Source organism: Pseudomonas anguilliseptica (genome assembly GCF_900105355.1).
GTDB classification, from domain to species: Bacteria; Pseudomonadota; Gammaproteobacteria; order Pseudomonadales; family Pseudomonadaceae; genus Aquipseudomonas; species Aquipseudomonas anguilliseptica.
Window position 1 is genome coordinate 226,273 of sequence record NZ_FNSC01000001.1, and the last position, 55,513, is coordinate 281,785.

Annotated in this window: 58 protein-coding genes, 5 tRNA genes and 2 pseudogenes (2 of these 65 running past the window's edge); 36 read left to right on the forward strand and 29 right to left on the reverse strand. The window is 60.2% G+C overall.

All coding sequences use genetic code 11. From position 1 onward, the window contains the following. The 3 genes from BLW24_RS01135 to BLW24_RS01145 form a co-directional block, all read right to left on the reverse strand. Nucleotides 1–301 carry the 5' portion of a TetR/AcrR family transcriptional regulator gene (locus BLW24_RS01135; protein ID WP_090375220.1) on the reverse strand. It extends 293 nt beyond the left edge of the window, so the window shows 301 of its 594 coding nt (coding positions 1–301); the start codon lies at nucleotides 299–301; its stop codon lies off the left edge, out of view. Nucleotides 302–609: 308 nt separating this feature from the next. Further along, nucleotides 610–1,590: an IS5 family transposase gene (locus tag BLW24_RS01140; protein ID WP_090375222.1), complete on the reverse strand. Its 981-nt coding sequence runs from the start codon at nucleotides 1,588–1,590 to the stop codon at nucleotides 610–612. A 181-nt stretch (nucleotides 1,591–1,771) separates the two neighbouring features. Continuing rightward, the gene (locus tag BLW24_RS01145; protein WP_090375608.1) at nucleotides 1,772–2,059 is read right to left on the reverse strand and encodes a PA4642 family protein; all 288 of its coding nucleotides are present in this window, start codon (nucleotides 2,057–2,059) and stop codon (nucleotides 1,772–1,774) included. A gap of 183 nt (nucleotides 2,060–2,242) precedes the next feature. Between BLW24_RS01145 and dauA the strand changes: the two genes are divergently transcribed. Beyond that, entirely contained in the window at nucleotides 2,243–3,982 is a 1,740-nt protein-coding gene (dauA, locus tag BLW24_RS01150; protein WP_208600125.1) for a C4-dicarboxylic acid transporter DauA, read from the forward strand. Nucleotides 3,983–4,064: 82 nt separating this feature from the next. Here dauA and BLW24_RS01155 read toward each other — a convergent pair whose 3' ends face one another. After that, nucleotides 4,065–4,622 (reverse strand): hypoxanthine-guanine phosphoribosyltransferase, encoded by a 558-nt coding sequence (locus BLW24_RS01155; RefSeq protein WP_090375611.1) that lies wholly within the window; start codon nucleotides 4,620–4,622, stop codon nucleotides 4,065–4,067. 246 nt (nucleotides 4,623–4,868) lie between these two features. Here BLW24_RS01155 and BLW24_RS01160 point away from each other — a divergent pair. The 4 genes and pseudogenes from BLW24_RS01160 to BLW24_RS01175 all read left to right on the forward strand — a co-directional run. Further along, a pseudogene (locus tag BLW24_RS01160) lies at nucleotides 4,869–5,006 on the forward strand (uracil phosphoribosyltransferase); the annotation flags it as partial. Between the two features lie 186 nt (nucleotides 5,007–5,192). Continuing rightward, nucleotides 5,193–6,173 (forward strand): IS5 family transposase, encoded by a 981-nt coding sequence (locus BLW24_RS01165; protein WP_090375425.1) that lies wholly within the window; start codon nucleotides 5,193–5,195, stop codon nucleotides 6,171–6,173. Nucleotides 6,174–6,313: 140 nt separating this feature from the next. After that, nucleotides 6,314–6,805, forward strand: a pseudogene (gene upp / locus BLW24_RS01170) (uracil phosphoribosyltransferase); the annotation flags it as partial. 2 nt (nucleotides 6,806–6,807) lie between these two features. Further along, nucleotides 6,808–8,076, forward strand: a complete 1,269-nt coding sequence (locus BLW24_RS01175; protein WP_090375614.1) for a uracil-xanthine permease family protein — start codon at nucleotides 6,808–6,810, stop codon at nucleotides 8,074–8,076. Nucleotides 8,077–8,130: 54 nt separating this feature from the next. Here BLW24_RS01175 and BLW24_RS01180 read toward each other — a convergent pair whose 3' ends face one another. The 3 genes from BLW24_RS01180 to BLW24_RS01190 form a co-directional block, all read right to left on the reverse strand. Next, nucleotides 8,131–9,462: a spinster family MFS transporter gene (locus tag BLW24_RS01180; protein WP_090375617.1), complete on the reverse strand. Its 1,332-nt coding sequence runs from the start codon at nucleotides 9,460–9,462 to the stop codon at nucleotides 8,131–8,133. Between the two features lie 410 nt (nucleotides 9,463–9,872). Then, on the reverse strand, nucleotides 9,873–10,895 hold the full coding sequence (gene hemH / locus BLW24_RS01185; RefSeq protein WP_090375620.1) for a ferrochelatase: 1,023 nt from the start codon (nucleotides 10,893–10,895) through the stop codon (nucleotides 9,873–9,875). A gap of 8 nt (nucleotides 10,896–10,903) precedes the next feature. After that, on the reverse strand, nucleotides 10,904–11,809 hold the full coding sequence (locus tag BLW24_RS01190; protein ID WP_090375624.1) for a TIGR01777 family oxidoreductase: 906 nt from the start codon (nucleotides 11,807–11,809) through the stop codon (nucleotides 10,904–10,906). 192 nt (nucleotides 11,810–12,001) lie between these two features. On the opposite strand from BLW24_RS01190, the gene BLW24_RS01195 reads away from it, so the two are divergent. The 12 genes from BLW24_RS01195 (at nucleotide 12,002) to BLW24_RS01250 (ending at nucleotide 22,159) form a co-directional block, all read left to right on the forward strand. Further along, nucleotides 12,002–12,994, forward strand: coding sequence for an NAD(P)/FAD-dependent oxidoreductase (locus tag BLW24_RS01195; RefSeq protein ID WP_090375627.1), 993 nt, complete (start codon nucleotides 12,002–12,004; stop codon nucleotides 12,992–12,994). Next, nucleotides 12,991–13,236 (forward strand): TIGR02450 family Trp-rich protein, encoded by a 246-nt coding sequence (locus BLW24_RS01200; RefSeq protein WP_090375631.1) that lies wholly within the window; start codon nucleotides 12,991–12,993, stop codon nucleotides 13,234–13,236. The genes BLW24_RS01195 and BLW24_RS01200 overlap by 4 nt, the downstream gene beginning before the upstream one ends. Before the next feature lie 125 nt (nucleotides 13,237–13,361). After that, complete coding sequence (locus tag BLW24_RS01205; protein WP_090375635.1) at nucleotides 13,362–14,327, forward strand: YbgA family protein; 966 nt, start codon at nucleotides 13,362–13,364, stop codon at nucleotides 14,325–14,327. Then, nucleotides 14,324–15,262, forward strand: a complete 939-nt coding sequence (locus tag BLW24_RS01210; protein WP_090375638.1) for a MerR family transcriptional regulator — start codon at nucleotides 14,324–14,326, stop codon at nucleotides 15,260–15,262. The genes BLW24_RS01205 and BLW24_RS01210 overlap by 4 nt, the downstream gene beginning before the upstream one ends. 14 nt (nucleotides 15,263–15,276) lie before the next feature. Then, nucleotides 15,277–16,716 (forward strand): deoxyribodipyrimidine photo-lyase, encoded by a 1,440-nt coding sequence (phrB, locus tag BLW24_RS01215; RefSeq protein ID WP_090387595.1) that lies wholly within the window; start codon nucleotides 15,277–15,279, stop codon nucleotides 16,714–16,716. Then, nucleotides 16,713–17,135, forward strand: a complete 423-nt coding sequence (locus BLW24_RS01220; RefSeq protein ID WP_090375640.1) for a nuclear transport factor 2 family protein — start codon at nucleotides 16,713–16,715, stop codon at nucleotides 17,133–17,135. Before phrB ends, BLW24_RS01220 begins: the two co-directional genes overlap by 4 nt. Further along, a complete protein-coding gene (locus tag BLW24_RS01225) occupies nucleotides 17,132–17,911 on the forward strand; it encodes an SDR family NAD(P)-dependent oxidoreductase (RefSeq protein WP_090375645.1) in 780 nt (259 codons plus the stop codon). The genes BLW24_RS01220 and BLW24_RS01225 overlap by 4 nt, the downstream gene beginning before the upstream one ends. Beyond that, nucleotides 17,908–19,155 (forward strand): NAD(P)/FAD-dependent oxidoreductase, encoded by a 1,248-nt coding sequence (locus BLW24_RS01230; protein ID WP_090375648.1) that lies wholly within the window; start codon nucleotides 17,908–17,910, stop codon nucleotides 19,153–19,155. Before BLW24_RS01225 ends, BLW24_RS01230 begins: the two co-directional genes overlap by 4 nt. A 17-nt stretch (nucleotides 19,156–19,172) precedes the next feature. Beyond that, a complete protein-coding gene (locus BLW24_RS01235; RefSeq protein WP_090387596.1) occupies nucleotides 19,173–19,973 on the forward strand; it encodes a DUF1365 domain-containing protein in 801 nt (266 codons plus the stop codon). After that, a complete protein-coding gene (locus tag BLW24_RS01240) occupies nucleotides 19,960–21,234 on the forward strand; it encodes an SAM-dependent methyltransferase (RefSeq protein WP_090375650.1) in 1,275 nt (424 codons plus the stop codon). The genes BLW24_RS01235 and BLW24_RS01240 overlap by 14 nt, the downstream gene beginning before the upstream one ends. Then, nucleotides 21,227–21,754 (forward strand): DUF2878 domain-containing protein, encoded by a 528-nt coding sequence (locus tag BLW24_RS01245; protein ID WP_090375653.1) that lies wholly within the window; start codon nucleotides 21,227–21,229, stop codon nucleotides 21,752–21,754. Before BLW24_RS01240 ends, BLW24_RS01245 begins: the two co-directional genes overlap by 8 nt. 93 nt (nucleotides 21,755–21,847) lie before the next feature. Next, on the forward strand, nucleotides 21,848–22,159 hold the full coding sequence (locus BLW24_RS01250; protein ID WP_090375655.1) for a YkgJ family cysteine cluster protein: 312 nt from the start codon (nucleotides 21,848–21,850) through the stop codon (nucleotides 22,157–22,159). Nucleotides 22,160–22,170: 11 nt separating this feature from the next. On the opposite strand, the gene rtcR is transcribed toward BLW24_RS01250, so the two are convergent. Continuing rightward, entirely contained in the window at nucleotides 22,171–23,781 is a 1,611-nt protein-coding gene (gene rtcR / locus BLW24_RS01255) for an RNA repair transcriptional activator RtcR (RefSeq protein WP_090375658.1), read from the reverse strand. Between the two features lie 281 nt (nucleotides 23,782–24,062). Here rtcR and BLW24_RS01260 point away from each other — a divergent pair. From BLW24_RS01260 to rtcA, 8 genes are all read left to right on the forward strand, one after another. After that, a tRNA-OTHER gene (locus BLW24_RS01260) sits at nucleotides 24,063–24,135 on the forward strand. Continuing rightward, a tRNA-OTHER gene (locus tag BLW24_RS01265) sits at nucleotides 24,135–24,204 on the forward strand. The genes BLW24_RS01260 and BLW24_RS01265 overlap by 1 nt, the downstream gene beginning before the upstream one ends. Nucleotides 24,205–24,463: 259 nt before the next feature. Beyond that, nucleotides 24,464–25,609 (forward strand): slipin family protein, encoded by a 1,146-nt coding sequence (locus BLW24_RS01270; protein ID WP_090375661.1) that lies wholly within the window; start codon nucleotides 24,464–24,466, stop codon nucleotides 25,607–25,609. A gap of 61 nt (nucleotides 25,610–25,670) precedes the next feature. Further along, on the forward strand, nucleotides 25,671–26,033 hold the full coding sequence (locus tag BLW24_RS01275) for a zinc-ribbon domain containing protein (protein WP_090375665.1): 363 nt from the start codon (nucleotides 25,671–25,673) through the stop codon (nucleotides 26,031–26,033). Nucleotides 26,034–26,081: 48 nt separating this feature from the next. Next, a complete protein-coding gene (locus BLW24_RS01280) occupies nucleotides 26,082–27,308 on the forward strand; it encodes an RtcB family protein (RefSeq protein WP_090375668.1) in 1,227 nt (408 codons plus the stop codon). Nucleotides 27,309–27,313: 5 nt separating this feature from the next. Further along, the gene (locus BLW24_RS01285; RefSeq protein WP_090375671.1) at nucleotides 27,314–28,666 is read left to right on the forward strand and encodes a HEAT repeat domain-containing protein; all 1,353 of its coding nucleotides are present in this window, start codon (nucleotides 27,314–27,316) and stop codon (nucleotides 28,664–28,666) included. 32 nt (nucleotides 28,667–28,698) lie between these two features. Continuing rightward, nucleotides 28,699–29,496, forward strand: a complete 798-nt coding sequence (locus BLW24_RS01290; RefSeq protein WP_090375673.1) for a nucleotidyltransferase domain-containing protein — start codon at nucleotides 28,699–28,701, stop codon at nucleotides 29,494–29,496. Between the two features lie 44 nt (nucleotides 29,497–29,540). Beyond that, entirely contained in the window at nucleotides 29,541–30,578 is a 1,038-nt protein-coding gene (gene rtcA, locus BLW24_RS01295; RefSeq protein WP_090375676.1) for an RNA 3'-terminal phosphate cyclase, read from the forward strand. 51 nt (nucleotides 30,579–30,629) lie between these two features. On the opposite strand, the gene BLW24_RS01300 is transcribed toward rtcA, so the two are convergent. The 6 genes from BLW24_RS01300 to hemA form a co-directional block, all read right to left on the reverse strand. After that, the gene (locus BLW24_RS01300) at nucleotides 30,630–31,145 is read right to left on the reverse strand and encodes an acyloxyacyl hydrolase (RefSeq protein WP_090375681.1); all 516 of its coding nucleotides are present in this window, start codon (nucleotides 31,143–31,145) and stop codon (nucleotides 30,630–30,632) included. Nucleotides 31,146–31,234: 89 nt separating this feature from the next. Beyond that, on the reverse strand, nucleotides 31,235–32,032 hold the full coding sequence (murI, locus tag BLW24_RS01305) for a glutamate racemase (RefSeq protein ID WP_244161057.1): 798 nt from the start codon (nucleotides 32,030–32,032) through the stop codon (nucleotides 31,235–31,237). Beyond that, complete coding sequence (locus tag BLW24_RS01310) at nucleotides 32,025–32,783, reverse strand: molybdopterin-synthase adenylyltransferase MoeB (RefSeq protein WP_090387597.1); 759 nt, start codon at nucleotides 32,781–32,783, stop codon at nucleotides 32,025–32,027. Before BLW24_RS01310 ends, murI begins: the two co-directional genes overlap by 8 nt. A 19-nt stretch (nucleotides 32,784–32,802) precedes the next feature. Beyond that, nucleotides 32,803–33,636: a peptide chain release factor N(5)-glutamine methyltransferase gene (prmC, locus tag BLW24_RS01315; RefSeq protein ID WP_090375686.1), complete on the reverse strand. Its 834-nt coding sequence runs from the start codon at nucleotides 33,634–33,636 to the stop codon at nucleotides 32,803–32,805. A 133-nt stretch (nucleotides 33,637–33,769) separates the two neighbouring features. After that, complete coding sequence (gene prfA / locus BLW24_RS01320; protein WP_090375689.1) at nucleotides 33,770–34,852, reverse strand: peptide chain release factor 1; 1,083 nt, start codon at nucleotides 34,850–34,852, stop codon at nucleotides 33,770–33,772. A gap of 9 nt (nucleotides 34,853–34,861) precedes the next feature. Then, entirely contained in the window at nucleotides 34,862–36,157 is a 1,296-nt protein-coding gene (hemA, locus tag BLW24_RS01325; protein WP_090375692.1) for a glutamyl-tRNA reductase, read from the reverse strand. 183 nt (nucleotides 36,158–36,340) lie between these two features. Here hemA and BLW24_RS01330 point away from each other — a divergent pair, with 183 nt between their 5' ends. The 10 genes from BLW24_RS01330 (at nucleotide 36,341) to BLW24_RS01375 (ending at nucleotide 43,458) form a co-directional block, all read left to right on the forward strand. Beyond that, nucleotides 36,341–38,071, forward strand: a complete 1,731-nt coding sequence (locus tag BLW24_RS01330; protein WP_090375695.1) for a tetratricopeptide repeat protein — start codon at nucleotides 36,341–36,343, stop codon at nucleotides 38,069–38,071. Beyond that, the gene (gene lolB, locus BLW24_RS01335; protein ID WP_090375698.1) at nucleotides 38,071–38,688 is read left to right on the forward strand and encodes a lipoprotein insertase outer membrane protein LolB; all 618 of its coding nucleotides are present in this window, start codon (nucleotides 38,071–38,073) and stop codon (nucleotides 38,686–38,688) included. The genes BLW24_RS01330 and lolB overlap by 1 nt, the downstream gene beginning before the upstream one ends. Continuing rightward, nucleotides 38,685–39,560, forward strand: coding sequence for a 4-(cytidine 5'-diphospho)-2-C-methyl-D-erythritol kinase (gene ispE, locus BLW24_RS01340; protein ID WP_090375701.1), 876 nt, complete (start codon nucleotides 38,685–38,687; stop codon nucleotides 39,558–39,560). Before lolB ends, ispE begins: the two co-directional genes overlap by 4 nt. 43 nt (nucleotides 39,561–39,603) lie before the next feature. Further along, a tRNA-Gln gene (locus BLW24_RS01345) sits at nucleotides 39,604–39,678 on the forward strand. 52 nt (nucleotides 39,679–39,730) lie between these two features. Further along, nucleotides 39,731–39,805, forward strand: a tRNA-Gln gene (locus BLW24_RS01350). Nucleotides 39,806–39,851: 46 nt separating this feature from the next. After that, the gene (locus tag BLW24_RS01355) at nucleotides 39,852–40,793 is read left to right on the forward strand and encodes a ribose-phosphate pyrophosphokinase (RefSeq protein ID WP_090387598.1); all 942 of its coding nucleotides are present in this window, start codon (nucleotides 39,852–39,854) and stop codon (nucleotides 40,791–40,793) included. Between the two features lie 114 nt (nucleotides 40,794–40,907). Further along, entirely contained in the window at nucleotides 40,908–41,510 is a 603-nt protein-coding gene (locus BLW24_RS01360) for a 50S ribosomal protein L25/general stress protein Ctc (protein ID WP_090375706.1), read from the forward strand. Between the two features lie 69 nt (nucleotides 41,511–41,579). Then, nucleotides 41,580–42,170, forward strand: coding sequence for an aminoacyl-tRNA hydrolase (gene pth / locus BLW24_RS01365; RefSeq protein WP_090375709.1), 591 nt, complete (start codon nucleotides 41,580–41,582; stop codon nucleotides 42,168–42,170). Between the two features lie 33 nt (nucleotides 42,171–42,203). Continuing rightward, the gene (gene ychF / locus BLW24_RS01370; protein WP_090375711.1) at nucleotides 42,204–43,304 is read left to right on the forward strand and encodes a redox-regulated ATPase YchF; all 1,101 of its coding nucleotides are present in this window, start codon (nucleotides 42,204–42,206) and stop codon (nucleotides 43,302–43,304) included. Between the two features lie 77 nt (nucleotides 43,305–43,381). Next, nucleotides 43,382–43,458, forward strand: a tRNA-Met gene (locus BLW24_RS01375). Between the two features lie 42 nt (nucleotides 43,459–43,500). On the opposite strand, the gene BLW24_RS01380 is transcribed toward BLW24_RS01375, so the two are convergent. From BLW24_RS01380 to BLW24_RS26925, 12 genes are all read right to left on the reverse strand, one after another. Beyond that, entirely contained in the window at nucleotides 43,501–44,499 is a 999-nt protein-coding gene (locus tag BLW24_RS01380; protein WP_090375713.1) for a phage integrase, read from the reverse strand. Further along, a complete protein-coding gene (locus BLW24_RS01385; protein ID WP_090375716.1) occupies nucleotides 44,496–45,776 on the reverse strand; it encodes a hypothetical protein in 1,281 nt (426 codons plus the stop codon). Before BLW24_RS01385 ends, BLW24_RS01380 begins: the two co-directional genes overlap by 4 nt. Nucleotides 45,777–45,918: 142 nt before the next feature. Next, nucleotides 45,919–47,103, reverse strand: coding sequence for a zonular occludens toxin domain-containing protein (locus BLW24_RS01390; RefSeq protein WP_090375718.1), 1,185 nt, complete (start codon nucleotides 47,101–47,103; stop codon nucleotides 45,919–45,921). A gap of 11 nt (nucleotides 47,104–47,114) precedes the next feature. Further along, nucleotides 47,115–47,441, reverse strand: a complete 327-nt coding sequence (locus BLW24_RS01395) for a DUF2523 domain-containing protein (RefSeq protein WP_090375721.1) — start codon at nucleotides 47,439–47,441, stop codon at nucleotides 47,115–47,117. After that, on the reverse strand, nucleotides 47,441–48,919 hold the full coding sequence (locus BLW24_RS26300) for a virulence factor TspB C-terminal domain-related protein (protein ID WP_244161058.1): 1,479 nt from the start codon (nucleotides 48,917–48,919) through the stop codon (nucleotides 47,441–47,443). Before BLW24_RS26300 ends, BLW24_RS01395 begins: the two co-directional genes overlap by 1 nt. Nucleotides 48,920–49,067: 148 nt before the next feature. After that, nucleotides 49,068–49,277 carry a major capsid protein gene (locus tag BLW24_RS01410; protein ID WP_090375727.1) on the reverse strand — a complete coding sequence of 70 codons (210 nt, stop codon included), beginning with the start codon at nucleotides 49,275–49,277 and terminating at the stop codon, nucleotides 49,068–49,070. A 13-nt stretch (nucleotides 49,278–49,290) separates the two neighbouring features. Then, nucleotides 49,291–49,503, reverse strand: a complete 213-nt coding sequence (locus BLW24_RS01415; protein WP_090375729.1) for a hypothetical protein — start codon at nucleotides 49,501–49,503, stop codon at nucleotides 49,291–49,293. Next, on the reverse strand, nucleotides 49,500–49,685 hold the full coding sequence (locus BLW24_RS01420; protein WP_090375732.1) for a hypothetical protein: 186 nt from the start codon (nucleotides 49,683–49,685) through the stop codon (nucleotides 49,500–49,502). The genes BLW24_RS01415 and BLW24_RS01420 overlap by 4 nt, the downstream gene beginning before the upstream one ends. Nucleotides 49,686–49,696: 11 nt before the next feature. Further along, complete coding sequence (locus BLW24_RS01425; RefSeq protein WP_090375735.1) at nucleotides 49,697–50,062, reverse strand: hypothetical protein; 366 nt, start codon at nucleotides 50,060–50,062, stop codon at nucleotides 49,697–49,699. Between the two features lie 152 nt (nucleotides 50,063–50,214). Next, nucleotides 50,215–50,685 (reverse strand): hypothetical protein, encoded by a 471-nt coding sequence (locus BLW24_RS25470; protein WP_139272621.1) that lies wholly within the window; start codon nucleotides 50,683–50,685, stop codon nucleotides 50,215–50,217. A gap of 4 nt (nucleotides 50,686–50,689) precedes the next feature. Beyond that, the gene (gene pflM / locus BLW24_RS01430) at nucleotides 50,690–51,025 is read right to left on the reverse strand and encodes a lysogeny maintenance protein PflM (protein ID WP_090375738.1); all 336 of its coding nucleotides are present in this window, start codon (nucleotides 51,023–51,025) and stop codon (nucleotides 50,690–50,692) included. Nucleotides 51,026–51,296: 271 nt separating this feature from the next. Then, nucleotides 51,297–51,578 carry a helix-turn-helix domain-containing protein gene (locus tag BLW24_RS26925; RefSeq protein WP_090375744.1) on the reverse strand — a complete coding sequence of 94 codons (282 nt, stop codon included), beginning with the start codon at nucleotides 51,576–51,578 and terminating at the stop codon, nucleotides 51,297–51,299. Between the two features lie 465 nt (nucleotides 51,579–52,043). On the opposite strand from BLW24_RS26925, the gene BLW24_RS01450 reads away from it, so the two are divergent. Further along, nucleotides 52,044–52,607 (forward strand): hypothetical protein, encoded by a 564-nt coding sequence (locus BLW24_RS01450; protein ID WP_090375750.1) that lies wholly within the window; start codon nucleotides 52,044–52,046, stop codon nucleotides 52,605–52,607. A 220-nt stretch (nucleotides 52,608–52,827) separates the two neighbouring features. Here the strand turns inward: BLW24_RS01450 and BLW24_RS01455 are convergent, their stop codons facing one another. The 3 genes from BLW24_RS01455 to BLW24_RS01465 form a co-directional block, all read right to left on the reverse strand. Then, entirely contained in the window at nucleotides 52,828–53,736 is a 909-nt protein-coding gene (locus BLW24_RS01455; RefSeq protein WP_090375753.1) for a DMT family transporter, read from the reverse strand. A 3-nt stretch (nucleotides 53,737–53,739) separates the two neighbouring features. After that, complete coding sequence (gene can / locus BLW24_RS01460) at nucleotides 53,740–54,384, reverse strand: carbonate dehydratase (protein WP_090375754.1); 645 nt, start codon at nucleotides 54,382–54,384, stop codon at nucleotides 53,740–53,742. A 102-nt stretch (nucleotides 54,385–54,486) separates the two neighbouring features. Next, on the reverse strand, nucleotides 54,487–55,513 hold the 3' portion of the coding sequence (locus tag BLW24_RS01465; protein ID WP_090375756.1) for a bifunctional metallophosphatase/5'-nucleotidase. The gene runs 884 nt beyond the window's last position; 1,027 of the gene's 1,911 nt are visible here — the last part of the coding sequence; its start codon lies beyond the right edge, outside the window — the gene reads right to left on this strand; its stop codon occupies nucleotides 54,487–54,489.

Below are 55,513 nucleotides of genomic sequence, written 5' to 3' on the forward strand. Positions count from 1 at the left end.
CCTGGCGCGCGAAGTGTTCCACCAGCTCGGCGTAGTAACCGAGGATGCGTTCGCGCGGGCTCAACGCTGGGTCGCTCAGGGCTTCGGCATAACGCGCCAGGCGCGGCTGATAGACCTGCTGCAAGGCCTGCAAGGCAAAGTCTTCCTTGCTGGCGAAGTAGTGATAAAAGGAGCCTTTCGGCACCCCCGCCGCCTGGACGATTTCCTGCACACCGGCGCCGTGATAACCACGACAGGTCATCACCTCGGCGCCTTTGGCGAGGATCAGGTCACGCTTGTCGAGTCGAATGCTGGAGTTCATGCCGACAAGAATATGACCGGTCGTCTCGCTTCGCCCAGCACTATTGATTTGCGTGATTATCCGCAAGAAGCAACGCGGGTTTTAGACACGACAAAGCCGCGAACAGGTCGCGGCTTTGTGGGAGGGGAAGATGCAGAACCTGCTCAACGTCTCGCGAGCTAGGGATCCTCTGAAGTAGCCATGCGTTTCAGGCCGACTTCAGCCTCCGCTGATTTTGAAAGCGGAAAATCGATCAAAAACGATCATATCATCCGCTTATTTTTGTGTTTTTAGCCGCCGCGAGCACCTCGCGGCGGCTATTGCCCATATTACGGGCGCACCTCTCCTGCAGTTGCCAGTAAATGTCTGCGTGCCATCCACAGGTTCGACAGCGCAAACAGCGTGACCAACTGCGCCGTGTTCTTGGCCAGGCCGCGGAAGCGCGTCTTCACATAGCCGAACTGCCGCTTGATCACCCGAAACGGGTGCTCGACCTTGGCGCGCACCTGGGCTTTGGCCTTCTCGATCTTGCGCTTGGCTTTGTATAGCGCGCTGCGCTTATCGAGTTTCTTGTAGGTGCTGCGGCGTGCCGCCACCTGCCAGATAACCTTCCGACCCTCATGCTCCGGACGCTTTTCCACACCGGTGTAACCTGCGTCGGTACAAACCACGTTCTCGTCGCCATGCAGCAGCTTATCCACCTGGGTGACGTCCGCCACGTTGGCCGCCGTGCCCACCACGCTGTGCACCAGTCCAGACTTGTCATCCACACCGATGTGGGCCTTCATGCCGAAGTAGTACTGGTTGCCCTTCTTGGTCTGGTGCATCTCCGGGTCGCGTTTACCGTCTTTGTTTTTGGTCGAGCTGGGCGCATTGATCAACGTCGCATCGACGATGGTGCCCTGGCGCAGGGACAGGCCGCGATCCCCCAGGTAGCCGTTGATCACAGCCAAGATGCCAGCCGCCAGTTCGTTTTTTTCCAGTACGCGACGGAAGTTGAGGATGGTGGTTTCGTCAGGGATACGCTCCAGGCTCAACCCGGCGAACTGCCGCAGAATGGTCGTTTCGTACAGCGCCTCTTCCATCGCAGGATCGCTGTAACCGAGCCAGTTTTGCATCAGATGAACACGCAGCATCGCCATCAACGGGTACGCCGGGCGACCGCCTTCACCCTTGGGGTAATGTGGATCGATCAGGGCAATCAAGCCCTTCCACGGCACCACCCGATCCATCTCGATCAGGAACAACTCTTTGCGGGTCTGCTTGCGCTTGCCGGCGTACTCGGCATCGGCGAAGGTCATCTGCTTCATCGGAAAACTCGGTGGGTGGCGTCCGGGCATTTTGCCAAAATCAGGAAGACTTATTCAGAGTTTCCCTAGAGCCATGCAAGGCAAAAGCAGGTGAGAAAGCGGAGTTTACGGCTGTAAATGAGCATTCCGAACCTGCTTTTAACGCACCAGCACCGACGCGCAGCAGACGTTGAGCAGGTTCTTAGCCGCGGGCGGCTTTGATCACTTCGATATAAGGTTCGGCAAAGCGTTGATCCTGGATCAGCGCGATAAAGTCATTGCCCTGGGCATCCTTGGCATTCAGGTCGTAGCCGGCGGCAACGAAGAAGCCGACAAAGCGCTCGAAATCGTCGATACGCAGGCCACGGTAGGCCTTGACCAGCTTGTGCAGCGACGGCGGCGTGGCATCGGCCGGTTCTACGCCGAGGAACAGCTTGATCGGCTCGTCACCAATCTCTTCGCCAATCACCTGTTTCTTGTCTTTACGCATCACTCACTCCAGCTAACCAGGCCACACGGGGCCGGCAGTGTACCTCCGGGTGTGGCAAGGGCTCAACGGATGCCGGACAACCACACGGTTTAACACGCGCTGAGGCTGGCGCACAGCCGACTTAGGTCAACACTGCACGCTGGGGCCGCCCCTTATACTGCGCCTATTGAGTTGGGAGTCATTATGTCGCTGCCCTTACCGCCGCTGTTCTCCGCCTGGCGCCAGACTTTGCGCGCGGGCTACGGCTGGAAAAACCTGCGCAGCGACCTGAGCGCCGGTTTAACGGTGGGCATTATCGCCATTCCGCTGGCCATGGCCCTGGCGATTGCCGTCGGAGTGGCGCCGCAGCACGGTCTGTATACGGTGCTGGTGGCCGGTACGCTGATCGCCCTGTTTGGCGGCTCACGTTTCAACGTTTCCGGGCCGACCGCCGCCTTTGTGGTGATTCTGTTGCCGGTCACCCAGCAATTCGGCCTCGGCGGACTGCTGCTGTGCACCCTGATGGCGGGTGCAATTCTGATTACCCTCGGACTGATGCGCGCCGGGCAGCTGATCGAATTTATCCCCTATCCGGTCACGCTGGGTTTTACCGCCGGTATCGGCATCGTCATCGCCACCCTGCAGATCAAGGACCTGTTCGGCCTGCAGCTCAGCAGCCAGCCGAAAAACTACATCGAACAACTCAACGGCCTTATACAGGCCCTGCCCAGCTTGCAACTGGGCGACAGCCTGGTGGCGCTGGTATGCCTGGCGACGCTGCTGATCTGGCCGCGCTGGGTGCCGAAAATACCCGGGCATCTGGTCGCACTGACGGTCGGCGCATTGCTCGGGTTGCTGCTAGAAAGCCTGCAGATTCCCGTGGCGACCATTGGCGAGCGCTTCAGCTACAGCCTGAATGGCGTTGAGCACCCAGGCATTCCGCCATTTCTGCCGAGCTTTATCTGGCCCTGGCACTTGCCAGGTGCCGATGGCCAGCCTCTGCTGGTGAGCTTCGAGCTATTCCGTCAGTTGCTCGCACCGGCCTTTGCCATTGCCATGCTCGGGGCGATTGAATCGCTGCTGTGCGCCGTGGTTGCCGATGGCATGACCGGCAGCAAACACGACCCCAATGGCGAGCTGATCGGCCAGGGCATTGGCAATCTGGTTGCGCCGCTGTTCGGCGGGATCACCGCCACCGCGGCGATTGCCCGTAGTGCCGCCAACGTGCGCGCCGGAGCCTACTCGCCACTGCCCGCAATGACCCACGCCGGCGTGGTGCTGATCGCCATTTTGTTTCTCGCGCCTCTGTTCAGCTACCTGCCGATGGCCGCATTGGCGGCTTTGCTGCTGGTGGTGGCGTGGAACATGAGCGAGCCGCGGCACGTGCAACATACCCTGCGTATTGCGCCACGCAGTGATGTGCTGGTGCTGCTGACCTGCCTGACTCTCACCGTGCTGTTCGACATGGTGCTGGCGGTGGGCGTCGGCCTGCTGCTGGCCGCCGGGTTGTTTATCAAGCGCATGAGCGACCTGACCGATACCGCAGCGCTGCCCAAGCACTTCCACCAGGCACTGAATGACCTGCCCGAACACGTGCTGGCCTACGCCATTCGCGGGCCGCTGTTCTTCGGTGCAGCGGAAAAAGCCCTGAGCGTGCTCCGGCGCTTTACCCCAGGGGTAAAGGTGGTGATCGTCGATATCAGCGCCGTGCCGCTGCTGGATATGACCGCCATCGCCGCACTGGACAATGTGCTGCGCGACTACCGCGAGCAGCACGTCGCCCTGGTACTCAGCGGGCCCACGCCACAGGTGCGCCTGCAATTGCGCCGCGCCGGCATCGTGCGCGTTGAAGGTGAGTTGGCTTATGTACGCGATCTGGCCCAAGCCAGAGAGAAAGCGTTGCGCTGGCTAGCGCCCAAGGCCGATGGGGAATCAGCATCGTAGGGTGGATAACGCGCAGCTTATCCGCCCTGGACCGTGCAGGGTGGAAAGCGCTTAACGGTTTTCCACCCTGCCATAACAGCGCTTACAACCCTTTAACTGCGTAGATACCCGGCGCATTGCGCCAGTAGCCCTTGTAGTCCATGCCATAGCCAAACACATAGCGATCTACGCAGGACATGCCGACGTAATCGGCTTTGAGGTCCGGGCGTGCTTTACGGTCGTGGGTTTTGTCTACCAGCACGGCGATGCGCACGTTCTTGGCGCCGGCGTGACGACAAAAATCGATGATTGCACCGAGGGTGTGCCCTTCATCGAGGATGTCGTCGATGATCAGCACGTCGCGGTCAATAAAGGAGATTTCCGGTTTGGCCTTCCAGAACAGCTCGCCGCCGCTGGTTTCATTACGGTAGCGGGTGGCGTGCAGGTAGGACAGTTCCAGCGGGAAGTTGAGCTTGGGCAGCAGCTTGCCGGAGAAGATCAGCCCGCCGTTCATCACGCAGAACACCACAGGGTTGCTGTCGGCCATCTCGCTGTTGATGGCGGCCGCCATGGTGTCGATGGCCACCTCAACCTCGGCATTGCTGTGCAGGCAATCGGCTTCGGCCATGACTTGGCGGATATGCGCGAGATCGACGGACATGCTGTTTCCTCTTGGGAGCGGGACGGTCAGACCAGAAAGCTGATCGATGCGTCAAAATAAAAGCCGGCAAAGGTACGCATCTGCGCCATGCAGAGCAAGCCCCGGCAGACCAACTGCGGCAATTGCCCGCAAGCGGCGACACGTTAGCCGCTATTTAGCGACATTAGGCCATCTTGGCCCAGCACTTGGCATAGCCAATGCTTTAATCTAACGCAATTTTTCGCCCGTCCTGCCGGAGACCCCGCCATGCCCATCCTCGAGATCCGCCACCCGCTGATCCGCCACAAACTCGGCCTGATGCGCCGCGCCGATATCAGCACGAAGAATTTTCGTGAACTGGCCCAGGAAGTCGGCGCGCTGCTGACTTACGAGGCGACCAAGGATGGTCTGAAAAAGACTTCCTGATTTTGGCAAAATATCCGCACTCCACCCGCCGAGTTTTCCGATGAAGCAGATGACCTTCGCCGACGCCGAGTACGCCGGCAAGCGCAAGCAGACCCGCAAAGGAAACTCTGAATAAGACTTCCTGATTTTGGCAAAATGCCCGGACGCCACCCGCCGAGTTTTCCGATGAAGCAAATGACCTTCGCCGATGCCGAGTACGCCGGCAAACGCAAGCAGACCCGCAAAGAGTTGTTCCTGATCGAGATGGATCGGGTGGTGCCGTGGAAGGGTTTGATCGCACTGATCGAACCGTATTACCCCAAGGGTGAAGGCGGTCGGCCGGCCTATCCGCTGATGGCGATGCTACGTGTGCACCTGATGCAGAACTGGTTCGGCTACAGCGACCCGGCGATGGAAGAAGCGCTGTACGAGACCACTATCCTGCGGCAGTTCGCCGGGCTGAGTCTGGAACGTATCCCCGACGAAACCACCATCCTCAACTTCCGTCGTCTGCTGGAGAAACATGAGTTGGCTGCCGGCATCCTGGCCGTCATCAATGGCTATCTTGGCGACCGTGGCCTGTCGTTGCGCCAAGGCACCATCGTCGATGCCACGCTGATCAATGCGCCGAGTTCGACCAAGAACAAGGACGGCAAACGCGACCCAGAGATGCACCAGGCCAAGAAGGGCAACCAATACTACTTCGGCATGAAGGCGCACATTGGCGTGGATGACGAGTCGGGGCTGGTACACAGCGTGGTAGGCACGGCGGCCAACGTGGCGGATGTCACTCAGGTCGACAAGTTGCTGCACGGCGAGGAAAACGTGGTGTGCGCCGATGCGGGTTATACCGGCGTCGAAAAGCGCCCCGAACATGATGGGCGCGAGGTGATCTGGCAGGTTGCTGCCCGCCGCAGCACCTATAAGAAGCTGGGTAAGAGCAGCCCGCTGTACAAAGCCAAACGCAAGATCGAGAAGGCCAAGGCCCAGGTGCGCGCCAAGGTTGAGCACCCGTTCCGGGTGATCAAGCGTCAGTTCAGTTATGTAAAGACACGCTTCCGTGGCTTGGCCAAGAACACGGCGCAACTGGTGACGCTGTTCGCGCTGTCGAACCTGTGGATGGCACGCCGACATTTACTGACCAATGCAGGAGAGGTGCGCCTGTAATGCGGGAAATGGCTGCCGCGAGCTACTCGCGGCGGCTAAAAACACAGAAATGAATGGGTAATCTGATCGTTTTTGATCGATTTGCCGCTTTCAAAATCGGCGGGGCTGAAGTCAGCCAGAAATACATGGCTACTTCAGACCATCCCAAGGATCTGCCGTTGGAAGACTGCGAGATCGAAGGCTGGTGCGGCACCGTAAAGGTGGAAAAAATCTCCGGCAAAAAAATCACCGTGGTACCGATTCTGCGCGCCGGCATCGGCATGCTCGAAGGCGTGCTCAGCCTGATCCCAGGCGCCAAGGTCAGCGCCGTGGGCGTGGCGCGCAACGAGGAAACCCTGCAAGCGCACACCTACCTGGAAAAACTGGTGCCGGAAATCGACGAGCGCCTGGCGATGATCATCGACCCGATGGTCGCCACCATCGACCTGCTGAAGAAAGCCGGCTGCAGGGAAATCCGCGCCATGGTGCTGGTGGCTGCGCCAGAAGGCATCAAGATGGTCAACGACGCACACCCGGACGTGACCATTTACACCGCCTCCATCGACCAGCACCTGAACGAACACGGCTACATCATTCCCGGCCTCGGTGATGCCGGCGACAAGATCTTCGGCACCAAACAGAAGGACGCCTGAGCATGCAGGACGAATACAACGATCCACTCTGGCGCCAGGGCATTTCCGGCGCACAGATGCTGTTTGTAGCCTTCGGTGCACTGGTGCTGATGCCGCTGATCACCGGCATGGACCCCAACGTGGCGCTGTTCACCGCGGGTATCGGCACCCTGCTGTTCCAACTGGTAACCGGACGTCAGGTGCCGGTATTCCTGGCCTCCAGCTTCGCCTTTATCGCACCGATTCTCGCCGCCAAAGGCGAGTTTGGCCTGCCGGCCGTGCTCGGCGGCATCGTCGCCTCGGGCCTGGTGTATATCCTGCTCAGCGCCGTGGTGCGGGTTAAAGGCGCGGGCTTTATCGACCGCCTGCTGCCGCCGGTGGTGATTGCACCGGTGATCATTTCCATCGGCCTGGCACTGTCGCCAGTGGCCGTGAACATGGCCATGGGCAAAGCCGGCGATGGCAGCGCGCAGTTGGTGCCGTATGAAACCGCCATGCTGATTTCCATGTCAGCGTTGATCACCACCGTACTGGTCGCCGCCATGGGCCGCGGCCTGCTGCGCCTGGTGCCGATCCTTGCGGGGATCATTGTTGGCTGCATCGTCGCGGCGTTCTGCGGAGTCATCGACACCAGCAATATCGCCGCCGCACCCTGGCTGGCGATTCCGGCATTCGTAGCGCCGGAGCTGCATTGGGGCGCGATCCTGTACATCGTCCCGGTGGCGCTGGCACCGGCCATCGAGCACATCGGCGGCGTAGTGGCGATCGGCAGCGTGACCGGCAAGAACTTTATCAAGAAGCCCGGCCTGCACCGCACCCTGCTCGGCGACGGCCTGGCCACCTCGGCAGCAGGCCTGTTCGGCGGCCCGCCCAACACCACCTACGCGGAAGTCACCGGCGCGGTGATGCTGACCAAAAACTACAACCCGAAGATCATGACCTGGGCGGCCTGCTTCGCCATCGGCCTGGCCTTTGTTGGCAAGTTCGGCACCGCGCTGCAGAGCATTCCCGTACCGGTCATGGGCGGCATTCTCTGCCTGCTGTTCGGCTCCATCGCGGTGGTCGGTTTGAACACCCTGATCCGCCATCAGGTCGACCTGTCCGAGGCACGCAACCTGATTATCGTCTCGGTGACTCTGGTGTTCGGCATCGGTGGCATGGTGATCGGCAACAGCGACTTTGCCCTGTCCGGCATTTCCCTGTGCGCCATCTGCGCCCTGGTACTCAACCTGGTGCTGCCGGGTGGCCAAGGCTGGCGCAGCAAAACCGTGCTGGAAGAGCCGGATTTGTAAAACGCACTCACTAAAAAGCCCCGCAAGTGCGGGGCTTTTTCATTCTTGCGTGCCTCAGGCCGGATTGACCGACCACTGCTGCAACCGCACCACGCTCTCGCGGTAAGGCTTGAGACTCATGCTCAGCAGCACAATCGAACTGAACACGGCGATGCTGGTGACGACAAGCAGCGAGTAACGCAGCGCCATGTCATCGGCAAATACGTAATCGGTCACCAGGGCCACCGCCGTCGGGCCGATGCCCAAGCCAATCAGGGTGATCACGAACAGGTAGATGGCCGAGGCCTGGCCACGCATCGAGTTGGGCATGATTTCCTGGATTGCTGCCGGCGCCACGCCGAACGGCATGCTCAGGAAGAACACCGTCGGTGCCATCAGCACAGCGGCCCATACAGCGCTATCCATCAACGGAAAGGCCAGCACGCACGGCACGGCGCCGAAAGCGGCATACAGACCAACACGCATATTGGCGTCGCTTCTGCCGCGTTTGGCCATCCAGTCGGCCAGACGACCACCGAAGACGATACCCAGGCAACCAAACACCGCCACAATGCTGCCGTAAACGATGCCGACCTGGCCGGCGTCCCAGCCGTAGGTGCGGATAAAGAAAGTCGGCACCCACGCCGCGCTGCCGTAACCGGCAAACGCCAGGCCGGCAAAGCCGAAGTTGTGGCACAGCACCGTACGCCGGTTGGATCGGATATAGCGACCGACATCCGCCAGCGGCACCGCCACCCCGGCACCCACGCCGCGCCGTGCTGGCTCCTTGACCGCCAGCATCAGCAGGGTAAACAGCACCCCGGCTGCGCCGAGAATCAGGAAGATCAGCTGCCACGGGCGTACTTCACCGAATACCGGCAGCACTACATCGCCCTGTGCCGAGGCAAACTGAATCACCAGACCGCCGAGCAGAAAGGCCAGACCAGAGCCGAGGTAAACCCCCATGGAATACACGCTGATCGCGGTAGCACGGCGCTCGGCCGGAAAGCTGTCGGCAATCAGCGAATAGGCCGCAGGCGACAGCGCCGCCTCGCCGACACCGACGCCGATACGGCAGAGCAGAAATTGCCAGTACAGCTTGGCCATGCCGCAGGCAGCAGTGGCCGCACTCCAGAACAGCACGCCGATGGCGATCAGCCCGCGACGGCTCTTGGTATCGGCCAGACGGCCCAGGGGAATACCGCAGACGGTGTAGAACAGCGCAAACGACAGGCCCATTAGCAGGCTCATCTGCGTATCACTGATCATCAGGTCACGGCGGATCGGACCAACCAACAGGTTGAGAATCTGCCGATCGATAAACGACAGCACGTACGCCACCATCAGGATGGCGACAGTCACCCAGGCACGGGTGGAAGAGGGATAGCCGTTATTGTTGTTGAGCACTGGCAGTCTCCTCGGCACCGTTGGTGCGGTGCACGACGGTTGAAAGAGCTGCCAGCTTAGGCCGATATACAAGGCGATGAGTATCGCCCGGAGGTGTTATCAGTGCGGCGAATGCGCAGCATCCCTTCGAGCGAATGACAGCCGCGCTGCATTCGGTTAGCGGGCCGTTGAAAGCGTTGGCGAGGCAGGCAAAACAAGGCAAAACGGCCGAAACGTAGCGAAGCGGAGTAACAGCCGCAGGCTGGCCCGCAGGGCGAAAAATAGTGAGTCAAAAGCGGAGTTTACGTGTTGTAAATGAGCATTTGATTCGCTTTGCTCACCCCCTCTGGGCCGTGCTAAAGCCGTTCAGCCTTTGGCTGTGAGGCCGTTTTTACGCAGTATTGCCAACGCAGGTAGCTTTCAACGGTCTGCTAGAGCATCAGCGGGGCACGCTCGCTAAGGGTCTTCAGCGCCGCCACCCAACTTGGGTGTTCATTCAGACACGGCACCAGCTGCAGGCTCTCGCCGCCAGCTTCGACAAACTGCTCGCGGCCACGGTCGCCGATTTCTTCCAGCGTCTCGATGCAGTCGGCGACAAAGGCCGGGCACATCACCAGCAACTTTTTCACACCCTGCTTGGCCAGCTCATCGAGACGCGCCTCAGTATAGGGTTCGATCCATTTGGCGCGGCCCAACCGCGACTGAAACGACACCGACCACTGTGCGGGCTTAAGCCCCATACGTTCGGCAAATAGCTCGGCGCTGCGCAGGCACTGAGCGCGGTAACAGCTTGCGAGCACTTCGGGCGAAGCGCTACGGCAGCAATCCGCACCTTTCAGGCAATGGCCAGTGGCGTCCAGCTTATGCAGGTGACGCTCCGGCAGGCCGTGGAAGCTCAGCAGCAGGTGGTCGAACTCCTGCTCCAGATAAGGTTTGGCGCTGTCGACCAAGGCATCCAGGTACTCCGGCTGATCGTAGAACGGCGGCAGGATGGAAAAACGTATGGGCAACTGCTGCTCACGCACCACGCGCTTGGCATCTTCAATCACCGTGGTGGTGGTGCTGTCGGCAAACTGCGGATACAGCGGCGCCAGGGTGACCTGTTTGATGCCCTGAGCGGCCAGGCGGGTCAGCACGGTTTGCAGCGACGGCTCTCCGTAGCGCATGGCCAGCTCCACCGGGCCGTGGGTCCAGGACGCCTTCATCGCCTGATGCAGACGCTTGCTCAGCACCACCAACGGCGAGCCCTCCTCCCACCAGATCGAGGCATAGGCATGTGCCGACGCCGCCGGGCGCTTGATCAGAATCAGCGAAACAAGCAGACGCCGCAGCGGCCAGGGCAGATCGACGACATAGGGGTCCATCAGAAACTGGTTGAGATAGCGGCGCACATCGGCCACATCAGTGGAGGCCGGCGAGCCCAGGTTTACCAACAGCAAGGCGTGATCGGTCATGCAAAGTCCTAGTCAGGTTGGCCCAGCAAGTCCACCAGAGCCACATCCAAATGAGTAAAACGAAAACTGAAACCAGCCTCCTGCAAGCGCGTCGGCACCGCGCGCTGGCCACCGAGCAGCAGCACAGACAATTCGCCGAGCAGCATACGCAGGGCAAAGGCCGGGGCCGGCATAAAGGCCGGCCGGTGCAGCTCACGGCCCAAGGCCTGGCTGAAGGCGCGGTTACGCTCAGGCGTCGGCGCGCAGGCATTATAAGGACCACTGGCCGAGTCCTGCTGCAGGAGAAAATCAATCAGGGCGATTTGATCAGCCAAGTGAATCCACGGCATCCACTGCCGACCATTGCCCAGCGGACCGCCCAACCCGAGTTTGAACGGCAGCAACAGACGCTTGAGCAGCCCGCCATCACGGGCCAGCACCAGTCCGGTGCGCAGCAATACCACGCGGATACCAAAATCCTCGGCGCGCTGGGCAGTTTCTTCCCAGGCGCCGCACAGCTGCGCGGCGAAATCCTCACTCACCGGCGGCGAATCTTCATGTAACTCACGCTCGCCACCGTCGCCATACCAGCCTACCGCCGAGCCGGACAAAAGCATCTGCGGCTTATCCGCGCGGCTCTCCAGCCAGGCCAGCAATTGTTCGGTCAGGCCAATCCGGCTGGCCCACAGCAACGCCTTGCGCTTGCGCGTCCAGGGCCGGTCGGCAATCGGCGCACCAGCCAGGTTGACCACGGCATCCAGCGACTCTTCACCCAGCTCGTCAAGCTGACCAATGCCACGCACCGCCTCGCCACAAAGGGCAGCAACCTGCTCGGGCCTGCGACTCCACACCGTCAGATGATGGCCTTGCTGCAACCAGTGGCGGCACAGCGCCTGCCCGATCAAACCAGTTCCGCCCGTCAGAAGAATATGCATAGAAATGCCCTCGTATGACCGTGCTTAATAGGTACCACCGACGGATTAATCACGTTTGTGGCTTCAATCCGGCTGCAGGTTGTCTTAACTATAGAAAGACAGGATCGACTCCGGCATAGCTTATACACAAAAACAATATTGTATAGTTTTTGTCTAAAGCGTATCCTAACGCTTGAAAACACGAGGTAGACCATGACCGCTCTTCACCCCATCGCCATCATCGGTACCGGCATTGCCGGGCTGTCTGCCGCACAGGCGCTGCATGCCGCCGGGCACCCGGTACAACTGTTCGACAAGAGCCGCGGCAGTGGCGGCCGCATGGCCAGCAAGCGCAGCGATGCCGGCGCGCTGGACCTTGGCGCGCAGTACTTCACCGCCCGCGACCGTCGCTTTGTCGAGGTGGTGCAGCAATGGCATGCCCGCGGCTGGGTCGCCGAGTGGACCCCGAGCCTCTACAACTTCAATAACGGCCAGCTCAGTGCTTCGCCAGATGAACAAGTCCGCTGGGTCGGTAGCCCGCGTATGAGTGCGATCACCCGCGCCATGCTCGGCGCACTGCCGGTAAGCTTTTCCTGCCGCATCACCGAAGTGTTTCGCGGCGAACAGCACTGGCACCTGCAAGATGCCGAGGGCAATAACCACGGCCCGTTCAGCCACGTAATCGTCGCCACTCCAGCACCGCAGGCCACCGCCCTGCTATCCAGCGTACCGAAACTCGCTGGCGCCGCCGCCAGCGTGGCCATGGACCCGACTTGGGCGGTCGCACTGGCATTCCCCACACCGCTGGAAACCCGAGTTGAAGGCTGCTTTGTACAGGACAGCCCACTCGACTGGCTGGCCCGTAATCGCAGCAAGCCAGCGCGCGACACGCAACTCGACACCTGGGTGCTGCACGCCACTAGCCAGTGGACCAAGCAGCATCTGGACATGCCCAAGGAAGCGGTGATCGAACACCTGCTCGGCGCTTTCGCCGAACTGATCGGCTGCGCCGTGCCCGCCCCAGCCTTCAGCCTGGCGCACCGCTGGCTCTATGCCCGCCCCGCCAGCGCGCACCAGTGGGGCGTACTGGCCGATGCCGACCTGGGCATTTATGCCTGCGGCGACTGGTGCCTGTCCGGCCGTGTTGAAGGCGCCTGGCTCAGCGGCCAGGAAGCGGCGCGACGCTTGCTCGAACACCTGCAATGAGCGGCCAACAGCGAACTGCGCCAGGCAAGCACCGGCTTAACCCGCGCAAGCTGCTGCTGTCGAAATGGACGGCAGCGCAGCCGCAGAATCGCGAGAAACATTTCCTCGTCACCGAGCTGTTCTGCGACGAAGACGGTACGGTGCTGCAGATCGAGTTGCAGGCTGTACTCAACCAACGCTGCCAACGCCTGGACTGGCGCGTACTGGAAAACCCCGAGCACTGGCGCATGGGCTGGAAGTAACAGGCCCATACACAAAACCATACAGTAGTTGTACAAAAATATTGACTTGTACAATTACAAACCTATGATGAACTCAAGTTGTACATCTATCAGGACCTGTACAAGTCGTACATCAGAGGTTGCCCATGAGCCCATCCGAAAACGCCACCGGAAAACCCAAACTGGGCATCAGTGCCTGTCTGCTGGGTAATGAGGTTCGCTACAACGGCGGACACAAGGAATCGCGCCTGTGCAGCCGCACCCTCAGCGAGTATTTCGACTTCACCCCACTGTGCCCGGAAGTGGCGATTGGCATGGGCATCCCGCGTGAGCCGATCCGCCTGGTTGGCGACCCGCAAGCGCCGCGCGCCGTGGGTACGGTCAGGCGCGAGGTGGATGTCACCGCCCCCCTGGCTGCCTATGGCGAGCGCATGGCCGGTGAACTGACGGATATCTGCGGTTACATCTTTATGCAGCAGTCGCCGTCCTGCGGCCTGCACCGGGTCAAGGTCTACCAGGACAACGGCCGCCCCAGCGAGCCTGGCCGCGGCATCTTTGCCCAAGCCTTCTGCGCGCGGCATCCCAACCTGCCAGTGGAAGAAGACGGCCGCCTCAATGACCCAATCCTGCGCGAGAACTTCATTACCCGCGTATTCGCATACTCCGAGTGGCAACAGCTGCTGCGCGACGGCCTGACCCGCAAGCGTCTGATCGACTTCCACTCGCGCTACAAATACCTGCTGATGGCCACCCATCCCATGCAGTACAAGTTGCTCGGGCGCATGCTCGGCAATCTTGGCCAGCACGACATCAATGAGTTGGCGCCGCGCTATTTCAGCGAGCTGATGAGCGCGCTGAAAAGCTGCGCCACCCGTCGTACCCATAGCAACGTACTGCAGCACCTCAGCGGCTATCTCAAGCAGTCGCTGAGCAGCGAAGAGAAGCGGGAAATGCAGCAGCTGATTGGCCAGTACCGCCATGGCGTGGTGCCGCTGGTGGTGCCCATGACCCTGCTCAAACACCACTTTCGCCGTCACCCGGACAGCTACATCGCGCAGCAGGTCTACCTGCAGCCGCACCCGGAAAACCTCAGCCTGCGTAACGCCCTATGAGCCTGGAGCCAAGCAGCGCAGGCGCGACCGACGATTACCAGGCGGCCATTGCCCAGGGCTTTATGCCGATCCGCGATGTGGCGCGCATCACCGGGGTCAACGCCGTCACCCTGCGCGCCTGGGAACGCCGTTATGGCCTGATCGTGCCGCATCGCACCCCCAAGGGTCATCGCCTGTATGCCGATGAGCATGTGCTGCGCATCCAGGCGATTCTCACCTGGCTTAATCGCGGCGTCTCGGTCAGCCAGGTCAAGGGCCTGCTGCGCTCCAATCAGCCGGCCTTTGCCGAGGCCAGCTCACAGTGGGAAAGCAAGCGCCAGCAGTTGCAGGAAGCCATCTGCAACCTCAACGAGCGGCGCCTGGATGAGTGTTTCAACAGCGAACTGGCGCTCTACCCGCCGCATACCTTGTGCCAGCAACTGCTGCTGCCACTGTTCGAAGACCTCGAACTGCGCTGGCGCAACCAGTTCGGCGCTCAGGCTGAGCGAGTGTTCTTCTACTCCTGGCTACGCAGCAAGCTCGGCGCGCGCCTGTACCACAACAACCGCCAGGCCAGTGGTACGCCACTGTTGCTGATCAACGTTTCCGACCTACCGATGGCCCCCGGTCTTTGGCTGACCGCCTGGCTGGCGAGCAGCGCCGGCTGCCCGGTGGAAGTCTTCGACTGGCCACTGCCACCGACCGAACTGGCCCTGGCGGTCGAGCATATTCAGCCGCGTGCAGTGCTGCTGTATTCCAGCCAGGCGCTGAACAGCACCCACCTGCAGCGCCTGCTCGGCGGTTATGACTGCCCCTGCCTACTGGTCGGCCAGGTGGTGCAGATCCACGCCGAAGAATTACTCGCCATCACCGCGCAGAACGACGAACTGAGCCTGGCCGCTGACCCGCTGGCCGCGCTGCATAACCTTACCGACCTCAACCTGCTGCATAACTGATGGGAAATACCATGCTGCAATTGATCTGGTTTCGTACCGACCTGCGCGTGCAGGACAACAGCGCCCTGACCGCCGCCATGAGCAGCGGCCCGACCGTGGCGCTGTACCTGCTCAGCCCCGGCCAGTGGCTGAACCACGATTATGCGCCGAGCAAGGTCGATTTCTGGCTGCGCAACCTCAAAGAGCTGGCCACTGAGCTGAGCAAACTCAATGTGCCGCTGCTGGTACGGGAGGCCGATCACTGGAGCGCCGCGCCGCAGGTGATCGGTGAACTGTGCCAGCAGCTGCAGATTGGCACGGTGCAGGTCAATGAAGAATACGGCGTGCATGAAACCCGCCGCGACCAGGCCGTGGCGCAGACCCTTGATAGTCTCGGAGTGAATTTTCGCAGCCATCTGGATCAGCTGTTCTTCAAGCCCGGCAGCGTGCTGACCAAATCCGGCGGCTACTTCCAGGTCTATAGCCAGTTCCGCAAGGTCTGCTATCAGCGTCTGCACACTGCCCTGCCGGCTCTGATAGCCACACCCAAGGCACAGGCGCAGCTGGCGATCCAAAGCGATGCCATTGCTGAACAAGTTGCAGGCTTCGCCCTGCCAGCTGCCGAACTGCGTGAGTTGTGGCCAGCCGGTGAAGCCGAGGCGGCGCGGCGTCTGGATGATTTTGCCGCGCAGCAGATCGACTTCTACCAGAGCGCCCGCGACTTTCCGGCCAAGCCCGGCACCAGCCAGCTCTCCGCCTACCTGGCCGCCGGGGTGATCTCGCCGCGCCAGTGCCTGCATGCGGCCTTGCAGGCCAACCAGGGCGAATTCGACAGCGGCAATCTCGGGGTCATCACCTGGATCAACGAGCTGCTCTGGCGCGAGTTCTACAAGCACATCCTGGTGGGCTACCCCCGCGTCTCGATGCACCGCGCCTTCCGCGCGGAAACCGAGGCCGTGGCCTGGCGCGATGCGCCGCTGGAGCTGAAAGCCTGGCAGGAAGGCCGCACCGGCTTCCCGATTGTCGATGCGGCCATGCGCCAGCTACTGGCCACCGGCTGGATGCACAACCGCCTGCGCATGATTGTGGCGATGTTTCTGACCAAAAATCTGCTGATCGACTGGCGCGAAGGCGAGCGTTTCTTTATGCGTCACCTGATCGATGGCGACTTGGCAGCGAACAACGGCGGCTGGCAGTGGAGTTCGTCTACCGGCACTGATTCGGCGCCGTACTTCCGCATTTTCAATCCGCTGAGCCAGTCGCAGAAATTCGACCCGGATGGGCGTTTTATCCGCCAGTGGCTGCCGGAGCTGGTCGGCCTGAACAAGACCAATATCCATAACCCGGCGGCCATCGGCGGGCTGTTCGGCATTGCCGATTACCCCACGCCGATTGTCGACCTGAGCAAGAGCCGCACACGCGCCCTCGCCGCATTCAAGAGCCTGCCGCACTTTGCCGGCGAGGAGGCCCTGTGAGCGACTTTCTGCGCCAGTTCGCCCAGGGCTTTGCCGGGCTGAACAAGGACAACCTCGACCGTCTGGGCCAGCTCTACAGCGACGATGCATTGTTCTGCGACCCGCTGCATGAAGTACGTGGCCTGACCAATATGCAGCGCTACTTCGGCGAGATGTACGCCAACGTCAGCGAATTGCGCTTCGACTTCTACGGCTTTGATCAGGTGCGCGACGGTGAAGGCTACCTGCGCTGGACCATGAGTTACCGCCACCCGCGCCTGGCCGGCGGGCAGCTGATCCGCGTGGAAGGCTGCTCGCACCTGCTCTGGCACGACAAGGTCTATCGCCACCGCGACTATTTCGACGCCGGCAACCTGCTCTACGAGCACCTGCCCTTACTCGGCTCGGCAATTCGCTGGCTGAAACGGAGGTTGGCATGAACGCGAACGCACGGCGTATCTGGCTCACCGGCGCCAGCAGTGGCATCGGCGCCGCCCTGGCCGAACAACTACTCAAACAGGGTCACCGTCTAGCCCTCAGCGCCCGCAGCCTTGAACCGCTGCAGGCGCTGGCCAAACGCTACCCGCTGCAAGTGCTGGTGGTCGCCGGCGACCTCGGCGATGCCTCCCAGGTACGTGCCATCGGTGAGCACATTACCCAGGTCTGGGGCGCGCTGGATTGCGCCATCCTCAACGCTGGCACCTGCGAATATGTCGAGGTCAGCACCTTCGAGGCCGCCATGGTCGAACGGGTGATGCGCGCCAACCTGCTCTCGGCCAGCTACTGCATCGAAGCCGCCCTGCCCCTGCTGCGTCTGGGCAATCGTCCGCACCTGGTCGGCGTCGGCAGCTCGGTAACCTTTATGCCGCTACCGCGCGCCGAAGCCTACGGCGCCTCCAAGGCCGCCATGCGCTACCTGCTGGAAGCCCTGCGCATCGACCTGCATGCCGAAAACATTGCCGTCACCCTGGTCAGCCCCGGCTTTGTCGACACCCCACTGACGCAGAAAAACGACTTTCCCATGCCCATGCGCTGGCCGGTGGACAAAGCCGCCCGCTATATCGCCAAACGTTTGCAGCAGCAGCCGTTTGATATCAGTTTCCCCGGCCCCTTTATCGCCATGCTCAAGCTGCTCGGTCATCTGCCCAAGCGCTTGCAGGTGGCCATTGGCGCCCGTATGGCCCGCACTGAAGCCACGACCAAGGACCGCTCATGAAAATCGCCATTATCGGCAGTGGTATCGCCGGTTTGACCAGCGCCTACCTGCTCAACCGTCGCCACGACATCAGAGTCTTTGAGGCCAGCGACTGGATCGGCGGACACACCCACACCGTGGATGTCCAGGTCGATGGTCAGCGTTATGCCGTGGACACCGGTTTTATCGTGTTCAACGATTGGACCTACCCGAACTTTATCCGCCTGCTCAGCCAGCTCGGCGTTGGCTTCAAGGACACCGAGATGAGTTTCTCGGTCAGCGATCCGCTAAGCGGCGTGGAATATAACGGCCACAACCTCAACACCTTGTTCGCCCAACGCGGCAACCTGCTGTCGGCAAAATTCTGGGGCATGGTGCGCGACATCCTTCGCTTTAACCGCGAGGCGCTGAACGACCTCAACCAACAGCGCATCGCCAGTGACATGACCCTGGGTGACTACCTCCAGGCCAATGGCTACAGTCAGCGCTTTATCCAGCATTACATCGTGCCCATGGGTGCGGCGATCTGGTCGATGTCGCTGAACGACATGCTCGGCTTCCCGCTGCAGTTCTTCGTGCGCTTCTTCAAGAACCACGGCCTGCTGTCGGTCAGTGACCGCCCGCAGTGGTGTGTGGTCGAGGGCGGCTCCAGCAGTTATGTGGCACCGCTGACAGAATCCTTCAAGCAGCATATCCGTCTCAACTGCGCAGTGACCCGGGTCGAGCGCAATGCCCTGGGCGTTACCCTGCACAGCGCCGCCGGCAGTGAACACTTCGACAAGGTGATATTCGCCTGCCACAGCGATCAGGCCCTGGCGCTGCTGGCCGAGCCCACTCGGGTCGAGAAGGAAATCCTCGGCGCGCTGCCCTATGCCGACAACGATGTGGTGCTGCACACCGACACCCGCCTGCTGCCGCAACGGCCACGGGCCTGGGCCAGCTGGAACTATCGCCTCGGCGGCCCGGGCAGCCAAGCTGCCGCCGTCACCTATGACATGAATATCCTACAGGGCATTCAGAGCGACACCACCTTCTGCGTCAGCCTGAACCAGACCGCCGCCATCGACCCGAACAAGATCCTCGCGCGCTACACCTACGCCCATCCGCAATACAGCCTGGCCGGCATGGCTGCCCAAGCGCGCTGGGAAGAGCTGCTCGGTGCCAACCACAGCTATTTCTGCGGCGCCTACTGGGCCAATGGCTTCCACGAAGATGGCGTAGTCAGCGCGCTGCGCGTGGCCCGTGAATTCGGTGAGGCGCTGTAGTGAACAGCCCAACGGCACTGAACAGCGCCCTCTACAGCGGCTGGGTGCAGCACCGGCGGTTTGCCCCACGGCTGCACAACTTCCGCTACCGCATGGGCCTGCTCTACCTCGACCTGAGCGAGCAGGAGGCGGTGCTCGCGCTGTCGCCCCTGGCCGGACGTGGCCGCTTCGCGCCCTTTGCCTTTCGCGAAAGCGATTACCTGCCGCAGTTCACCGGTGCCGGTATCAGCCTGATCGACGCCGTGCGCCAGCGCGTGACGGAAGCCCTGGGACGCACGCCACTGGGCGCCATCTGCCTACTGACCCAGCCGCGCAGTTGGGGGCTGAGTTTCAACCCGGCGAGTTTCTTCTACTGCCATGAGGCCGATGGTCGCCTGGCGGCGATTCTCTGCGAGGTGAGCAACACGCCTTTCCGTGAGCGTTACCACTATGTGCTGCCGGCCGATGGCGAGGGGCACCAGCACGTCGCCGTGGCCAAGGCATTTCACGTCTCGCCGTTTCTGCCGCGCGAGCTAGAGTACCGCATGAGCTTCAGCCCGGCCGGTGAGCGCCTAGGTATTCATATGGCCGACTGGCAGGGCGAGGAAAAACTCTTCGACGCCAGCCTCAGCCTGCAACGCACTGAACTCAACCACGCCAGCCTGCACCGCTACCTGCTGCAGTTCCCCTGGATGACCGGCAAGACCCTAGCCGCCATCTACTGGCAGGCCCTGCGTCTGCTGCTCAAACGTATTCCCCTGTTCACCCATCGGGCCGCTGAAGGTGATTTCCGCGTCGCCCGCCCCGCATCAAAGGAAGTCCCCCATGAAAAGCTCTAGCCTGACCTCCGCCAAACATGTGGTGCGCGCCGGCAGCGGCATTGGTGCCAGCCTGCTGCGCCGTGCGGTATTGCGCCAGCTGAAACAGCTGCGCCATGGCCAACTGGTGATCATTGAAGGTGACGAACGCATGGAGTTCGGCGATGCCCACTCCAGCCTCAGCGCCGAGATCCGGGTGCAGGATGGCGCCGTCTGGGGGCTGGTGGCCGGCAATGGTTCGATCGGCTCGGGCGAGGCCTATATCCACGGTTACTGGACCACCCCGGACCTGACCGCAGTGTTCCGCGTGTTCGTCAGCAACCTGGAGGTGCTCGACGCCATGGAAAGCGGTCTGGCCCAACTTGGCCGCCCGCTGATCCAGGGCCTGCACTGGCTCAACCGCAACACCCGCAAGGGCTCGCGCAAGAATATCTCGGCGCATTACAACCTGGGTAACGACCTGTTCGAGCAGTTTCTCGATCCAACCATGATGTACTCGGCGGCGATGTTCCAGAGTGCCGACGACAACCTGGAGCAGGCGCAGCTGAACAAGCTCGAACGCATCTGCCAGAAGCTGGCCCTCAAGCCCTGCGACCACCTGCTGGAAATCGGCACCGGCTGGGGCAGCATGGCGATCTACGCCGCCACCCACTACGGCTGCAAGGTCACCACCACCACCCTGTCGCGCGAGCAGTTCGCCTATACCCAGCAGCGCATTGCCGAACAGGGCCTGCAGGGGCAGATCACCCTGTTGCTGGAGGACTACCGCGACCTGGCCGGGCAGTACGACAAGCTGGTGTCAATCGAGATGATCGAAGCGGTTGGCCATCGCTTCCTGCCCACCTATTTCGAGCAATGCGCCAGCCTGCTCAAACCTGACGGCCTGATGCTGCTGCAGGCCATCACCATCCGCGACCAACGCTATGAGCAGGCGAAAAATGCCGTGGACTTTATCCAGCGCTATATCTTCCCCGGCGGCGCGCTACCCTCGGTGAACAAGATGCTGGAAATCATTACCGCCAAAACCGATATGAACCTGCATCACATGGAAGATTTCGGCCTGCACTACGCCCGCACCCTGCGCATCTGGCACGACAACCTGCGTCTGGCGCGGCACAAGCTGGAGCAACAGGGCTATGACGATTACTTCTTCCGCCTATGGGAGTTCTACCTGTGCTATTGCGAGGGCGGCTTTATCGAGCGCACCATCGGCACCGCGCAATTGCTGCTGGCCAAGCCGGCGGCCCGTCCTGCTCCGCTACTGGGAAATCTCAATGCCTAAATTGATCGTCAACACCCTGCTATTTCAGCTCGGCTGGTTCGCCTGCGTGTTTGGCGGCGACAGCCTGTGGCTGCTGATTGTCGCAGCGGTGCTGGCGGTGCATCTGCTGTGGACCAGCAGCTGGGCGGCGGAAGGCAAGCTGCTGATCAGCGTGTTTCTCGCCGGCAGCGCGCTGGACAGTTTTCTGCTCAACCTCGGCGTGTTCGACTTCAGCGAGCCACGCACGCTGATCCCACTGTGGCTGGCCAGCCTGTGGCTGCTGCTGGCCACCACGCTCAACCACTGCCTGGCCTGGACCGCACAACCCTGGTGGCGCGGCAGCCTGCTGGGCGCCATCGCCGCACCGCTGTCCTATTACGGCGGCGCGCAGATCGCCGGCGTCGGCCTGCCCTACGGCACCTGGCAAAGCCTGCTGCTGATCGGCGTCATCTGGGCACTGGTGATGCCCGTGCTGCACGGCTTTGCCAAGCTCTATCGCAGCCAGTACGAACAGCGCCTGCGCACACGCCAGTCGGTTTAACAGCTCGGCTCATCGCCAGGTGGATGGATAACAGCAGCCACCCTATGTCGGCAGCAGACGCCGCAAGAACACCGATGACGTACACTGCGCTGCATGAGTCAGAACATCCCCCATACCCAACTCGCGGATAAACCCGCAGTCAGCTGCAGCAACTGCGCGGCCTGCTGCTGTCAGCTGGAAGTCATGCTGATCACCGATACCGGCGTGCCGCCGCGCTATATCGATACCGATGACTGGGGCGGCGAAGTCATGCTGCGCCTCGACGACGGCTGGTGCGTAGCGCTGGACCGCAACAGCATGCGCTGCACCATCTACGAGGTGCGCCCACTGATCTGCCGCGAATTCGAAACCGCCTCCCCCGAGTGCCTGGACGAGCGCAAAAGCATGAGCAGCATCTACCGCTAGCGGTATTGCCGTTACAACGCCCGCACCACATGCCAATCCAGCCCAAAACGCGCCAGGTATTTACGCAGCCGATCCGCATCGTTTGGCTGGCTTTTGCCCTGGCGCGATTGCGCAAATAACTGGCGCCCTGCATCCGACAGGCTGGCAGCTTCGCGACACAACGCCACCACCCCTGGCAATTGCAACTGATCGAACAGATCCAGCGCCTGCCAGCGCTCGCCCAGCAGGCGCTCCAGCTCCTGTTGCATGCCTGCCTTGGCCAGCCCTTTGCCGCTCCAGGCGCTTTGCAGACGCAGAATTTCATCCTCCACCAGGGCCTCGTCGATCCGCCCGCTGTCGGCCAGGGTGGCCATACGGGTGATCGAAGCCGACAGTTCGCGGAAGTTGCCGCTCCAGGTCGCCTCACGGCTGCTGGCGAAGGCCAGGTAACGCTGCCGCGCCTGCAGATTGAAGCGCACTTGGCGGCCCTGCTCGCGGGCATAGCGCTCGAGCTCGAACTCCAGGTTCGGTTCGATATCCTCACGCCGCCCGGCCAGTCCCGGCAGTTCAAAGGTCCAGAGGTTGATGCGGGCGAACAGATCCTCGCGAAACAGCCCCTGCTGCACCCGCTCGCGCAGGTCGCGGTGGGTGCCGGCGATCAACAGAAAGTCGCTTTCCACCTCCTTGTCGCAGCCCTGGGGGAAGAAGCGCTTTTCCTCGATGGCCTTGAGCAGCATGGCCTGCTCGTCCGGCCCCAACTCGCCGATTTCATCGAGAAACAGCATGCCGCCATCGGCCGCGCGCAACAGCCCTTCGCGCGCGTTCTGCGCGCCGGTAAAGGCGCCTTTGCTATGGCCGAACAACGCCGACACGGCGCCGTCGCCGCGCAGGGTGGCGCAGTTGACCTCGACAAAACGCCCCTGCAGCAGATGCCGGGCGCGCTTGAGCTCATAGATGCGCCGGGCCAGAAACGACTTGCCCGAGCCCGTCGGGCCGACCAGCAGCATCGGCGCGCGCGAACGCACCGCAACCCGTTCGATCTGCTCGATGCTGCGGTTGAACGCCGGGTTGCGCGTGGCGATACCGGATTTGAGAAACGCCAGGGTTTCCTGCTGCTCGCGACGAAAGCGCGTGGCAATACCGTCGTAACGTGACAGGTCGAGGTCGATCAGGGTGCAGGTGCCGCTGTGCGTGGCCTCCTCCGCGCGGCGCCCCGGCGATGTCTGCGCCAGCCGCGCCGGCAGGTAGCGCGCCTCGGTCAGGAGGAAGCAGCAGATCTGCGCGACGTGGGTGCCGGTGGTGATATGCACGAGGTAATCCTCGCGCTCGGTATCGAAGGCATAGCCGCTGACAAACTCATGCAGCGCGCCGTAGACCTCCTGAAAATCCCAGGGATCACGCAGGGCCATGGCATGCAAACACACCTCGGTTTCCGGCGAGACCGCAGCGATATCGTCGCGTATGCGCCCAGCCAACCCGGCGTCGCGCGGGCTGTTGATCAGTTCGAGGCGGTCAATCAGCAAATCCTGCTGCTGACACAGGCCAACGCTGGGCCGCCACTTGCTCCAGCGATTGGCACCCTTGCCAACTCTATCCAGGGTGGCACCGACAAAGCCGATGGCAACGGTTTTCCTAGCGAACATTCTTATACCAAAAGATAAATAGCGATAACAAAATATAGCAATGCAAGTAGCCAAACCCGAACAGATTTTATTCCAAGCTCAGAAATTAAAATATTTTCCATATAAATCAATAATTTATAAAAATATTTCACCAGCCTGAATATTCTGGCACGCCCCTCGCTACATCCCTCTCGACCACAGCGCCAGGCAGGCCAACGGGTCGGGAGTCATATCCCGCCGGTGCAGGGATCCACCTTCGGGTTCGGATGCCCCGTATGCCGCCACCGCAACGCTCGGTCACTGGCTCGGTAGCTCAGTCGGATAGAGCAATCCTCCTCGGAGGATCGGTCGCAGGTTCGAGTCCTGCCCGAGCCATTTCGATAGCTCAGTCGGATAGAGCGGTCTTCTTCGGAAGACTTGTCGCGGGTTCGATTCCCGCTCGAAAAATGCCCTCTCACGGCAGCTACACCGCAGCACCGCAGTACCCGTTGGCGTGGCAGAGACGTTTCGCTGCCGCCGCCGATCCGCCCGGCCTCGTGCTCGAGCGGCGGGCAGAGTCAGCGTCGGGCCAAAGCAGGCCTTACGACCAGGACGGTCGCGACCCACGCTCACCCCGCCGCCCCAGTACGGACGCCCGGCGGGTCGGCGAACGCCAACACCAGTAAGCAGATACCGATAAGAAATAACGAAAAAGGAATTAACGATGAACATGTTCAAACGCTTAGTGGTGAAAAAAAACGAGCGCGCAATGCTGTACGCCGAAGGCGATTTCCAGACCATTCTGGAGCCCGGCCTGTACCGCCGTTTCGATCCGCGCAACCGCCTGAGCGTTGAAGTGTTCAGCCTGAACTGCCCGCGCTTTGAACACCGCCTGACCGGTTACCTGCGCAAAGAGCAGCCGGCACTGATCGAGCGTCACTTCGAGCGTTTCGATACCGCCGAGCACGAGGCAGGCCTGCGCTACGAGGACGGCATGCTGGTAGAAATATTGCCGCCCGGCAGCCGTCGCCTGTACTGGAAGGGCCAGAACGAACAGCGCCTGGAGCGCATCGACCTGAGCCAGGAGTACCGCTTGGACGCCGCACTGGTCGCCCTGCTCACCCAACCCGGCCTGCGCAGCCAAGCCTTGCAGGGCCTGGACGCAGTGTTGCTGACCCAGGTTCCGGCGTTTCAGGTCGGCGTACTCAAGGTCAATGGCGAGGTGATCGAACTGTTGCCGGCCGGCCACTACGGCTTCTGGCGCTTCAACCGACAGATCAACGTCGAGTTGGTGGATATACGGATTCAGGTCCTGGAAGTCAGCGGTCAGGAAATCCTCACCCGCGACAAGATCAGCCTGCGCCTGAACCTCGCGGCCAACTGGCACTACAGCGACGTGTTGCTGGCCCATTCGCGCCTGGCCAAACCCCAGGAGCACCTGTACCGCGAGCTGCAATTCGGCCTGCGCGCAGCGGTGGGCACCCGCACCCTGGACGAACTGCTGGAGAACAAGCAGTTGATCGACGAGGCAGTGAGCAGCCACCTCGCCGCCAAGCTGCCCGGCTGCGGTCTGGAGGTCAGCAGCCTGGGCGTGCGCGACATCATCCTGCCCGGCGAGATGAAAACCTTGCTGGCCCAGGTGGTAGCAGCGGAGAAAGCGGCCCAGGCCAACGTGATCCGCCGCCGCGAGGAAACCTCGGCGACGCGCTCGTTGCTCAACACCGCCAAGGTGATGGAAGACAACCCGACGGCCCTGCGCCTGAAGGAGCTGGAAACCCTGGAGCGGGTGGCCGAGCGCATCGACCGGATTTCCGTGTTCGGTGGGCTGGATCAGGTGCTTAACGGCCTGGTGAGCCTGGCCCCGAAATAACAGCGCCGCCGGCCTACCGAGGCAGGCGGCCTGCACAGAAGATGCAAGGATAGGCAGCATTATGAAAAGCGGAAAACAACGCCGCCGGGAAATCAAAACGGCTCGCCGATTGCGGGCTACCAAGGCGCAGCAAGCCCTGATCGAACATCTGCCGCTGGGCTTTAGCCCAACCGCGGCAATAGCGGTCAACCCAGCGTTGTTGGCGTCCTACAACAGCTACGGCGAGCCGTTATTTCTCGCCCGTGGCTGGTATCAGAATCAGCCGTTTCGTTGCATCGACTGCGGTAAGGACGAAGTCTGGACCGCTGCACAGCAACGCTGGTGGTACGAAGTGGTACAAGGCTCGGTATACGCCAATGCGGTGCGCTGCCGACCCTGCCGCCTGATCCGCCGCCTGGCTGGCCGCGCTCAGGCAACACGTTAAATGCGCACGGCCCTATAGCCGGCACTTATTGAATACAGAGACAAGACCATGAAAGACACAAGCTACCAACTTTTAGAAGTCGCGGGCGGCAAGCCGATCAAGCTCTGGACCCAGGGCGTGCCGGTGGAAACCGAGGCGCAGCAGCAGCTGATCAACACCGCCAAGCTGCCGTTTATCTTCAAACACCTGGCGGTGATGCCGGACGTGCACCTGGGTAAGGGGTCGACCATTGGCAGCGTGATCCCCACCCTCGGTGCGGTGATCCCCGCCGCAGTGGGCGTGGATATCGGCTGCGGAATGATGGCCGCGCGCACCTCGCTGACCGCCAGTGATCTGCCGGATAACCTCAGCGGGCTGCGCGACGCCATCGAACGCGCCGTGCCTCACGGCCGTACCAATACCCGCGCAGGCCGCGATAAAGGCGCCTGGGAAAACGTACCCACCGCCACCGATCAGGCCTGGGCGAACCTGGCCGGGCGCTTCAAGCTGATCACCGATAAACAGCCGCGACTGGAAAAAACCAACAACCGCAAACACCTGGGAACTCTGGGCACCGGCAACCACTTTATCGAGGTCTGCCTGGACGAGGCGCAGCGCGTCTGGTTCATGTTGCACAGCGGCTCGCGCGGCGTGGGTAATGCCATCGGCAGCCTGTATATCGAACTGGCCAAGGCCGATATGCGCCAGCACATTGCCAACCTGCCGGACAAGGACCTGGCCTACTTCGAAGAAGGCAGCCAGCACTATCAGGACTATGTGGAGGCCGTGGGCTGGGCCCAGGACTTCGCCCGGCAGAACCGCGAGCTGATGATGCAGGCAGTGATAGCCGCGGCGCGCCAGGTGATCGGCAAGCCGTTCGAGGCCAGCCTGCAGGCGGTCAACTGCCACCACAACTATGTGCAGAAGGAGCGACATTTCGGCGAAGACGTACTGATCACCCGCAAGGGCGCGGTCTCGGCGCAAAAGGGCGAACTGGGCATCATCCCCGGTTCCATGGGCGCGAAGAGCTTTATCGTTCGCGGGCTGGGCAACCAGGAAGCGTTCAGCTCCTGCAGCCACGGCGCCGGCCGGGTGATGAGCCGTACCCAGGCGAAGAAGCAGTTCAGCCTGGACGACCAGATCCGCGCCACCGCCCATGTGGAATGCCGCAAGGACCTCGACGTGATCGACGAGATCCCCATGGCCTACAAGGACATCGAAAAAGTCATGCACGCCCAGCGCGAGCTGGTGGAAGTGGTACACACCCTGCGGCAGGTGGTGTGCGTTAAAGGATAGGAAGTATGAAACATCTGAAAGAATGGCTGGCGCGGCTAAAGAGCCGCACCGTAAGCGGCGATTACTGGGAAAACCGGCGCCACCACGAAGCGCTGGAGGTGCTAGCGGCCGGCGAGGCTCACGGCGATTGGCTCACGCTCAGCACTCACAGCAACGGCTTCGTCCGTGAGGTCGCAGTGCGCGAGCTGAGCGAACAGCCTTCGCCCGATGCGCTGGCGGCGCTGCTCGAGCGCGTCAACGACTGGGTGCCGCAAATACGCCAATTGGCCCTTGATGGCGTGCAGCACTATCTGGTGCCTGAGCATGCACCGGCTTTGTTGCATGCACTGCAACCGCTGATGGCCCTAGCCGAACGCCAGCGTGCCGACCACAGCCAAACGCTGGCGGCAACACGCGAAGCCTTGCAAGCACCCGAAGTACGCAATGAGGTGGAAACCGCATTCACCGCACTCCACGGCAAAGCAGCGCGGTTTCTCTTTGCGCTTTTGCTGGAAGCGAGCGACGAGCCAGCGGCCCTGCTGAGCAAGGCGCTGGGCCATCGAGAGATGACCGTACGACAACTGGCGGTTTCGGCCTGCCAGACCCTACCAGCCGAGCTAGCGCGCCCTCTGCTGATGCAAACACTCAAGACACCGGGCGCCAGCGTACGGGTCAATGCCTTGCGCTGTCTGCTACCGCTACTTGATGAGCCGCGTGCGTTGCTGCGTGAAGCACTAATGGACCCATCACCGGCGGTGCGCAGCCTGGCACGCTGGGCGGCACCACGCTGGCAGGTGGATGCACGCGAAGTGCTGGATGCCCGCCTTCATCAGTCAGCGCCATGCAGCAAGCGCGACTGGCTGGGGCTGCTAGGCCTAGCCTGCGAGCTAGCAGTGGAACTGGAGGAACACTGGAAGGACGCGGCCCAGCAGGCCCCCGCGAGCAGTGTAAGGCTGGCTGCCGTCGAGAACCTCACGCAAGCAGATCTCGCGAGGCAGTTGATGGCGCTGGATGACTCCGCTGACAAGGTATTCGCCAAAGCGGTCGAGCGCCTGCGTACGCAGGACTGGAATCGGGTGGCCAGAGAGTTCGACATCAGACTGGATGACGGCTGGTACGACCTGCCCAGCAACCGGCGTACTGCGCTACTGCGATTGCGACCACGCTGGCAACAATTGGCCTATTTGTTACGTCGCCTGGATAACGCTCCTGAAGAGCAGGCGTACTGGCTGGAACAGGTGAATATCTGGTGCAGCGGACAGTACCTGATGGTCGACCCGGTAACGGCGAAGCCTGAACGAGAACTGCTGACGCAGAGGGTCGAGAGGCTGGAGTTCGACGGTCTCCTGCTCAAGGGCAGCGCTAATCGATTGCGCTGAGCAATACATACAGAACAGAAAGGAAGAACTACATGGAAAGGCAGGAACGCCACCCGCTCTCGGCAGAAATGCGTGAGTGGGTATTGCGTGAGCTGAAAGCAATAGAAGCGCAGCATGAGGTCACCGTGCTCTACGCCTGCGAGTCGGGTAGCCGTGCCTGGGGCTTTGCCTCGCCGGATAGCGACTACGACGTGCGCTTCGTCTATGTGCCGCGCCAGCCTTGGTACCTGCGCGTGGACGCGCCGCGCGATGTGATCGAGCGGCCGCTGAGCGATGAGCTGGATATAGGCGGCTGGGAGCTGCGCAAGACCCTGCAGTTGCTGCGCAAATCCAATCCCACGCTGCTGGAGTGGCTGGACTCTCCGCTGATTTACCGCAGCGAGCCGGGGGCCGCCGAGCAGTTGCGCGAGCTGGCCGAGCAGTTCTACTGCCCGACCGCGGCGCGTCACCACTACCTGTCGATGGCCAAGAAGAACTTTCGCGGCTACCTGCAGGACGAGCAGGTGCGCTTCAAAAAGTACCTCTATGTGCTGCGCCCGCTACTGGCCGTACGTTGGATCGACCAAGGCCTGGGCCGGCCACCGATGACCTTCACCGCGCTGCTCGACGCCACCGTGCGCGACCCTGCCCTGCTGGCGGAAATCGATGCTCTGCTGACGCTCAAGCGCCAGGTGGTGGAGTCGACCTATGGCCCGCGCCGTGAAGCGATCCATGGGTTTATCGAGCAGGCTTTGCAGCAAGCCGACATGCAGCCGGCACTGCCCAAGGCGGGCGGCGACACGGCCGATCTTGACCGCTATCTGTGCGAGACGGTGCTGCGCTATTCGTAACCCGGGCGCGTGAATGCCCGGCCTGTCTAATTTGGATCAGAAGTATGCAAACGGAATTTTTGGAACTGGACGGCGCCATCGGTGGTGGCCAGGTACTGCGCAGCGCGCTAAGCCTGTCGATGGTCAGCGGGCGGCCGTTTCGCATCGTCAATATTCGCGCCCAGCGCAGCCGGCCGGGCTTGTTGCGTCAGCACCTGACCGCTGTGCTGGCGGCGGCCGAGGTCTGTGACGCGCAAATCGAAGAGGCGCTGTTGGGCTCGATGAGCCTGAGTTTTCGCCCTGGTGCAATCAAGGCCGGCGACTACAGCTTCAGCATCGGCACGGCCGGTAGCTGCACCCTAGTGCTGCAGACGCTGCTGCCGGCCTTGCTGCTCGCCCCCGATAACAGCCGCCTGCGGATCAGCGGCGGCACTCATAACCCGGCCGCGCCGCCGAGCGATTTTCTCCAGCAGGCCTGGTTGCCGCTGTTACGGCGTATGGGCGCGCAGCTGGAATTGAGCCTGCTGCGCCATGGCTTCGCGCCGGCCGGCGGCGGGCAGTTGGAGCTGCATGTGCAACCCGGCCAACTGAAGCCGCTGCATCTAGAAACGCGCGGCGCCGTGCTCGATCAACAAGCTCGCTGCCTGCTGGCCGGTGTGCCCGGCCATGTCGGCGCTAGGGAATTGGAACGCCTAGCGAAACGCCTGAATCTGCCGGAAGAGGCGCTGCATTTCGTCCACCTGCCGCAAGAGCACGGCCCGGGTAACGCATTACTGCTGGACGTACGCTGCGAACATGTCAGCGAGCTGTTCGCAGCCTTCGGTCAGCCGCGACTACGCGCCGAGAACGTCGCCGACCAGGTGGCGAAACAGGCCCGCGATTGGCTAGGCAGCGATACGGCAGTAGCCGAGCACCTGGCCGATCAGTTGCTGCTGCCCATGGCCTTGGCCGGCGGCGGCAGCTTTACCACGCCGCGGCGCACCGCGCATTTGGACAGCAATATCCAGGTGATCGAAACCTTTATGCCGGTACGTATCCACTGTGAAACCCTCGGGCCGGAGCGGATACGAGTCAGTTTGCTGGCTGCCGCCCCAAGCAACTGACAAACCAATAAAAAGCCGGATAACAATCCGGCTTTTTAACAGCTCAAACCGCTAGAAACTCATGCGGTAATGCAGGCTATAGCTCTCAACCCCGTCGTTAGGCTGTTTAAGCCCGGCGTTGGAGTAATGCAGGGCGCGCAGGCCAACCTCCTGCCCAGCGAAACGCACACCAAAACCGATGCGGTCTTCGAACTGGAAAGACGAGCCCAGATCGTTGTCTTCCAGCTCGGTGCTGCTGAACGCGGCAATGCCGATCCCGGCTTCGATATAGGGTTTGAAGCGCTCGCCAGCAAACTCGTAAACAAACACCGGGCTCAGCGAAAGGCTGTGGTTGCCGGAGGCTTCATCCCCATCCCAGTAGGTGTACGCCGCATCCCAGTAACCGGTCAGGCGACCGACGTCACTGGCAAACCAGCTCTGCTTGAAATCGAGCTGGGTGCCCAGACGGTAGGTCATGGTCGAGTCGCCCGTCTGGCCGACCGCCAAACTTAGATCCATCGCCTGCACGGCACTCACCTGCCCCCAAGCCAAGGCCGCCAGCGCAGCCAAGGTCACGACTTTTCTCATGGTAATAATCCTTATCCACCCAAGTAGAAGTTTGCTGACACTGCCTGAGAGTATAAAAATCTTTAGCTGCAGAGAAAGCCGACTTACGGCTAAACAGTGCTGGGCAGACCGCTGACCAGCGCCGCGTCGCCCCAGAGCAACGGCAACACCCGCTGCATGGCTGCGGGATCGCCGCTCGACCAGAACTGCGCAGGCTGCGCCGGGCCGCTGGCCAGTAAATCATGGCAAGTCAGCAGGCGCTGAACCTGCCGCGCCACCGCGACCCCAGTGTCGATCAGGCTGATCGAATCCGGCACCAGGCTGCGCAGCAGCGGCTTGATAAAGGGGTAATGGGTGCAACCGAGAATCAGCGTATCGCAGCCCTCGGCCAGTAGCGGTTCGACAAAGCCCTGCAGCAACTCGCGAGTGGCGGCGCTATCCAACTCACCGGTTTCAATACGCTCGACCAATCCCGGACAGGGCTGAGTAATCACCCGCACATCGCTGGCAAACCGGTCGAGTAGCGCGGCGAATTTGGCGCTTTTCAGCGTGCCAGTGGTGGCCAGCACACCCACCACGCCGGATTGCGTCGCAGCCGCCGCAGGCTTGACCGCCGGCTCCATGCCCACCAAGAGCAGCTGCGGGTACAACTCACGCAACTCGGCCACCCCCGCCACCGTGGCGGTGTTGCAGGCCAGCACCAGCGCTTTGGCGCCCTGGCTGAGGAGAAACTCGGCCAGCACCCGGCAACGCTCGCGGATAAACTCCGGGCTCTTTTCACCGTAGGGCACATGACCACTGTCGGCCACATAGAGCAGCGACTCATTCGGCAGCAACGCGCGAATCTCGCCCAGCACCGACAAACCGCCGACGCCGGAATCGAATACGCCAATCGGCGCGTTAGTCACCGCAGACCACCCCACATACACTGCAGCCCGGATCACGCTTGACCCGCAGCTCACGGAACCGGCTGCCAAGCGCATCGATCAACAGCAAGCGGCCAACCAAGGGTTCACCAAACTGTGCCAGCAGCTTCAAGGCTTCCAGCGCCTGCAAACTACCGACCAGCCCCACCAACGGCCCGACTACGCCGGCTTCGCTGCACGTCAGCTCGGCCTCGCTGCCATGACCGTAGATGCAGTGATAGCACGGGCTGTCATCACGGCGAGGGTCGAATACCGACAGCTGGCCTTCCAGGCGGATCGCCGCGCCACTGACCAGCGGCACTTTGGCCGCTACGCAAGCGGCGTTGACCGCCTCGCGGGTGCCGAAGTTGTCCGAGCAATCCAGCACCAGGTCAACCGCCGCTACGGCGGCAGCCAGGGAGTCGCTGTCCAGGCCCTGGCGGTGCGCTTGCAGGCGCAGCTGTGGATTGATCGCCAGCAGACGCTGGCTCGCCGAATCGACCTTGCTCTGACCGATGCTGGACGTATCGTGAGCAATCTGTCGCTGCAGATTGGTCAGGTCGACCGTATCGAAGTCCGCCAGATGCAACTCGCCCACCCCGGCAGCAGCCAGGTACAGCGCCACCGGCGAGCCCAGGCCACCGAGACCGATGATCAGCACGCGGCTGTTTTTCAGGCGCAGCTGGCCGGCGATATCGATCTGTTGCAGCAGGATCTGCCGACTGTAGCGCAGCAGCTCCTCGTCATTCAGCATGTCGTGCGGGCTCATGGCGTCACTCATTATCAAAGCGTCCCAGACTGATGCGCTCATGGCCGCCGAGGTCACGCCGGCTTTCCACCGCGTTAAAGCCGCGCGCACTAAGCAGCTCGCGCACCGCTGCGGCCTGGTCAAAGCCATGTTCCAGCAGCAGCCAGCCGCCTGCTTCAAGATAGTCCGGCGCCTGTTGGATGATCAGGCGGATATCATCAAGACCGTCCGCACCCGCCACCAGGGCACTGCTCGGCTCGAAGCGCACATCACCTTCGGCAAGGTGACGGTCATCGGCAGCAATGTAAGGCGGATTGCTGACGATCAACTGATAGCGCTGCCCGGCCAGCGCGCTAAACCAGTGGCTTGCAATAAAGCTGGCATTGGCCAGTTTAAGGCGGGCGCGATTGCGTTCGGCCAGCGACACCGCCTCGGGCACACGATCCACACCGGTCAAGCGCCAGGCAGGGCGCTCGCTGGCCAAGGCCAGGGCAATCGCACCGGTACCGGTGCCCAGATCGAGCAGCGCGGCAGGCGTGGCGGGTAACAGCGCCAGAACGGCCTCCACCAACAGCTCGGTATCCGGACGCGGAATCAGGGTGTGCGACGCCACCTCCAGGTCCAGGCTCCAGAAGCCCTGCTGGCCGAGGATATAGGCCACCGGCTCACCGGCCTGACGCCGAACGAGCGCGGCCTGATAACGCTCAAGCTGCTCATCCTCAAGCTCGCGCTCCGGCCAGGTACGCAGATAGCTGCGCGACGTGCCAAGGACATGGGCGAGCAAAAGCTCGGCGTCCAGGCGCGGGGTGGGCGAGTCGGGTAGTGCGGCAGCGTTGAGCAGAGAGTCGATGGTGGACATATTTCTCTCGTAGGGTGGATCGGGGCGCGCAGCTCGCGCTTTATCGATCCACCGCAGACATCTGGTGGATGAAAAAAGCGTCATCCACCCTACGTGGTACATGGCGTAGGGTGCGCCGTGCGCACCACAGGACTCAGTCGCCCAGCGCAGCCAGCTGATCGGCCTGATATTCGACCAGCAGCGGCTCGATAATCGCTTCGACGCCGCCGGCAATCACTTCGCCCAGCGAATACAGGGTCAGGTTGATACGGTGATCAGTCACCCGAGCTTGCGGGAAGTTGTAGGTGCGGATGCGCTCGGAACGGTCACCGGAGCCCACCAGCAGTTTTCGCGAGTCGGAAATTTCCTTGTGCGCGGCGGCTTCCTGCTGGTCCTTGAGTTTCGCCGCGAGCCAGGCCATGGCCTTGGCGCGGTTCTTGTGCTGTGAGCGCTCTTCCTGACATTCCACCACGGTGCCGGTGGGGATGTGGGTGATGCGGATCGCCGAGTCGGTGGTGTTGACGTGCTGACCACCCGCACCGGAGCTGCGGTAGGTGTCGACACGCAGATCGGCCGGATTGATGTCGATGGCCATTTGCTCATCCGGTTCGGGCAGTACCGCGACGGTGCAGGCTGAGGTGTGAATACGGCCCTGGGATTCGGTTTCCGGAACGCGCTGCACGCGGTGCGCACCGGATTCGAACTTGAGCTTGCCGTAGACGTTGTCGCCCTCGACCCGAGCAATTACTTCCTTATAGCCGCCATGCTCGCCTTCGCTGGCCGACAGCACTTCTACGCGCCAGCCCTGCTTCTCGGCATAACGCGAGTACATACGGAACAGATCACCGGAGAAGATCGCCGCCTCGTCACCACCGGTGCCGGCACGCACTTCGAGGAACACGTTACGGCCGTCGTTGGGGTCTTTCGGCAACAGCATGCGCTGCAGCGTGGCTTCCAATTCGATCAATTGCGCCTTGGCTTCGGCGACTTCTTCCTCGGCCATTTCACGCATGTCCGGGTCGCTGTCCTTGAGCAGCGCCTGGGCGCCTTCCAGATCCGCCTGCACTTTACGAAAGCTGCTAAACGCCTGATACACCGGCTCAAGCTCGGCGTATTCCTTGGAATAGGCGCGAAACTGCGTCTGGTTGCTGATCACTTCGGCATCACCGAGCAGCGCAGTCAGCTCTTCGAAACGATCCTGCAACAGGTCGAGTTTATTGATCAGTGACGCTTTCATTGCAGACCTTTATTGATTGACCGAGCTGCTATGGGTAGATGCAGGCGGCGCGCCCTCGTCGAGGGCAAACAGTTCCTGAGCCACGCCCAGTGCATCGACGCGGCCGTCAGCGGAGAATTTTTTCAGCTGCACGCTGGGCGCATGCAGCAACTTGTTGGTCAGGCCACGGGCCATTTGCGCCAGCACATCTTCGGCGGAGCTGCCGTTATTAAGCAGACGCAGGGCCTTGCTCAGCTCCTCGTCACGCAAGCGCTCGGCTTGCTGACGGTAGGCCTTGAGCACATCCACCGCTGCCAGCTCGCGCAGGCGCTGCATAAAGTCACGGGCACCGGCGCTGACCAGTTCTTCGGCGGCCTGGGCCGCGCCCTGACGACTTTTGAGGTTTTCCGCGATCACCTCATGCAGGTCATCCACGGTGTAGAGGTAGACGTCATCCAGTTCGCCAACTTCCGGCTCGATATCACGCGGCACGGCAATGTCGACCATAAAGATCGGCTTGTGCTTGCGCTGCTTCAGCGCCCGCTCCACCGCGCCCTTGCCGAGAATTGGCAGCTGGCTGGCAGTGGAGCTGATAACGATATCGCTGTTGACCAGTTCATCAGGGATTTCCGACAGCAGCACGGCGTGCGCGCCGAACTGCTCGGCCAGGCTGCTGGCGCGCTCCAGGGTGCGGTTAGCCACGACGATGCGCTTGATGCCCTGATCGTGCAGGTGGCGGGCGACCAGGCTGATGGTCTCGCCGGCACCGATCAGCAGCGCCTGGCTGCGGTGCAAGTCGGCGAAAATCTGCTTGGCCAGGCTGACGGCGGCAAAAGCCACGGATACCGGGTTTTCGCCAATCGCGGTATCGGTGCGCACGGTCTTGGCAGTGCTGAAGGTCGCCTGAAACAAGCGCCCGAGCAGCGGGCCGAGGGTGCCGGCCTCACGTGCGACGGCAAACGCCGATTTCATCTGGCCGAGAATCTGCGGCTCGCCCAGCACCATGGAGTCCAGCCCCGAGGCCACGCGCATCATATGGCGCACGGCGTCGTCATCGGCATGGATATAGGCGCAGGCACGCAGTTCTTCGAGGCTCAAGCGATGGTAGTCGGCCAGCCAGGCCAGCACTTCGTCAGCGCTCAACTGGTCCTGCTCGAGGTACAGCTCACTGCGGTTGCAGGTCGAAAGAATCGCCGCCTCCCGGCTGCTGGTACGCTGGCAGAGCTGCTGCAATGCCTCAACCAACTGCTCAGGAGTGAAGGCCACGCGTTCGCGGACGTCCACCGAGGCGGTCTTGTGGTTGATACCGAGGGCAATAAAGGCCATGCACGTCGCTGACAGGGAGTGGAAGCCGGCAATTGTCCTACTTCGGCAAAGCGAGAACAACCACTGCGGCCTATTGTCCCAATAGCCAGGTTCATCTCTTAATCCGCATCATTGCAGCCCATGGGCTTGCCCCAGCGCTTGTGTCATGATGCCCAAACCGCAGGTTGGCCACATACTCTTCCTATGAATAGATCCTTCGCGTTGCTGACTGCCGCTGCCTTTTTAAGCGGCTGCCAGACTTTTGCCCCCTCTGCCCCGGATGGCACGCCACCGGTGGAGGATCCCGCTGTTGTCGCCACAGAAACCCAGCCGCAGGTTTACCGCAACTTCAGCCAGGAAACCCTGCTGTCGCTGCTGATTGCGGAACTGGCGGGCCAACGCAACCGCTTCGACATTGCCCTGGAAAACTATGTAGAACAGGCCAATGCCACTCAGGATGCAGGCGTCGCCGAGCGCGGCTTTCGTATAGCCGAGTACCTCGGCGCCGAGCAGCCTGCACTGGAAACCAGCCTGCTGTGGGCCAAGACCGCCCCCGAAAATATTGACGCGCAGCGCGCCGCTGCCGTGCAGCTGGCCCGCGCCGGCCGCTATGACGAATCCATGACCTTTATGGAGCAGGTGCTGCAGCGTCAGGGCAACACGCATTTCGACTTCCTCGCCCTATCCGCTGCTGAAACCGACCCGGATACCCGCGCCGGCCTGCTGCAAAGCTTCAACCGCTTGCAATCGAAATACCCGGACAACAGCCAGCTGCAATTTGGCAAAGCCCTGCTGCTGCAACAGGATGGCCAACAGCAGAAAGCCCTGGAGCTGCTGGAGCAACAACCCAGCAAAGATCGCCCCATCGCCTCAATCCTGCTGCATGCACGCCTACTGCAAAGCCTTGAGCGCAACGACGACGCTCTGCCACTGCTGGAAAAAGGCATTGAGCAGCATCCGGACGACAAGCGCCTGCGCCTGACCTACGCGCGCCTGCTGGTGGCCGAAGACCGCCTGGATGAAGCCAAGGATGAGTTTGCCTCGCTGTTGCAGCAATACCCCAGCGACGACGACCTGCGCTTCTCCCTGGCGCTGGTCTGCCTGGAAGCCAAAGCCTGGAAGGAGGCGATTGTCTACCTGGAAGAACTGGTCGAGCGCGGCAGCCACAGCGAAGCGGCGCACTACAACCTGGCCCGCGCCTACGAAGAACTGGATGACATCCCCAGCGCACTGATCGAATACGCCTTGGTTGGCCCCGGCAATGACTACCTGCCCGCCCAGGCTCGGCAGAGCGATCTGCTGTTCAAGGCGCAACGCGCTGATGAAGCCTCCGAGCGCCTGCGCCAGGCCCGCGAGAGCCAGCCAGACTACGCCATCCAGCTGTACCTGATCGAAACCGAGGCCTGGTCCAAGCAACAGGACACCGAGCGCGCCTGGCAGCTGATCCAGCAAGCCCTGGAACAGTTCCCGGAAGACCTCAACCTGCTCTACACCCGCGCCATGCTCGCGGAAAAACGCGACAACCTTGCCCTGCTGGAGCAGGACCTGCGCTTTATTCTCGAGCGCGAACCAGACAACGCCATGGCCCTCAACGCCCTGGGCTACACCCTGGCCGACCGCACCACACGCTATGCCGAGGCCAAACAGCTGATCGAGCAAGCGCGCCAGCTCAACCCGGAAGACCCGGCGATTCTCGACAGCCTCGGCTGGGTCAATTACCGCCTGGGCAACCTGGATGAGGCTGAGCGCCTGCTGCGCCAAGCGTTGCAGGCATTTCCCGACCACGAAGTCGCCGCCCACTTGGGTGAAGTGCTGTGGGCACAAGGCAAGCAGAAAGAAGCGCGCAAACTCTGGCGTGAAGCCCTGAAACAGCAGCCCGACAGCACTATTCTGCGTAGCACCCTGCTGCGCCTGACCGGAGCAGAGACACTCTGATGCTTGCTCGCCACCTGATAGTTTTCAGCCTGATTACATTACTTGCAGGCTGCGCTGGCCTGACCTCCCGCGAAGCCCTTGAGGGCCAGGGCGATGCGCAAAGCTGGCAGACCCACAAGCAGCAGATCAGCCGCCTGGACGCCTGGCAGATCAACGGCAAAGTCGGCATCCGCGCACCGAAAGACTCCGGTAGTGGCACCCTGTTCTGGCTGCAACGCCAGGATTACTACGACATCCGCCTGTCCGGCCCACTAGGTCGCGGCGCTGCACGCTTGACCGGCCGCCCTGGCGCCATCCAGCTGGAGGTGGCCAATCAGGGCCGCTACCAGGCCGAATCGCCGGAACAACTACTGCAAGACCAGCTCGGACTGAACCTGCCGGTTTCGCACCTGCTCTGGTGGATTCGTGGCCTGCCCTCCCCCGACAGCAAAAGCCGCCTGAATCTCGACAGCCACAGCCACCTAGCGCAACTGAGCCAGGACGGCTGGCACGTCGAGTACCTGAGTTATGCCGAGCAGAATGGTTTTTGGCTGCCAGAGCGCATCAAGCTCAGCGGTTTTGATCTGCAAGTCACCCTGGTGATCAAGGACTGGCAGCCACGCCAGCTCGGCCAATGAGCGCTCCAGCAATTCCCGCCGCTGCCGAATTGATTCTGCCGGCGCCGGCCAAGCTCAACCTGATGCTGCATATCCTCGGCCGCCGTGCCGATGGTTATCACGAACTGCAAACGCTGTTTCAGTTTCTCGACTTCGCTGATGAACTGGGCTTTGCCCTACGCACCGACGGTGAAATTCACCTGCATACGCCCATCGACGGCGTGCCCCATGACAGCAACCTGATCGTGCGTGCCGCGCGCCTGCTGCAACAGCAAGCCAAATGCACACTGGGGGCCGATATCTGGCTGGACAAACGCCTGCCTATGGGCGGCGGCATCGGCGGTGGCAGCTCAGATGCCGCCACCACCCTGCTCGGCCTCAACCACCTGTGGCAGCTGGGTTGCAACGAAGACCAACTGGCCACCCTGGGCCTCAGCCTGGGAGCAGACGTACCGGTATTCGTGCGCGGCCACGCGGCCTTTGCCGAAGGTGTGGGTGAAAAGTTGCAACCGGTCACCCTGAGCGAACCCTGGTTTCTTGTCGCGATTCCGCAAGTACTTGTCAGCACAGCGGAAATTTTCTCCGACCCCGAGTTGACACGGGATACGCCGCCCATTAAAGTTCGCAGCCTTCTTGAGGGGGGTGGTCGTAATGACTGCCAGCCGGTGGTCACGAAGCGTTATCCAGAAGTTCGTAACGCTTTGATCTTGTTGAACAAATTTGTTCAAACCAGATTAACCGGCACTGGAGCTTGTGTGTTTGGGAGCTTCCCAAACCAGGACGATGCTGATAAAGTCGCCCGCCAACTTCCAGCCACTTTGCCAAGTTTTATTGCCCAAGGCCGCAACATCTCGATGTTGCACCGCAAGCTAGAAACATTGGTCAGGAAGTGAATGTCCGCTTTTAGTAATTAAGAGCACAGAGTTGTACGGTAATAGGGGCGTCGCCAAGCGGTAAGGCACCAGGTTTTGATCCTGGCATGCGTTGGTTCGAATCCAGCCGCCCCTGCCATTTCCGCCCTGGAGCGGATACACAACTCAAGGCATTCGGTTACACAGGATACAGGGGCGTCGCCAAGCGGTAAGGCACCAGGTTTTGATCCTGGCATGCGTTGGTTCGAATCCAGCCGCCCCTGCCATTTTCTGTACTCATCCAGGTATACCCCCAGCCGGCAGGTACTGCGCGTGTCCAAGATGATGGTTTTTACGGGGAACGCTAACCCCGATCTGGCGCGACGTATCGTACGTCAGCTGCACATTCCCCTCGGTGATGCTTCTGTCGGTAAATTTTCCGACGGCGAGATCATGATTGAAATCAACGAAAACGTCCGCGGTAAAGACGTCTTCCTGATTCAACCGACGTGCGCGCCAACCAACGATAACCTGATGGAACTGGTAGTGATGACCGACGCCTTCCGCCGCTCCTCAGCGACCCGAATTACTGCAGTTATCCCCTACTTCGGCTATGCCCGCCAGGATCGCCGCCCGCGCTCCGCTCGCGTGGCAATCAGTGCCAAAGTTGTGGCTGACATGCTCACCGTTGTAGGCATCGACCGGGTGTTGACCGTCGACCTGCACGCGGATCAGATCCAAGGCTTCTTCGATATCCCGGTAGATAACATCTACGGCTCCCCCGTACTGGTGGACGATATCGAAGACCAGCGCTTTGAGAACCTGATGATTGTCTCCCCGGACATTGGCGGCGTGGTGCGTGCTCGCGCTGTGGCCAAGTCCCTGGGTGTTGACCTGGCGATCATCGACAAGCGCCGCGAGAAAGCCAACCACTCCGAAGTGATGCACATCATCGGTGATGTTGAAGGCCGTACCTGCATCCTGGTCGACGACATGGTGGATACCGCCGGCACCCTGTGCCACGCCGCCAAAGCGCTGAAAGAACATGGTGCCTCGAAAGTCTTCGCCTACGCCACGCACGCTGTATTGTCTGGCCGCGCAATCGAAAACATTGAAAAATCCGTACTCGACGAGCTGGTGGTGACCAACACCATCCCGCTGTCCGCTGCGGCGCAATCCTGTTCGCGTATTCGCCAACTGGACATCGCCCCGGTAGTCGCTGAAGCGGTTCGTCGCATCAGCAATGAAGAATCGATCAGCGCGATGTTCCGTTAATTCGGCACACGCCCTGAGCGCAAACGCCCTGCCCTGATGGCAAGGCTTTTCAACCAACCGTCCCGTCGCTGGTCGCAAGCGTAACGGACGGTTTGGTTATTTTGGAGAAGTGAAATGACTGAATTTGCCCTGAATGCCGAAGTGCGTTCCGACCTGGGGAAAGGTGCGAGCCGCCGCCTGCGTCGTAACGTTGCCATGGTTCCTGCCGTAATTTACGGTGGTGAAAAAGCCCCACAATCGATCAGCCTGCTGGCCAAAGAACTGGCCAAACTGCTGGAAAACGAAGCAGCCTACAGCCACGTGCTGAGCCTGAACGTAGCTGGCAGCAACGAAAGCGTGATCATCAAAGCCCTGCAGCGCCATCCAGCCAAAGGCTATGTGCTGCATGCTGACTTCGTTCGCGTAGTCGCTGGCCAGAAACTGACCGCTATCGTTCCCCTGCACTTCATCAACCAAGAAACTTCGGTTGGCGTGAAGCAGCAAGGCGGCGAAGTCTCCCACGCTCTGTCGGAAGTAGAAGTTTCCTGCTTGCCGAAAGACCTGCCGGAATTCATCGAAGTCGACATGGCTGCCGTTGAAGTGGGTCAGATCGTTCACCTGGCTGACCTGAAACTGCCGAAAGGCGTTGAGCTGGTTGCACTGGCTCACGGTAACGACCTGGCTGTGGCTAACATCCACGCCTCCCGCGTTGCTAAAGACGAAGGCGCTGCCGAGTAATCCTCGCAGTGTCGGAAACCAGCTCGGCATGCGATTCTGCCGAGCTATTTCCACAAAAGGGCTCCTAAGATGACTGCCGTACAACTGATCGTTGGCCTGGGTAACCCCGGCCCTGAATACGACCAGACTCGGCATAATGCAGGGGCCCTTTTCGTTGAGCGCCTGGCTGACAGCCAGCGCATCAACCTGAGCCTCGACAAAAAGTATTTTGGCCTGGTTGGCAAATTCAGCCATCAGGGCCGCGACGTTCGCCTGCTGATCCCCACCACCTTTATGAATCGCAGCGGCCAGGCCGTAGCGGCATTGGCGAATTTCTTCCGCATCCCGCCGGAAGCCATTCTGGTGGCGCACGACGAACTCGACATGCCCCCCGGCGTCGCCAAACTCAAACAGGGCGGCGGGCACGGCGGACATAACGGGCTGCGCGACATCATCGCCCAGCTCGGCAATCAGAATAATTTTTACCGCCTGCGGCTTGGCATCGGCCATCCCGGGCACAGCAGCATGGTCTCCAACTTCGTCCTCGGCCGCGCACCACGTAGCGAACAGGAACTGCTGGACACCAGCATCGATTTTGCCCTGTGCAGCCTGCCGGAAATACTCGCAGGCGACTGGAGCAAGGCCATGCACAAGCTGCACAGCCAGAAAGCCTCCTCCTAACTCTTTACCGCCATTCGCGCGAGGGACAACACCATGGGATTCAACTGCGGCATCGTCGGCCTGCCCAACGTCGGCAAGTCCACCCTGTTCAACGCCCTCACCAAATCCGGTATTGCGGCTGAGAACTTTCCGTTCTGCACCATTGAGCCCAACAGCGGCATCGTGCCGATGCCCGACCCACGCCTCGCGGCGCTGGCAGCCATCGTCAACCCCAAGCGCATCCTGCCGACCACCATGGAGTTCGTCGACATCGCCGGCCTGGTAGAAGGCGCATCAAAGGGTGAAGGCCTGGGCAACAAGTTCCTCGCCAACATTCGCGAAACCGACGCAATCGCCCACGTAGTGCGCTGCTTCCAAGACGACAACGTTATTCACGTTGCCAACAGCGTCGACCCCAAGCGCGATATCGAAATCATCGACCTCGAGCTGATCTTCGCCGACCTCGACAGCTGCGAAAAACAACTGCAGAAGACCACTCGTAATGCCAAGGGCGGCGACAAAGAAGCTGTTGCACAGAAAGCCCTGCTGGAAAAGCTCATCCCCCACTTCAGCGAAGGCAAGCCAGCGCGCACCCTGATGAAGACCTTGGGTGACGACGAGAAGCAACTGATACGCGGTTTCCACCTGCTCACCAGCAAGCCGGTGATGTACATCGCCAACGTCGCCGAAGACGGTTTTGAGAACAATCCACTGCTCGACATCGTCCAGGCCATTGCCGACGCCGAAGGCGCTCCCGTGGTGCCGCTATGCAACAAGATCGAAGCAGAAATCGCCGAGCTGGATGATGGCGAAGAAAAAGACATGTTCCTCGAAGCCCTAGGCCTCGAAGAACCCGGCCTGAACCGAGTAATCCGCGCGGGTTACGAACTGCTCAACCTGCAGACCTACTTCACCGCCGGAGTCGAAGAAGTCCGCGCCTGGACCGTCCGCGTCGGCGCCACTGCCCCGCAGGCTGCTGGCGTGATCCACACCGACTTCGAAAAAGGCTTTATCCGCGCCGAAGTCATCGCCTACAACGACTTCATCCAGTACAAGGGCGAAGCCGGCACCAAAGAAGCCGGAAAATGGCGCCTGGAAGGCAAGGACTACATCGTTAAAGACGGCGACGTCATGCATTTCCGCTTTAACGTGTAAGCGCTTGATCGCGCGCAGAAATTTTCGCGCAACAGGGTTGACACCCAACCCCAAGACGCGAATAATGCGCGCCACTCGGCTACGTAGCTCAGCTGGTTAGAGCATAGCATTCATAATGCTGGGGTCCGGGGTTCAAGTCCCTGCGTAGCCACCAAACAAAACAAGGGTTTAGCGAAAGCTAAGCCCTTTTTTGTTTTTAGGGTGTCCCGCAAGTGTCCCTTTCTTGTCTCAATAGCGCCAACGGTGAGAAAGTCAGTGCCGTGGCAAAGTGATCAGGGGCCAAGTGCGAATAGCGCATAGTCATCTTGATATCGCCGTGACCAAGGATTTTCTGCAAAGCAAGAATATTGCCGCCCTGCATCATGTAATGACTGGCAAAGGTGTGACGCAAAATGTGGGTAAGTTGTCCTGGCGTGTGTAGTGCTGTTCGCTCATAGGCTTTACGAAAAGCCGACCGGCAAGAGCTGAACAGCCGCCCTCCGCCTGGATACCCTCGCTCCAATATCAGAGACTGCAAGTCAGCAGGTATTGGCACAGATCGGCCTTTGCCGTTTTTAGTCCTGGCAAATCTCACCATACCGTTTGCCACCTGAGAGCGAGTGATCGTTTCAGCCTCATCCCAACGGGCACCGGTAGCAAGACAAAGTTGCGCCACAGGCAATGTGTGGCTGTTGCTTGAAGCGGCGCACTCATCAAGCACAACCCGACAATCGTCCAAGCTCAAAAACGTCAGCTCCACCTCATCCACTTTCAATTGCCGCAGGCTGGCCACGGGGTTGGACTCATTCCAGACGCCCAGGCGGATCAGCTCATTGAAGACAGACTTGATATAGCGGTGTTCGTGGTTGACCGTCGAAGCCGTGCAGGTTTTCAGCCGTTCCATACGAAAGCGACTGAAATCAAGAGCAGTGAGACTGGAGGCTATCGGATTGCCCAGCAGCTCAACCACGGCAAGAGTTCGAGACAGACGGTATTTGTCTTTCAAAGTGCAGCCGTGCAGCTCATGCCAGACGTTAACCAGATCAGACAAGCGCTCGCCGGGGTCACGACCACGCAACGAGTATTGACGCTTGAGGTCAATCACCCAGCGTTCGGCCTCAGACTTGGTACGAAATGACTTCTTGCGCTTACGGATGCCAGCCGAACGATCCAACCAGAAATCGACATCCCAGCCGCTCTCGCCTTTGGTGATCATACAGCCCGCCCCCAACGAACATGGCGCTCTTCAAGAATGCCCTTGATGTGCTTATAAAGCGCGTCTTCATCCATGCCTTTGGCTGCATAGTGATCACGGATAACAGGCCAGCATTCCCAATCCTTGAGACGATAAAAAGCCTTTCTAGCGCCCACTCGCTCCCGTGCCAGCAGGCTTACGAAGTTTCCCAGGAAAAGTTCCACATTCTTACCAGAGAAGCCACGAGAGGTTTTGTATTGGCGCTTGTACTCAGTGGTATCAACAAGGGAATCAACGGGAATGTCTACCCGCACATCATCGCGAATCAGCGTCCAGATAGGTTCGAAGTAGCCAGGACGAGCCAATAGCTTGAATTGGCGTAGGCCATAGCGCCAAAGGCCATCGAGGTGCGGCGCAAAAGCTGCGTAGCTGTTGCTATCAATGACTTGGCTGGTATGGAGATCGAAAGAACCACTCGCAAACTGCTGAATAACAGAATGGTGGTAGCGCAGTTCGACACGCCACACGTCTTGATCTTGGTTGTAGATATCGGGGTCGCATTCGTCGAAGCTGTCACGACGCTTCCAAACGCCTTCCCAATAGTCGAGTTTGTCTGTGGCGCGAGCTTGCAAAGTCTTGTTGTAGATACCGAGCTGGACGCTACCAGCGGAACCGAACAGAAAGGATTGCCCCTTGCCGTAAGTGGCAGACTCCAACGTCCACTGGATTTCCTTGATGCCTGAAATATCGCGTGTTGAGCGTGAGCGGCAATGCATGCGGGCGACCAGATCAGAAGAAGGTGTCCAACCCTGGAGGTCTAACGCAAGATGGACGGCACACTGGTTTCGCTCAACATTAGTCAGCAAATGTTCAGCGTAATAGTCCATGCGCTCTTGCAAGCGCTCAGGCGACAGCGTGTCGATTGCATGAGGTGACACTTCGATTTTCAGGTGTGGGCCAATGTTTTCCAGTTTGGCGTTGAAGTTTTTGACGAGCAGGATGATCCCAAGGTCAGCGTTTTGCAGTTTGTACTGGTAACCGGAGTCTTTACCAACACGCCCTGAATGCCAACGCTGACCCGCGAAATCAACCAAAGTGCCGGGCTTGTCGAATAGAGCCATGATTTCCGGGCGAATCATGCCCCGGTACAACTGGCGCACGGTGTCCACGCCACAATGCAAAACACGAACAGCAGAAAGGTCAGCTATTGCGGCAGAGGATTTATCAAAAAACAAACGACCCAAAACGGACTGCAATCCAGTTGTACGATCTACACGAATGAAATCCTTTACTGACATTACTTAACCCCTTATTGAGCATTATTGATCTTTTCGACTTTGGTTTATCTGACGTGCTACAGGGACGTCAGCGCAGCGCTTTTGGCGCAGCGCTCGGCACTCGCGCATGCGCGCAAAAGCTGGGAGCGCTGACGTTGATGGCTCACCACAGGAACCTGCCTTTCTCGTACTGCACGACGGTAACGGTGGGTTTAGGCTCGCTCGGGCCTAGCGGCTGTTTTGGCTGCTGGATCGGCTGTTGTGCGGGCTGCTGCATCTGCGCGTGCTGTTGTGATCGATCCGGGATACTCGGGTCGAAGTAGCCGTTTTCCGCCACGTTGCTGCAGAACGCGAAATCAGTGCCTACGCGAGTGCCTTGCTGGGTGTAGCACTGGCACACCGTGGGCTTGCCGTTGACCACGGAACTGGCCATGCGGTTGAACTCACGTGCATAGGTGTTGGGGTCGGTGCTGGACATGCAGTAGAGGCGCGGATGGGCCACTGGCTGCGTGAGCTGGTCATAGATCGGCGCTGATGCCGGTATTTGCGGGATACGTGGCGCACGTTGATCGAGGTATTGCGCGAGGCTTTGAGAGCTGTCGGATTCACCGGGCAGGCCAGCCGGTTTGATGAATGATCCCACAGTAGATTTGACCTGATCGACCATGCTGGCCGGTGTTTCTGTTGAGTCGGCTTGCTGGGTTTTGACCTGCTCGGCGGCGTAGCGGTCATAGGCGCGGTAAACCAGTATCCCAGCCCCGGCAATTACCATCATGGCCAGGATGAACTTGGTCGGCAGCTTAGTCTGAAAGTGGTGCTGCGCGTTGCTGCTGGTGTAGACGGAGAAGTACTTCTTATCCAGGCGCAACGACTTCTTGTCGGCATCCTTGAAGCTGGTTTTGGTTTCGACCTTCTCGATCACCGCTTCGGATTCAAAGCGCAGCAATTGCTGGGATTTGAACACGCGCCAGTAGTGGATATGACCATTGCACAGGCGGCGCAGGTGCACGTCGATATAGCGCGGGTCCTGGGTAACCAGATGCACTTCATGGCCGTTGTGGCGCATGGTTTCAAAACGGGTGATGTGCTCCGGTGGGCGCGCCCTCGGATCACGCGCACCGAACCAGCCCTGGGCCTCATCCACGACGATGATGGAGTCAGCGGGCAGCTCATACCATTTCTCCGGGTCTTCAAAGACAAACCAAGCGGCTTGCAGGTGCTCGGGTTTGAGGCCGTTGATGTTGTGGTAGTACACCGTGCGGCCTTCGGCGTGGGCCTTCTGATCCACTTCGCGGATGGTGTTGAGGGTTTTGCCGTGGCCGGGCTTACCCGTGCGGATATAGAGCATGGGGAGTCTCCTTATGCCTCAATCGAGGTGCCGCCCGGCTTGCGCCAGACTTGGTTACGACGGCGATCTGTAGCCTTGTCGATACCGGCCAACAGAAAGCTGGTGGAAATGGCGGCGAAATAGATGTTCACCACCACATCGAATTTGGCGAGGCCGAGAATCTGTTGAATGATCGGGCCGACTTCACCCACGCGAGCGAACAGGTAGGACTGCGCTTCACCAATGATCAGGTTGAAGCCGACATAGGTGACGAAGCCGAACCCGAGGATGCGCAACACCATCTTCACCAGAGGGCCGAGGATGATGATGAGCAGCTGGGCAATGTAGAAAAAGTGCATCAGTTACCTCCTACGGAGCGGCCGACATAAAGCGCGGCCAAGATGGTGGCCACGGCAACGAACAGGCCGCTAAGGTCTGAGGCAGCGCGGCACAGGGGTTCATAACTGAGGGTGAAGGTGCGACCACCGGCTGTGGTCAGGGAGAAGCTTTCAGCCGCTGGGCAGGTGGCGGGCAAAAAGCGTGTGCCTTGGTTGATGAAGGACGGCACATCGATATCGCCACTGCCTTCATCGAGTTTGAATTTGTCGCCCTGGCCTTCGAACAAGCCCTTGATATCGGCTTTGTTGCTTTCAAAGTCTTCCGACTCTTCGAAGTCGCAACGGGCTTCGTATTGCTGCTTGAGGATGGCGCACTGCACGGCATCGCCCTCACACGCAGGCGCGGCTTCGCAGGTCTGCCCACCGGTGACCTTGCTTTCGTTTTTCTCTTCTTCCTCTTCTTCCCGCTCTTCCTGGGTCTTGCCGTCGGCATCCTTGCAGCCTGGGCCGGTGCAGGTGTTGCTTTCACCACCTGGGGTGCCGTCAGCCTTGGTGTGGTTGTTGCTGACGTTGGTGGTGGTGCTGGTTGAGCACGATTTAACGCCCGTGCATTTGGTCGTGGTGGTGGTGGTAGTGGTCGTGGTGTCTTTTGAGCCGTCCGGGTTGGTCTTCTCGACGATCTCTTGATCGACCTTCTTGTCGGTCATTTGCGGCGACGGCGGTTTGGGAATGCACTGCAGCTCACCGCCAACCGTGCCGAGGTCGCATTCCATGTTGCCGGGATCAATATTCAGCTCAGTCGCTTGGCAGTCATAGCGCTGGCGACCTTCGGCATCAGTAATTTTGGTAGTGCATTCAGACTGTTTTTCTACAACCGGCGTGCCATCGGAAGGCTGGGCAAATTCGGATTCATTGCCGGTGCAAGAGACACCATTGCCCCGATATTTAAGTTTAAGAAATACACCAGAAGGATCACCCGCCTCAAAGCGATAAGCATCTACAGGCGCAGAATATGTAAAGGAGTACTGGCACCCATTAACTTTAGGGAGACACACAGAACCAGGAGGATCGACACGACCGGCAATGACACCCGCCCCCGTGAACTCGCCAGCGCGGTGACGGTGTTCAACTTCTACGCCTACTGTCGGCTCACATTGGTCGGGCTCAGGGGCTTCGCATTCGCCAGTTGCGGGATTAAAAATGGCTAGAGGGTCAGAGCAAGAATCGCCACTGCGTAAGACAGTAAAGTCAAAATACCAGACACCAGGCTGCCAGTTAGTCCTACAACCAAACTGCGAATCAGTTTGACTGATGCACCAATCAACGGAAACCCAGCCATTGGCAGATTTAGCTGATTGAGCGGCAGACATAGGGCTAGAGCCCGTATGGTTGCCATGACCTGAAACTGTCCAAACATAGGGTGCCGAAAAAACAAACTGCCCCCAGCCAATAAGGCCAAGTGCAATAACCATCCGAATAAAAAGACGCGGCAGTTTCATCATCACACCCGCCCAAAGAACACGAGGTACAACGCCAAGGTGGTGAGGATCAGGACGTACAGTTCGTGGCTCATGGCGTTTTCCAGAAGAGAAAACCCCGCCGGAGCGGGGTTTGGTTGCTTCGGCACTGCTAGGTGCTGAGGGACGGTTACAGGGCGCGGCGCATGTACTTGAAGGCCATGGCTGCGATCAGCACGGCGAACACCGCCCAACCGATGGCGCCCACGTCAGTGCCCGCGGTATCGAGCGCGGCGGTGGCTTCGGCCGGTACTGCGGCATAGGCCTGTTGAATACTCAGCACGCCAACAGCGGCGACGACGCCGAGGGAGCGTTTCAGGTTTTGCAGGTTGCGTTTCATGGGTGTTACCTCTCTATTTCAGGGCTTTTTTCAGGATCAGAAAGCCAAAGACAGTGGCGAACAAAATGATGGCTTCGCCCTGCAGTTCGCTGACCTGATCCCAAGTGAGTGCAGAGCCGGACGGGTTCTGCATTTCCTCGCCCGGAACGGAAACCAAGGTGCCGGTACACAGGAGTTCTCCTGATGCACCCGCCGACCAAGCCCCATCACAGGCGATGAAATTCATTGGCCTGCCTCTTCATGCAGCGGAAACACCAAAACAAAGGGTTCGCGGCAATCCGGGCAGACGGCGTAATCGGGGGCCGTGCGGAAATCGCTGAGCAGGTCGCTTTGTGCGGCAGGCATGTGGTGGAGTTGGCCCATCACACACAGGCATTCATCACAGACGACGCGATCACCGATCAGCACGGCCCTGGCCCTCAGCCTTTAGCCGGATCGGCGGCAGCGGGTTTTGCTTGCTGCTGGCCTTGGGCTTGAGGGGAGGCTGCACGGGGGGCTGGCTTGGCTTCGATTGGCTCAACATGAAGCACGATAAATTTGCCCATGTTTTTGGCGCCCCGATCAATCTCTGCATCGACACGCACAAGGTCACCAAGGCTCAGACCTTTGCAAACATTCCAAACCTCATCGCGAACAGTGTCATGAGCCTGCATACCGAGGAGCGAAGAAATAGCATCACGCTCGCCATCTGGCTCATCTGCAAAAAAGAGTTTTACAAGGTGAACATCGTCAAACTTAGTCTGTTCAACACTTACAATTGCCAGTTCAAAAGTTGTGCGTGCCATTTGTATTACCTCGCTTAGTTGCGCTTAATTGCGCGGTTTTGCCGTTCAGCAGGCCGAGCGAGTCCACACGGGCAAACTTTCGTTTTTTACCCAAGAGTGGTTTTCTCGATTTACTGGGGCTTTTAGTTGTTACTTTGCAGCCTGATACACCGTTAAATGCACCTTCGCTTTTGCACATTCGTGCAACGCTTGGTAGGGGTTCCCCCTCGCCCGTTCCGGGCTACCCCAACCGCATGAATTTCACCTAATCCACAGCTAGAAGCCCCGTCGCCGTGACATTCGTCCCGGACAACGGCCAAGGGCTCGCCCTTGCGCCCTAAAGGGCTATCCCCCACGACCTGACGTGCTTTACCTACGGGACCAACCACCGAATAAACCTGACGTGATTCAACGGATGCGGAAAAGCGGGTGATCAATGAGGTGGTTGGTTCTAGATTGGCGGCAGAGCATGATTCAGCGACACGCCGGATAGACGCGTCTAAGGCGTCATCGAGCAGCTCAACACCTTCTTGCATGCCCTGGAGAGCCAGCACGGAGGCAAACACACCACCGAGCGCGAATGGCAGCGACCAGTGCCAGAGCAGGGCCACCAGATAGCGGCCAACGCAGAAGGAGGCTTTCATGCGCTCACCCCGTCAGCTCGAAAGGTTCGTGCAGCGGGACGAAAGGCACCGGCTTGCCGATGTTGGCCACAACGCTCCAATACTTGGGCGGGCGGTCGCTTGGCGTGTGTTTCGCGCAGGTAAAGGCCGGTGTTATTTCCCACTGGGACAGCAAGGGCGTCCAGGCACCAGCGACGAGGCGCATTTTGAGTGTGCGTACGGGTCGGGCAAACGCGGGGCGGCATTGGTCGCAGGGTGTGGACGGGCAAGGATCGGGCTTGGCCATCTCGATCTTTGACCAGCAGACAGAGCAGTCGCAGTTCTCGGCGTGCTGCAGGTTGCTGTATCTGGATGGCGTCATAGGTCATACCCTCGCCTGGCAGACTGCGAATGATGGAAATCATTTACGAACACCGAGCCAGAACGCCGAAAACGTGCGAACGCCTACAAACACAGCGAAAGCGGACGCGGGGATAAAGGCTAGAAATGCAGGGAAAGGATCAGCCTCAACCTGAAACCAAACGAGAGTGAACATGTGAATAAAGAGGCTAACCATCGCCAGATAAGCGCAAATCCAAAACAAGGCGATACACAGCCCCTTAAGGTGCTTAGGCGCAAGGAATCCGAAAGCCTTACTCATCGCTGTAATCCCCCTGAGCAAAGATGGTTTTGCCTTTGGCAAGATCAGAACGAATGGCAGCTAGATTGACGAGGCGAGGACGGCCAATCTTGACGCTAGGGACGGTGCCAGCCTGCACCCAAGATTTAACAGTGTCCTGGGTGACGCCAACCATGGCGGCGAAAATATCCAGGCTGCAAAACAAAGCATTGCGACAGTCCAGATACACGACACGCTTGCCATCGAGGTCAAAACTCACATCGAACGGCGGTTGCTCCAAATGCTGCGTTGTCATTCCCTTCCCCCTGCGTGCCAAAAGCTCATAAACTGTCAATTAAGGGTGTTTCGAAATGACGAAATATTCGTCATTTGCAAGCACTATACATGACGTAATATTCGTCGTGTTGAAATATTCGTCACTTAATAGACAGATTTGGAATATGGAAGACAGGCTTAGAGAGGTAGTTAGGCATATAGGGCCATCGACCTTGGCCAAAAGCACTTCTATCGACGACCGTCGAAGATGGCAGACAGTTGCGACTGACGTGAGAACAAAGACGAGGGTAGAAGACCTATCAGCACTGCTGGACGCATACCCGCAATACGAGCTTTACATCATTCGTGGGAAGGTTGATCCAGGGAAAGGCCAGATAAGCCCAAGCTACACCGAAGCAGACATAAAATTGGAAGAACCAAAAACGGGCAGCAGATAACGGAAGTCGTGGCCCAGCGATGGTTCGCAAGGAAAAGGGATAATTAAATGAAAGCTGACCGAGACGATGCGCCCCAATACTTTCAAAGAATAAGCCAAAGAAAAGGCATCGCCTCAGTTATCCCCTGGCTAATAGGCACAATCGTCACAGCAGGATCGCTACACATATTGAGTAACGTGGTGCTTCAAGACACGGTGCAAAATTTGGCAAGCCAGAAGCCAAAACCCAAAGAAACACCACAACCTATCGCAGAAATTTACAAACCAGAGCCAGCGAAAGTAAGCAGCCAAGACTGGGAAAAAATCGTAGAAGAACAAGCGAAACTTGATGCAGCACGCCAAGCGCAAAATAGGCAGGCTCAATCGCAGAAGATCCAAGAAGAGCAAGAAGAGCAAGAAAGAAAAGCAAACGCTGCAATATCAATTTTAAATGCCCAGAATTTTGGCGAAGGCGTAACCGAACAAACGCAGGCAAAGACGGACAGAACGAGGCCAAAAGAAATAGTGGTAGTAGGGACAGAAAAAAGAAAAAGCAGATATTGCCCAGGCGGCGAAGGCAGCCTAATGAGAAGGAACTGCAAAGCTGCTGTCGAGCTGAACAGCAGAAACTAAAGGTGTCCCAAAACCTACACAGCTATACCCTTGCCGAAGGTTTGCGAAGCTAAAGGCCCGCTGAAAGCCTTGTTTTAGAAGGCTATGACGCTTAACCACGGCTAGTGCAAAATTTTCTTAATGCTGGGGTCCGGGGTTCAAGTCCCTGCGTAGCCACCAAACAAAACAAGGGTTTACCGAAAGGTAAGCCCTTTTTTGTTTTCCGGGCAGATCACTCCCATTAACGCATCTTAACTGCGCCGTACGTACCAAGGAGTAGGCCGGTAAAGATCAGCGTTGCGCCAAGCCAGTGATAAGACTGCAAGCCCTCCCCCAACAGCAGCCAACCCAATACGGCGGTAAATACCGGCATCAAGTAGTTTGAAAGTGCCGCCTTGGCAGCGCCGAGTATGCGGATGGCATGGTTCCAGGCCAGATAAGCGAGCAGTGAGGCGAAGATGGCGGTATAGCCGATGGCAGCCAGGTTGTGCGGCGTCACGCTGAAGTGTGCGCCCTGGGCCAGTTCATACAAGTAGAACGGCAGAATCAGCGGTACGCCCAGCAGCATCAGCACGCCAAGCAGGGCCAGTGGCGGAATCGGCGGCAGGTGAGCCGACCAGCGCCGTAGCAGCAATGAGTAGAGAGCCCAGTCGGCCACTGCCAGCAGCATGATCAGGTCGCCCCGATTGAACGCCAAACCGCTGAGGCTGGCCCAGCTGCCTTTGCTGATCAGCACCAGCAGTCCGCCTGCGGCCACAGCCATACCCCACCAGGCGCGCCGGTGCGGCCACTCGCCGAGCAGCAGGCCGGCGCCGATAAAGGTCATCAACGGCAGGCAGGTGTTGACCAGGGTGATATTGATCGCTGCGGTGGTTTGCGCGGCGGCGTAGAGCAGGCTGTTGTAGCCCGCGATACCGATGCCGGCGAGCACCAGCAAACGCCAGCCGGCCGCACGCAATGCTGCGCGGTGCTGCCACAGCGGCTTGGCCACGAAGGGCAGCAACAGAACTAGCGCCAGGCTCCAGCGCCAGAATGACAGGGCAAACGGCGGGATTTCGCCGGCAAACGCCCGTGCCACCAGGGCATTGCCGGACCAGCACAGCGTCGCCAGCAGCAAACCGGCCAGCGCGATACGCACGGAGGATCGCATGCCTCAGCTCTGCCCGAGGGGGCGCAGGCGGTATTGCGGTGGCAGCTGCTCCATGCCGCTGACAGTGACGTTGAGGTTCTTCCAGCGGCCATCCTTGATGCCGTAGATACAGCCATGCACCGCCAGCGGTTGGCCACGATGCCAGGCGTTCTGCACGATGGTGGTGTGGCTGACGTTCGCCACTTGCTGAATCACGTTGAGTTCGCAGAGGCGGTCAACCTGCTCTTCCTCGCTGGGCAACTGCGCCAGGTATTCGCGGTGCTCGTAGTAGAGGTCGCGAATGCTGCGCAGCCAGCCGTCGATCAGGCCGAACTGGGTGTCCTGCATGGATGCGCGCACGCCGCCGCAGCCGTAATGGCCGGTGACCAGGATATGTTTGACCTTGAGCACATCGACCGCGTACTGGATCACCGACAGGCAGTTGAGGTCGGTGTGCAGCACCACGTTGGCGACGTTGCGATGGACGAACAGATCGCCCGGCAACAGGCCGACAATCTCGTTGGCCGGCACCCGCGCATCGGAGCAGCCGATCCACAGGTACTCGGGCACCTGCTGCTGGGCCAGCTTGGCGAAGAACTCGGGATCTTCTTCCTTGATCGCTTCGGCCCAACGCGCGTTGTTGTCGAAGAGGTGCTGTAGATCGCTCATGCTTCACTCCCGGATTCGTCGATGCGCACCATAGGAGCGCCACGGGCTTTTGACAAGCAAGGGTTAGTCGCCGTCACAGCAAACGGGCGACAGCGAACTTGATCAGGCGCGGCGGCGCCGCAACAACCAGAAAATCAGCAGCACGCCCGCCAATAGCACCAGGCTCACGCCCCATTGCAGCGGCCCGGCATAGCGGTACAGCTCGGCCGGCTGCAGACTGGGCACACGCAGCATGCGTTGCTCGGCGGCCGCGCCCTGGGTCGGGATATCAGCCAGGCCGTCGCCGTCCAGATCGGGCAGACCGCGAATATGGTCGAGCAGGCCCTGCCACTCTTTATATTCCTGCACACCAGGCTGCTGCGGATCAGCATCGATAATCGCATCCTTGATCGCCGCCAGTGGCCGGCCCTCGGCATCCTTGGGCTGCACGCTGAGCAGGCCCTTGGTCAGGTCGCTGACCAGCCAGGTGAAACTGCCGACATAGCTGGTGGCGCCGATGCTGTAGAGCCGCTGATCCGCCAGGTCCAGCGGCGTATAACCCTTGATCGGGTCGCCCAGTTCAACCCGGCTGACCCGATCAAACGGCACGCGCCAGGGGTTGTAACTGAAGCGCAGGCCGGACACGCGCGGGTAATAGCTTTTGCTTTCACGCACCTGATAGGCCAGCAGCAGCACCTCGAGCAGGTTCTTCAACTCCTGCCCGCTGACATACACCTTGATCAGCGGATAACCCGGTGCATCATCCAGCTCACCGACGCCCAGCGGAGCGATGCGGAACAGGTCGGACACCGCCTGCACGCCATACCGACCCATGATCAGGTTGTCGCGGATAGTGCCGTTGCCAGTAAATGACACATCACTGCCCGTCGCGTGGCGCAGCGCGTCGGTAACCAGATTGCCGAGAATCGGATCGTCATGGGCGCGGCTCAGGGTCTTGTCGACCTTGGCCAGCGGCTGATCGAAGGCATATCCCTTGGGCGCCAGCATCTGCGCGCTGACCACCTGTTTGAAGTCCTCGACCTGGGCAGTCACCGCAGCGCTGCCAGCAATCTGGTCATTGATCGGGTGCAGCTGGTAATCGATAACCTGCGGCTTGCCGTCGGCTGGTAAACGCATGCGCAGCTCGCCC

Coding starts and splice junctions, on each gene's coding strand:
- BLW24_RS01225 (WP_090375645.1), top strand. CDS start 17,132: ATGAACGCGAACGCACGGCGTATCTGGCTCACCGGCGCCAGCAGTGGC.
- can (WP_090375754.1), bottom strand. CDS start 54,384: ATGAGCGATCTACAGCACCTCTTCGACAACAACGCGCGTTGGGCCGAA.
- BLW24_RS01275 (WP_090375665.1), top strand. CDS start 25,671: ATGAAAAGCGGAAAACAACGCCGCCGGGAAATCAAAACGGCTCGCCGA.
- BLW24_RS01450 (WP_090375750.1), top strand. CDS start 52,044: ATGAAAGCTGACCGAGACGATGCGCCCCAATACTTTCAAAGAATAAGC.
- BLW24_RS26300 (WP_244161058.1), bottom strand. CDS start 48,919: ATGAAACTGCCGCGTCTTTTTATTCGGATGGTTATTGCACTTGGCCTT.
- lolB (WP_090375698.1), top strand. CDS start 38,071: ATGCTTGCTCGCCACCTGATAGTTTTCAGCCTGATTACATTACTTGCA.
- BLW24_RS01155 (WP_090375611.1), bottom strand. CDS start 4,622: ATGTCCGTCGATCTCGCGCATATCCGCCAAGTCATGGCCGAAGCCGAT.
- BLW24_RS01190 (WP_090375624.1), bottom strand. CDS start 11,809: ATGCATATTCTTCTGACGGGCGGAACTGGTTTGATCGGGCAGGCGCTG.
- BLW24_RS01455 (WP_090375753.1), bottom strand. CDS start 53,736: ATGCGATCCTCCGTGCGTATCGCGCTGGCCGGTTTGCTGCTGGCGACG.
- BLW24_RS01230 (WP_090375648.1), top strand. CDS start 17,908: ATGAAAATCGCCATTATCGGCAGTGGTATCGCCGGTTTGACCAGCGCC.
- BLW24_RS01360 (WP_090375706.1), top strand. CDS start 40,908: ATGACTGAATTTGCCCTGAATGCCGAAGTGCGTTCCGACCTGGGGAAA.
- pth (WP_090375709.1), top strand. CDS start 41,580: ATGACTGCCGTACAACTGATCGTTGGCCTGGGTAACCCCGGCCCTGAA.
- BLW24_RS01285 (WP_090375671.1), top strand. CDS start 27,314: ATGAAACATCTGAAAGAATGGCTGGCGCGGCTAAAGAGCCGCACCGTA.
- prfA (WP_090375689.1), bottom strand. CDS start 34,852: ATGAAAGCGTCACTGATCAATAAACTCGACCTGTTGCAGGATCGTTTC.
- BLW24_RS01290 (WP_090375673.1), top strand. CDS start 28,699: ATGGAAAGGCAGGAACGCCACCCGCTCTCGGCAGAAATGCGTGAGTGG.
- BLW24_RS01395 (WP_090375721.1), bottom strand. CDS start 47,441: ATGCACTTTTTCTACATTGCCCAGCTGCTCATCATCATCCTCGGCCCT.
- BLW24_RS01310 (WP_090387597.1), bottom strand. CDS start 32,783: ATGCTGAATGACGAGGAGCTGCTGCGCTACAGTCGGCAGATCCTGCTG.
- BLW24_RS01145 (WP_090375608.1), bottom strand. CDS start 2,059: ATGCGTAAAGACAAGAAACAGGTGATTGGCGAAGAGATTGGTGACGAG.
- BLW24_RS01300 (WP_090375681.1), bottom strand. CDS start 31,145: ATGAGAAAAGTCGTGACCTTGGCTGCGCTGGCGGCCTTGGCTTGGGGG.
- BLW24_RS25470 (WP_139272621.1), bottom strand. CDS start 50,685: ATGAAAGCCTCCTTCTGCGTTGGCCGCTATCTGGTGGCCCTGCTCTGG.
- BLW24_RS01425 (WP_090375735.1), bottom strand. CDS start 50,062: ATGGCACGCACAACTTTTGAACTGGCAATTGTAAGTGTTGAACAGACT.
- hemH (WP_090375620.1), bottom strand. CDS start 10,895: ATGACCGATCACGCCTTGCTGTTGGTAAACCTGGGCTCGCCGGCCTCC.
- BLW24_RS01270 (WP_090375661.1), top strand. CDS start 24,464: ATGAACATGTTCAAACGCTTAGTGGTGAAAAAAAACGAGCGCGCAATG.
- ychF (WP_090375711.1), top strand. CDS start 42,204: ATGGGATTCAACTGCGGCATCGTCGGCCTGCCCAACGTCGGCAAGTCC.
- rtcA (WP_090375676.1), top strand. CDS start 29,541: ATGCAAACGGAATTTTTGGAACTGGACGGCGCCATCGGTGGTGGCCAG.
- BLW24_RS01410 (WP_090375727.1), bottom strand. CDS start 49,277: ATGAAACGCAACCTGCAAAACCTGAAACGCTCCCTCGGCGTCGTCGCC.
- BLW24_RS01210 (WP_090375638.1), top strand. CDS start 14,324: ATGAGCCTGGAGCCAAGCAGCGCAGGCGCGACCGACGATTACCAGGCG.
- BLW24_RS01205 (WP_090375635.1), top strand. CDS start 13,362: ATGAGCCCATCCGAAAACGCCACCGGAAAACCCAAACTGGGCATCAGT.
- BLW24_RS01140 (WP_090375222.1), bottom strand. CDS start 1,590: ATGAAGCAGATGACCTTCGCCGATGCCGAGTACGCCGGCAAGCGCAAG.
- BLW24_RS01240 (WP_090375650.1), top strand. CDS start 19,960: ATGAAAAGCTCTAGCCTGACCTCCGCCAAACATGTGGTGCGCGCCGGC.
- BLW24_RS01200 (WP_090375631.1), top strand. CDS start 12,991: ATGAGCGGCCAACAGCGAACTGCGCCAGGCAAGCACCGGCTTAACCCG.
- BLW24_RS01330 (WP_090375695.1), top strand. CDS start 36,341: ATGAATAGATCCTTCGCGTTGCTGACTGCCGCTGCCTTTTTAAGCGGC.
- BLW24_RS01195 (WP_090375627.1), top strand. CDS start 12,002: ATGACCGCTCTTCACCCCATCGCCATCATCGGTACCGGCATTGCCGGG.
- ispE (WP_090375701.1), top strand. CDS start 38,685: ATGAGCGCTCCAGCAATTCCCGCCGCTGCCGAATTGATTCTGCCGGCG.
- pflM (WP_090375738.1), bottom strand. CDS start 51,025: ATGACGCCATCCAGATACAGCAACCTGCAGCACGCCGAGAACTGCGAC.
- BLW24_RS01165 (WP_090375425.1), top strand. CDS start 5,193: ATGAAGCAAATGACCTTCGCCGATGCCGAGTACGCCGGCAAACGCAAG.
- BLW24_RS01175 (WP_090375614.1), top strand. CDS start 6,808: ATGCAGGACGAATACAACGATCCACTCTGGCGCCAGGGCATTTCCGGC.
- BLW24_RS26925 (WP_090375744.1), bottom strand. CDS start 51,578: ATGACAACGCAGCATTTGGAGCAACCGCCGTTCGATGTGAGTTTTGAC.
- BLW24_RS01390 (WP_090375718.1), bottom strand. CDS start 47,103: ATGCTCTATATCCGCACGGGTAAGCCCGGCCACGGCAAAACCCTCAAC.
- rtcR (WP_090375658.1), bottom strand. CDS start 23,781: ATGTTCGCTAGGAAAACCGTTGCCATCGGCTTTGTCGGTGCCACCCTG.
- BLW24_RS01415 (WP_090375729.1), bottom strand. CDS start 49,503: ATGAATTTCATCGCCTGTGATGGGGCTTGGTCGGCGGGTGCATCAGGA.
- prmC (WP_090375686.1), bottom strand. CDS start 33,636: ATGTCCACCATCGACTCTCTGCTCAACGCTGCCGCACTACCCGACTCG.
- BLW24_RS01385 (WP_090375716.1), bottom strand. CDS start 45,776: ATGTCAGTAAAGGATTTCATTCGTGTAGATCGTACAACTGGATTGCAG.
- BLW24_RS01245 (WP_090375653.1), top strand. CDS start 21,227: ATGCCTAAATTGATCGTCAACACCCTGCTATTTCAGCTCGGCTGGTTC.
- dauA (WP_208600125.1), top strand. CDS start 2,243: ATGTCGCTGCCCTTACCGCCGCTGTTCTCCGCCTGGCGCCAGACTTTG.
- BLW24_RS01380 (WP_090375713.1), bottom strand. CDS start 44,499: ATGATCACCAAAGGCGAGAGCGGCTGGGATGTCGATTTCTGGTTGGAT.
- BLW24_RS01250 (WP_090375655.1), top strand. CDS start 21,848: ATGAGTCAGAACATCCCCCATACCCAACTCGCGGATAAACCCGCAGTC.
- BLW24_RS01280 (WP_090375668.1), top strand. CDS start 26,082: ATGAAAGACACAAGCTACCAACTTTTAGAAGTCGCGGGCGGCAAGCCG.
- hemA (WP_090375692.1), bottom strand. CDS start 36,157: ATGGCCTTTATTGCCCTCGGTATCAACCACAAGACCGCCTCGGTGGAC.